The 56,870-nt window shown below is 67.3% G+C and carries 57 protein-coding genes and 1 tRNA gene (1 of these 58 running past the window's edge); 38 read left to right on the top strand and 20 right to left on the bottom strand.

The genetic code is table 11. From position 1 onward, the window contains the following. The 5 genes from ybeY to mtnC all read left to right on the top strand — a co-directional run. Positions 1–25, top strand: the end of a protein-coding gene (gene ybeY, locus NA11_RS24560; protein WP_069164339.1) for an rRNA maturation RNase YbeY. The gene continues 530 nt to the left of window position 1, outside the view; the window shows 25 of its 555 coding nt (coding positions 531–555); its start codon lies beyond the left edge, outside the window; the stop codon is at positions 23–25. Further along, on the top strand, positions 22–1,380 hold the full coding sequence (locus NA11_RS24555; protein WP_069164338.1) for a hemolysin family protein: 1,359 nt from the start codon (positions 22–24) through the stop codon (positions 1,378–1,380). The genes ybeY and NA11_RS24555 overlap by 4 nt, the downstream gene beginning before the upstream one ends. Next, a complete protein-coding gene (locus tag NA11_RS24550; RefSeq protein WP_069164337.1) occupies positions 1,377–1,757 on the top strand; it encodes a cytidine deaminase-like protein in 381 nt (126 codons plus the stop codon). The genes NA11_RS24555 and NA11_RS24550 overlap by 4 nt, the downstream gene beginning before the upstream one ends. Beyond that, a complete protein-coding gene (gene era / locus NA11_RS24545; RefSeq protein ID WP_069164336.1) occupies positions 1,750–2,667 on the top strand; it encodes a GTPase Era in 918 nt (305 codons plus the stop codon). The genes NA11_RS24550 and era overlap by 8 nt, the downstream gene beginning before the upstream one ends. Before the next feature lie 118 nt (positions 2,668–2,785). Beyond that, positions 2,786–3,469, top strand: a complete 684-nt coding sequence (gene mtnC, locus NA11_RS24540; protein WP_069164335.1) for an acireductone synthase — start codon at positions 2,786–2,788, stop codon at positions 3,467–3,469. On the opposite strand, the gene NA11_RS24535 is transcribed toward mtnC, so the two are convergent. After that, on the bottom strand, positions 3,444–4,886 hold the full coding sequence (locus NA11_RS24535) for an amidase (protein ID WP_069164383.1): 1,443 nt from the start codon (positions 4,884–4,886) through the stop codon (positions 3,444–3,446). The genes mtnC and NA11_RS24535 overlap by 26 nt on opposite strands. A 226-nt stretch (positions 4,887–5,112) precedes the next feature. Here NA11_RS24535 and NA11_RS24530 point away from each other — a divergent pair, with 226 nt between their 5' ends. From NA11_RS24530 to NA11_RS24520, 3 genes are read left to right on the top strand one after another with little or no spacing between them, the layout of a single operon-like run. Then, on the top strand, positions 5,113–5,979 hold the full coding sequence (locus NA11_RS24530) for an alpha/beta fold hydrolase (RefSeq protein ID WP_069164334.1): 867 nt from the start codon (positions 5,113–5,115) through the stop codon (positions 5,977–5,979). Then, on the top strand, positions 5,966–6,565 hold the full coding sequence (locus NA11_RS24525; protein WP_069164333.1) for a TetR/AcrR family transcriptional regulator: 600 nt from the start codon (positions 5,966–5,968) through the stop codon (positions 6,563–6,565). Before NA11_RS24530 ends, NA11_RS24525 begins: the two co-directional genes overlap by 14 nt. Before the next feature lie 57 nt (positions 6,566–6,622). Further along, a complete protein-coding gene (locus NA11_RS24520) occupies positions 6,623–7,084 on the top strand; it encodes a hypothetical protein (RefSeq protein ID WP_069164332.1) in 462 nt (153 codons plus the stop codon). Positions 7,085–7,088: 4 nt separating this feature from the next. Here NA11_RS24520 and NA11_RS24515 read toward each other — a convergent pair whose 3' ends face one another. Then, positions 7,089–7,469, bottom strand: coding sequence for an Aca2/YdiL-like domain-containing protein (locus tag NA11_RS24515; RefSeq protein ID WP_167837715.1), 381 nt, complete (start codon positions 7,467–7,469; stop codon positions 7,089–7,091). Between the two features lie 176 nt (positions 7,470–7,645). On the opposite strand from NA11_RS24515, the gene recO reads away from it, so the two are divergent. From recO to NA11_RS24480, 7 genes are all read left to right on the top strand, one after another. Continuing rightward, positions 7,646–8,398, top strand: coding sequence for a DNA repair protein RecO (gene recO, locus NA11_RS24510; protein ID WP_069164330.1), 753 nt, complete (start codon positions 7,646–7,648; stop codon positions 8,396–8,398). Between the two features lie 61 nt (positions 8,399–8,459). After that, the gene (locus tag NA11_RS24505; protein WP_069164329.1) at positions 8,460–9,293 is read left to right on the top strand and encodes an isoprenyl transferase; all 834 of its coding nucleotides are present in this window, start codon (positions 8,460–8,462) and stop codon (positions 9,291–9,293) included. A gap of 14 nt (positions 9,294–9,307) precedes the next feature. Continuing rightward, on the top strand, positions 9,308–9,721 hold the full coding sequence (locus NA11_RS24500; protein ID WP_069164382.1) for a YbjN domain-containing protein: 414 nt from the start codon (positions 9,308–9,310) through the stop codon (positions 9,719–9,721). 82 nt (positions 9,722–9,803) lie between these two features. Beyond that, complete coding sequence (locus NA11_RS24495; RefSeq protein WP_069164328.1) at positions 9,804–10,745, top strand: ABC transporter ATP-binding protein; 942 nt, start codon at positions 9,804–9,806, stop codon at positions 10,743–10,745. A gap of 1 nt (position 10,746) precedes the next feature. Continuing rightward, on the top strand, positions 10,747–11,535 hold the full coding sequence (locus tag NA11_RS24490; RefSeq protein ID WP_069164327.1) for an ABC transporter permease: 789 nt from the start codon (positions 10,747–10,749) through the stop codon (positions 11,533–11,535). A 180-nt stretch (positions 11,536–11,715) separates the two neighbouring features. Next, the gene (locus NA11_RS24485) at positions 11,716–12,942 is read left to right on the top strand and encodes a sensor histidine kinase (RefSeq protein WP_069164381.1); all 1,227 of its coding nucleotides are present in this window, start codon (positions 11,716–11,718) and stop codon (positions 12,940–12,942) included. Continuing rightward, positions 12,939–13,544, top strand: a complete 606-nt coding sequence (locus NA11_RS24480) for a response regulator transcription factor (RefSeq protein WP_069164326.1) — start codon at positions 12,939–12,941, stop codon at positions 13,542–13,544. The genes NA11_RS24485 and NA11_RS24480 overlap by 4 nt, the downstream gene beginning before the upstream one ends. 22 nt (positions 13,545–13,566) lie before the next feature. Here NA11_RS24480 and NA11_RS24475 read toward each other — a convergent pair whose 3' ends face one another. The 3 genes from NA11_RS24475 to NA11_RS24465 all read right to left on the bottom strand — a co-directional run bounded on the left by NA11_RS24475 (position 13,567) and on the right by NA11_RS24465 (position 15,435). Continuing rightward, positions 13,567–14,127, bottom strand: coding sequence for a hypothetical protein (locus NA11_RS24475; protein ID WP_069164325.1), 561 nt, complete (start codon positions 14,125–14,127; stop codon positions 13,567–13,569). Positions 14,128–14,279: 152 nt separating this feature from the next. Next, positions 14,280–14,708 carry a hypothetical protein gene (locus tag NA11_RS24470; RefSeq protein ID WP_069164324.1) on the bottom strand — a complete coding sequence of 143 codons (429 nt, stop codon included), beginning with the start codon at positions 14,706–14,708 and terminating at the stop codon, positions 14,280–14,282. Positions 14,709–14,829: 121 nt separating this feature from the next. After that, on the bottom strand, positions 14,830–15,435 hold the full coding sequence (locus NA11_RS24465) for a TetR/AcrR family transcriptional regulator (protein WP_069164323.1): 606 nt from the start codon (positions 15,433–15,435) through the stop codon (positions 14,830–14,832). Between the two features lie 102 nt (positions 15,436–15,537). On the opposite strand from NA11_RS24465, the gene NA11_RS24460 reads away from it, so the two are divergent. Further along, on the top strand, positions 15,538–16,512 hold the full coding sequence (locus tag NA11_RS24460; RefSeq protein WP_069164322.1) for a hypothetical protein: 975 nt from the start codon (positions 15,538–15,540) through the stop codon (positions 16,510–16,512). 107 nt (positions 16,513–16,619) lie between these two features. Here NA11_RS24460 and NA11_RS24455 read toward each other — a convergent pair whose 3' ends face one another. The 3 genes from NA11_RS24455 to NA11_RS24445 all read right to left on the bottom strand — a co-directional run bounded on the left by NA11_RS24455 (position 16,620) and on the right by NA11_RS24445 (position 18,535). Continuing rightward, positions 16,620–17,600, bottom strand: a complete 981-nt coding sequence (locus NA11_RS24455) for a hypothetical protein (protein WP_069164321.1) — start codon at positions 17,598–17,600, stop codon at positions 16,620–16,622. Between the two features lie 134 nt (positions 17,601–17,734). Then, positions 17,735–18,181, bottom strand: a complete 447-nt coding sequence (locus NA11_RS24450) for a Fur family transcriptional regulator (protein WP_069164320.1) — start codon at positions 18,179–18,181, stop codon at positions 17,735–17,737. Positions 18,182–18,184: 3 nt separating this feature from the next. Then, positions 18,185–18,535 (bottom strand): ArsR/SmtB family transcription factor, encoded by a 351-nt coding sequence (locus tag NA11_RS24445; protein ID WP_069164319.1) that lies wholly within the window; start codon positions 18,533–18,535, stop codon positions 18,185–18,187. Between the two features lie 205 nt (positions 18,536–18,740). Here NA11_RS24445 and NA11_RS24440 point away from each other — a divergent pair, with 205 nt between their 5' ends. Beyond that, on the top strand, positions 18,741–20,132 hold the full coding sequence (locus tag NA11_RS24440) for a glycine--tRNA ligase (protein ID WP_069164318.1): 1,392 nt from the start codon (positions 18,741–18,743) through the stop codon (positions 20,130–20,132). Between the two features lie 50 nt (positions 20,133–20,182). Here NA11_RS24440 and NA11_RS24435 read toward each other — a convergent pair whose 3' ends face one another. Together NA11_RS24435 and NA11_RS24430 are read right to left on the bottom strand one after the other, a co-directional pair. Continuing rightward, positions 20,183–20,632: a DUF1707 domain-containing protein gene (locus NA11_RS24435; RefSeq protein WP_069164317.1), complete on the bottom strand. Its 450-nt coding sequence runs from the start codon at positions 20,630–20,632 to the stop codon at positions 20,183–20,185. Between the two features lie 115 nt (positions 20,633–20,747). Beyond that, entirely contained in the window at positions 20,748–21,356 is a 609-nt protein-coding gene (locus NA11_RS24430; protein ID WP_069164316.1) for a TenA family protein, read from the bottom strand. Positions 21,357–21,439: 83 nt separating this feature from the next. Between NA11_RS24430 and NA11_RS24425 the strand changes: the two genes are divergently transcribed. Further along, positions 21,440–22,753, top strand: a complete 1,314-nt coding sequence (locus tag NA11_RS24425; protein ID WP_069164315.1) for a phthiocerol/phthiodiolone dimycocerosyl transferase family protein — start codon at positions 21,440–21,442, stop codon at positions 22,751–22,753. 78 nt (positions 22,754–22,831) lie between these two features. After that, positions 22,832–24,280, top strand: a complete 1,449-nt coding sequence (locus NA11_RS24420; RefSeq protein ID WP_069164314.1) for a molybdopterin-dependent oxidoreductase — start codon at positions 22,832–22,834, stop codon at positions 24,278–24,280. 4 nt (positions 24,281–24,284) lie between these two features. Here the strand turns inward: NA11_RS24420 and NA11_RS24415 are convergent, their stop codons facing one another. Genes NA11_RS24415 through NA11_RS24405 form a run of 3 tightly spaced genes read right to left on the bottom strand, consistent with a single transcriptional unit; the run spans position 24,285 to position 27,200 of the window. After that, positions 24,285–25,103 carry a MerR family transcriptional regulator gene (locus NA11_RS24415; RefSeq protein WP_069164313.1) on the bottom strand — a complete coding sequence of 273 codons (819 nt, stop codon included), beginning with the start codon at positions 25,101–25,103 and terminating at the stop codon, positions 24,285–24,287. 21 nt (positions 25,104–25,124) lie between these two features. Beyond that, positions 25,125–26,414: an MFS transporter gene (locus NA11_RS24410; protein WP_069164312.1), complete on the bottom strand. Its 1,290-nt coding sequence runs from the start codon at positions 26,412–26,414 to the stop codon at positions 25,125–25,127. Positions 26,415–26,420: 6 nt separating this feature from the next. Continuing rightward, positions 26,421–27,200, bottom strand: a complete 780-nt coding sequence (locus NA11_RS24405; RefSeq protein WP_069164311.1) for an MBL fold metallo-hydrolase — start codon at positions 27,198–27,200, stop codon at positions 26,421–26,423. A gap of 86 nt (positions 27,201–27,286) precedes the next feature. Between NA11_RS24405 and NA11_RS24400 the strand changes: the two genes are divergently transcribed. Next, complete coding sequence (locus NA11_RS24400; RefSeq protein ID WP_141717805.1) at positions 27,287–27,886, top strand: CGNR zinc finger domain-containing protein; 600 nt, start codon at positions 27,287–27,289, stop codon at positions 27,884–27,886. 118 nt (positions 27,887–28,004) lie between these two features. Here NA11_RS24400 and NA11_RS24395 read toward each other — a convergent pair whose 3' ends face one another. Further along, on the bottom strand, positions 28,005–29,984 hold the full coding sequence (locus NA11_RS24395) for a TPM domain-containing protein (protein WP_069164309.1): 1,980 nt from the start codon (positions 29,982–29,984) through the stop codon (positions 28,005–28,007). A 133-nt stretch (positions 29,985–30,117) separates the two neighbouring features. Between NA11_RS24395 and NA11_RS24390 the strand changes: the two genes are divergently transcribed. From NA11_RS24390 to dnaG, 6 genes are all read left to right on the top strand, one after another. Next, on the top strand, positions 30,118–30,795 hold the full coding sequence (locus tag NA11_RS24390; protein WP_069164308.1) for an MBL fold metallo-hydrolase: 678 nt from the start codon (positions 30,118–30,120) through the stop codon (positions 30,793–30,795). A 95-nt stretch (positions 30,796–30,890) separates the two neighbouring features. Next, entirely contained in the window at positions 30,891–33,575 is a 2,685-nt protein-coding gene (gene lanL / locus NA11_RS24385) for a class IV lanthionine synthetase LanL (RefSeq protein WP_069164307.1), read from the top strand. After that, entirely contained in the window at positions 33,565–33,699 is a 135-nt protein-coding gene (locus NA11_RS47070) for a hypothetical protein (RefSeq protein ID WP_281197070.1), read from the top strand. The genes lanL and NA11_RS47070 overlap by 11 nt, the downstream gene beginning before the upstream one ends. Before the next feature lie 129 nt (positions 33,700–33,828). Beyond that, positions 33,829–34,509 (top strand): YdcF family protein, encoded by a 681-nt coding sequence (locus tag NA11_RS24380; RefSeq protein ID WP_069164306.1) that lies wholly within the window; start codon positions 33,829–33,831, stop codon positions 34,507–34,509. Then, positions 34,509–35,768, top strand: a complete 1,260-nt coding sequence (locus tag NA11_RS24375; RefSeq protein ID WP_084655024.1) for a deoxyguanosinetriphosphate triphosphohydrolase — start codon at positions 34,509–34,511, stop codon at positions 35,766–35,768. The genes NA11_RS24380 and NA11_RS24375 overlap by 1 nt, the downstream gene beginning before the upstream one ends. 115 nt (positions 35,769–35,883) lie before the next feature. Further along, the gene (gene dnaG / locus NA11_RS24370; RefSeq protein WP_069164304.1) at positions 35,884–37,809 is read left to right on the top strand and encodes a DNA primase; all 1,926 of its coding nucleotides are present in this window, start codon (positions 35,884–35,886) and stop codon (positions 37,807–37,809) included. Here the strand turns inward: dnaG and NA11_RS24365 are convergent. After that, a complete protein-coding gene (locus NA11_RS24365) occupies positions 37,806–38,744 on the bottom strand; it encodes an oxygenase MpaB family protein (RefSeq protein WP_069164303.1) in 939 nt (312 codons plus the stop codon). The genes dnaG and NA11_RS24365 overlap by 4 nt on opposite strands. A 133-nt stretch (positions 38,745–38,877) precedes the next feature. On the opposite strand from NA11_RS24365, the gene NA11_RS24360 reads away from it, so the two are divergent. Continuing rightward, positions 38,878–39,513: a TetR/AcrR family transcriptional regulator gene (locus NA11_RS24360; RefSeq protein WP_069164380.1), complete on the top strand. Its 636-nt coding sequence runs from the start codon at positions 38,878–38,880 to the stop codon at positions 39,511–39,513. A gap of 143 nt (positions 39,514–39,656) precedes the next feature. Here NA11_RS24360 and NA11_RS24355 read toward each other — a convergent pair whose 3' ends face one another. Together NA11_RS24355 and NA11_RS45790 are read right to left on the bottom strand one after the other, a co-directional pair. Beyond that, positions 39,657–39,902, bottom strand: a complete 246-nt coding sequence (locus NA11_RS24355) for a hypothetical protein (protein ID WP_069164302.1) — start codon at positions 39,900–39,902, stop codon at positions 39,657–39,659. Positions 39,903–40,258: 356 nt separating this feature from the next. Continuing rightward, positions 40,259–40,405, bottom strand: a complete 147-nt coding sequence (locus NA11_RS45790; protein ID WP_167837714.1) for a hypothetical protein — start codon at positions 40,403–40,405, stop codon at positions 40,259–40,261. Between the two features lie 177 nt (positions 40,406–40,582). On the opposite strand from NA11_RS45790, the gene NA11_RS24350 reads away from it, so the two are divergent. The 4 genes from NA11_RS24350 to NA11_RS24335 all read left to right on the top strand — a co-directional run bounded on the left by NA11_RS24350 (position 40,583) and on the right by NA11_RS24335 (position 43,783). After that, positions 40,583–41,497, top strand: coding sequence for an endonuclease/exonuclease/phosphatase family protein (locus tag NA11_RS24350; RefSeq protein WP_069164301.1), 915 nt, complete (start codon positions 40,583–40,585; stop codon positions 41,495–41,497). Positions 41,498–41,574: 77 nt separating this feature from the next. Then, positions 41,575–41,647: transfer RNA gene (locus NA11_RS24345), tRNA-Asn, on the top strand. A gap of 597 nt (positions 41,648–42,244) precedes the next feature. Continuing rightward, the gene (locus tag NA11_RS24340) at positions 42,245–43,015 is read left to right on the top strand and encodes an oxidoreductase (protein WP_069164300.1); all 771 of its coding nucleotides are present in this window, start codon (positions 42,245–42,247) and stop codon (positions 43,013–43,015) included. Between the two features lie 24 nt (positions 43,016–43,039). Then, positions 43,040–43,783, top strand: coding sequence for an SDR family oxidoreductase (locus tag NA11_RS24335; protein WP_069164299.1), 744 nt, complete (start codon positions 43,040–43,042; stop codon positions 43,781–43,783). Here the strand turns inward: NA11_RS24335 and NA11_RS24330 are convergent. Together NA11_RS24330 and NA11_RS24325 are read right to left on the bottom strand one after the other, a co-directional pair. Then, a complete protein-coding gene (locus NA11_RS24330) occupies positions 43,732–44,658 on the bottom strand; it encodes a LysR family transcriptional regulator (protein ID WP_069164298.1) in 927 nt (308 codons plus the stop codon). The genes NA11_RS24335 and NA11_RS24330 overlap by 52 nt on opposite strands. Before the next feature lie 110 nt (positions 44,659–44,768). Then, entirely contained in the window at positions 44,769–45,683 is a 915-nt protein-coding gene (locus NA11_RS24325; RefSeq protein ID WP_069164297.1) for a TIGR03619 family F420-dependent LLM class oxidoreductase, read from the bottom strand. A gap of 615 nt (positions 45,684–46,298) precedes the next feature. Here NA11_RS24325 and NA11_RS44110 point away from each other — a divergent pair. Beyond that, positions 46,299–48,023, top strand: coding sequence for an amidohydrolase (locus NA11_RS44110; RefSeq protein ID WP_084655022.1), 1,725 nt, complete (start codon positions 46,299–46,301; stop codon positions 48,021–48,023). 25 nt (positions 48,024–48,048) lie between these two features. Here NA11_RS44110 and NA11_RS24310 read toward each other — a convergent pair whose 3' ends face one another. Then, a complete protein-coding gene (locus tag NA11_RS24310; protein ID WP_245746137.1) occupies positions 48,049–48,411 on the bottom strand; it encodes a hypothetical protein in 363 nt (120 codons plus the stop codon). Between the two features lie 357 nt (positions 48,412–48,768). Here NA11_RS24310 and NA11_RS24305 point away from each other — a divergent pair, with 357 nt between their 5' ends. The 6 genes from NA11_RS24305 to NA11_RS24280 all read left to right on the top strand — a co-directional run. Continuing rightward, positions 48,769–49,662 (top strand): NADP-dependent oxidoreductase, encoded by an 894-nt coding sequence (locus NA11_RS24305; protein WP_069164294.1) that lies wholly within the window; start codon positions 48,769–48,771, stop codon positions 49,660–49,662. Positions 49,663–50,335: 673 nt separating this feature from the next. After that, positions 50,336–51,202 carry a hypothetical protein gene (locus NA11_RS24300; RefSeq protein ID WP_245746135.1) on the top strand — a complete coding sequence of 289 codons (867 nt, stop codon included), beginning with the start codon at positions 50,336–50,338 and terminating at the stop codon, positions 51,200–51,202. 32 nt (positions 51,203–51,234) lie between these two features. After that, positions 51,235–52,068: a class I SAM-dependent methyltransferase gene (locus tag NA11_RS24295; protein ID WP_069164293.1), complete on the top strand. Its 834-nt coding sequence runs from the start codon at positions 51,235–51,237 to the stop codon at positions 52,066–52,068. Positions 52,069–52,222: 154 nt separating this feature from the next. Beyond that, positions 52,223–53,821, top strand: coding sequence for an FAD-dependent monooxygenase (locus tag NA11_RS24290; RefSeq protein ID WP_245746133.1), 1,599 nt, complete (start codon positions 52,223–52,225; stop codon positions 53,819–53,821). 458 nt (positions 53,822–54,279) lie between these two features. Then, positions 54,280–54,579, top strand: a complete 300-nt coding sequence (locus NA11_RS24285; RefSeq protein ID WP_069164292.1) for a hypothetical protein — start codon at positions 54,280–54,282, stop codon at positions 54,577–54,579. Positions 54,580–54,680: 101 nt separating this feature from the next. Further along, a partial coding sequence (locus NA11_RS24280; protein WP_439957093.1) for a hypothetical protein occupies positions 54,681–56,870 on the top strand: 2,190 nt, incomplete at its 3' end.

The raw sequence follows: 56,870 nt of genomic DNA, 5'->3' as shown, positions 1-56,870 counted from the left end.
GGGTGACGCACTGGGACCCGCGTGAGTTCGCTGACCCTGATCCTGCTCGCGGTCCTGCTCGTCCCGGTGGGCGGGGTGTTCGCGGGTGTCGATTCGGCGTTGAACACCATCTCTCCGGCACGGGTCGACGACATGGTCCGGGCCGACCGGCCTGGCGCGGTGCGGCTCAGCAAGATCGTCGCAGACCGCGCCCGCTACGTGAATCTCATGGTGCTGCTGCGCATTCTGTGCGAAATCGGCGCCACCGTGCTGCTCGCGGCGGCACTGATCGCGGTATGGAACGACGAGTGGGCGTTGCTGGCCACCGCGCTGGTCATGGTGCTGGTGTCCTATGTGGTGATCGGGGTCGGCCCGCGTACCCTCGGCCGCCAGCACGCCTATTCGATCGCGCTGATCGCCGCGCTGCCGCTGCAATTCATCGGCGCGCTGCTCGGCCCGCTCAGCAGGCTGCTCATCCTGCTCGGTAACGCGATCACGCCGGGTAAGGGTTTCCGCAACGGCCCGTTCGCCTCCGAGATCGAGCTGCGCGAGGTGGTCGAGATGGCCAGCGAGCGCGGTGTGGTCGCCGACGACGAACGCCGAATGATCCAGTCCGTCTTCGAACTCGGCGATACCGCCGCGCGTGCGGTGATGGTGCCGCGCACCGAGATGGTCTGGATCGAGGCGGACAAGACTGCGGCACAGGCGATGTCGCTCGCGGTGCGGTCCGGGCACTCGCGCATCCCGGTGATCGGCGAGAACGTCGACGACATCCTCGGCGTGGTGTATCTGAAAGATCTTGTGCCGTATGCGGAACGCAGCCGCAAGGTGCTCGTCGGCGAGGTGATGCGGCCCGCGGTGTTCATGCCCGACTCGAAACCCTTGGACAGCCTGCTCGACGAAATGCAGCGCAGGCGTAACCACATGGCGCTGTTGGTCGATGAATACGGCGGGATAGCCGGGCTGGTGACGATCGAGGACGTGCTCGAGGAGATCGTCGGTGAGATCGCCGACGAATACGACATCGACGAGACGCCACCCATCGAAGACCTCGGCGACGGTCGCTATCGCGTGTCGGCGCGGTTGCCGGTCGAAGACCTCGGTGAGCTGTACGGGCTCGACATCGAGGAGGAAGACGTCGACACGGTCGGCGGGTTGATGGCGCACGAACTCGGCCGGGTGCCGTTGCCCGGCTCGAAGGTCGTGGTGCACGGGCTGGTGTTGCGCGGCGAGGGCGGCGCGGACACGCGTGGGCGGGTGCGGGTGCACACCGTGGTGGTGCGCAAGGCGACGGACAAGGCGCAGAGCGGCGAGGACCGCAAGCCGAACGGCAAGCGCAAAGGCAACGGCTCGGATCGGGAAGTCCCGGCCGGTCGACACGAGGACGGAGACACCGAATGACCGAATTGGATCCCGAGGACAACAAACTGGTGGTGTTGGCGCGTGGCGCGATGGGCCGCACCGGTGGCACGAGCGGCGCGGCGATCCGCGACACCGACGGCCGCACCTACGCGGCGGGCGAGGTGAGCCTGACCGCGCTGCGGATGACCGCGCTGCAGGCGGCGGTCACGGCCGCGATCTCCAGCGGCGCAGAGGGTTTCGAGGCGGCCGTGGTGGTCGGCGGGCGCCTGTCCGACTACGGGGTCGCCGCGGTGCGTGAGGTGTCGCCGGCCGCCAGGATCATTTTCACCGACCAGAACGGTGCGGTCTTCGAGATCGTCGACGACGCGGAAATCGCCGTCGACGCACAGACTGCCAGCGAGGTCTCCGGTGGCTGACGGTCGGGCAGACGCCGAATTCCGTTCCGGCTTCGTCTGTTTCGTCGGCAGGCCGAACACCGGCAAGTCGACGCTGACCAATGCGCTTGTGGGCCAGAAGATCGCGATCACCTCCTCGCGCCCGCAGACCACCAGGCATACCATCCGCGGCATCGTGCACCGCGAACACGCGCAGCTCATCCTGGTCGATACGCCAGGCCTGCATCGGCCGCGCACCCTGCTCGGCCAGCGGCTGAACGACCTTGTGCGCGATACGTATTCCGAGGTCGACGTGATCACGCTGTGCGTGCCCGCCGACGAGAAGATCGGGCCGGGCGATCGATGGATCGTGCAGCAGATCAAGCAGATGGCGCCGAAGACGACGGTGCTCGGTGTGGTCACCAAGATCGACAAGGTGAGCCGGGACCAGATCGCCGAGCAGCTCCTCGCGTTGTCAAAACTGCTCGGCCCTGAAGCCGACGTGGTGCCGGTATCCGCGGTCAAGGGTGAGCAGGTCGAGGTCCTCGTCGACGTGATCGCCTCGAAAATGCCTGAGGGACCGGCGTTTTACCCCGACGGAGAGCTCACCGACGAGCCGGAGGAAACCCTCATGGCGGAGCTCATTCGCGAGGCCGCGCTCGAGGGGGTTCGGGACGAACTGCCGCACTCGCTGGCGGTTGTCATCGAAGAGATCCTCCCGTACGAAGAGCGCGAAGACATGCTCGACGTGCACGCGATTCTCTACGTCGAACGGCCGAGCCAGAAGTCGATCATCATCGGCAAGGGTGGTGCGCGCCTCAAAGAGGTCGGCACCAACGCCCGCAAGCAGATCGAGCACATTCTCGGCACCCGCATCTACCTCAACCTGCATGTGAAGGTTGCCAAGGACTGGCAGCGGGATCCGAAGCAGTTGGGCAAGTTGGGGTTCTGATTGTCTGCTGGGCAATCGTGAGCCATCGATGATGCCACTTCCGGCGCTGTCGCGAGGTGACTCGGTCGGTAGGGTGGCCGGATCGCCACCGTAGTGCCGACCGAGATGAGGTTGTCGTATGAGTGAGGCTGTGCTGCTCGATATCGAAGGCACGGTGAGTCCTGTTGCTGCTATACGAGACTCGTTGTATCCCTATGCCCGCGCGCGGCTGGCGGAGTGGATCCGCAGGCCGGAGCCCGAGATCGGGCGCATCGTCGATACTTTGCGGTTGGCGATGGGGGATGTGCACGCTGATGCGGCGGCGGTTACCGGGCGGCTGGAGCAGTGGGCGGATCTCGAGATCAGGGCCGAGCCGTTGCGGGCGTTGCAGGGGTTGATCTGGTTAGACGGGTTCGCGTCGGGGGCGTTGACCGCGCAGTTCTATGCGGACGTGCCGCCTGCGCTGGCGAACTGGGCGCAGGCGGGGGTGCAGGTGTATGTCTTCTCGGCCGAATCCGAGCTGGTGCAACAGATCTGGTTTGCGAACTCACAGTTCGGCGATCTGTCCGGCGGGCTGAGCGGTCACTTCGACAGCACGGCGGAAGGGGAGGTCGACGATCCGTTGTCCTACAGGTTGATCGCGAAGGTGATCGGTGTAAGTCCTGAGCGGATTCGGTTCGTTTCCGGCGCCGTCGAGAAGCTGGACGCCGCGGCCGCTGCGGGCTTGCGGACAGTGGGTGTGTCCCGCGTCGAGGACGGTTCGCCGGAGGTCGGCACGCATCCTCGGGTCGCGTCGTTCAGCGAGATTCCCACCACGGGCTAGGGCGTTCCCGCTCCCAGTGCAGTTCTGATTCCAATTGCGCCGCAACTGAAATCAGCAGTGGCTCGGTCGATGCCGTGCTCATCAGTTGCGCGCCGACCGGTAGGCCCGCGTCGGTGAAACCGGCGGGCACGTTCACGCTCGGCCAGCCGAGCACGTTCCACGGCCAGGTGTAGGGGCAGGCGGCGGTGATGAGGTTGTTGGTCGCGTGCACGCCGATGCCGTCGATGTCTTCGGCGCGCGGCGGCGGTGTCGCGGTGGTCGGCGCGAGGACCAGGTCGTAGTCGCGGAAGAAGGTGCCTATGCGCTTGTGTAAGAAGGGCTCTGCCTTCCTGGAGGCGAACAGGGCGGGTCCGTCGAGCAGCGTGCCGAAGCGGGCATTGGCGAGCGTGCGCGGATCCACCTGGGCGCCAGGCATATTCCGGTGGACCGAGCGGATGCCTGCCAGTGAACGTGGCAGGAACGACGCGCCGATCAGCAGGCCGTAGTGCAGATCCGCGACGGTGACGGTGTGGCCGAGCGCACGCAGGGTGTCGCCGATGCGCCGCACTGCCGCCGCTACCTCGGGGTCGAGCATGGTCCTGGTCGCGGTGAACGGGGTGCGCAGCGACAGTGCGATCCGCAGCTTGCCGGGGTCGCGGCCGACCGCATCGGTCGCGGAAATTGGTGCGGGAGTGTGTAAATCACCGGAGTGCGGCCCTGCGGCGACATCGAGCAGCAGGGCGGCGTCGGCGACCGTCCTTGCCAGCGGGCCGTTTACGGTGAGCCCGTAGAACGCTTCGGCGTGCGGCCAGGTCGAGATGCGGCCACGCTGCGGTTTGATGCCGACGAGATTGGTCCACGAGGCCGGGATGCGGATGGAGCCCGCGCCGTCGGAACCCAGTGCGGCAGGCACCAATCCGGCCGTGACCGCGGCCGCCGAGCCGCCGGAGGAACCGCCTGGCGTGCGGTCGGCGGCCCAGGGATTGCGGGTGTGGCCGAAGGACGCCGCACTGGTGAACGGCCACTGCCCGAGCTCACACGTGTTGGTCTTGCCGACGATCACCGCGCCCGCCGCACGGAGCCGTCGCACCGATTCGGCGTCCGTCGTCTGCGGCGCGAAGCTGCCACCGCATCCGAAAGCCGTTGGCTCACCGGCGATATCGGTGTCGTCCTTCACCGCAATCGGCACGCCGAGCAGCGGCAGTCGCACACCGGCCGCAAGCTGTCGATCGGCATCGGCTGCCTCGCTCAGCGCCCGTTCACGGCGGACGATCCGAAACGCGTTGAGCGTCGGCTGCGCGGCCTCGATCCGGTCGAGCGCGGCACCCACCGCGGCGACGGAGCTGATCGTGCCTTGCGCGAGCGCGGCGGCGTGGTCGGCCAGCCCGAGGCCGGCCAGTGCCTCGGCGGGCGGCCGAGGTGGTTCGGACACCGTCATGGTGAGCTCCGTCTCGTCGTGCTTTCGCGACGACGGTAGCGCGTGTCTGGTCAAGTGACCAGTGCGCTCCGTGCAACGAGTGTGCTCTGCGGTCGGCAGGCGCGTGTCAGCGCGGCGAGTTCGCTACCGGGAAGCTCGGATTCGCTCGCCCGGTTCAGAATCACTCTAGACATACATACCGTATGTATGTAAAAGTGTTGGCATCACATCGGCACTGGAGGGAACCATGGGATTCAGCACCGCACTCGGCGACACGCACGAGGTAGACCTGCCCGGCGGTCGCATCCGCTACCACGAGACCGGGACCGGTTCGCCGGTCGTTTTCGTGCACGGCCTGCTCGTGAACGCGGACCTGTGGCGCAACGTCGTCCCCGGCATCGCCGCCGCGGGCCACCGCTGCCTGACTCCGGACTGGCCGCTCGGCGCGCACGAAATCCCGGTCCCCGACCTGGATTTGACACCGTCAGGCGTGGCCGACCTGATCGCGGCATTCCTCGACAAGCTCGACCTGACCGATGTCACCCTCGTCGCCAACGACACCGGCGGCGCCCTCACCCAGGTGCTGATGACCCGGCATCCGGCCAGGATCGGCCGAGTGGTGCTTGCCGCGGTCGACAGCTACGAGGGCTTCCTGCCCATGCCGTTCACGCTGTTCAGCTGGATCGCGAAGATCCCGGGTTCGATCCGCCCGCTGATCGAGCCGATGCGCATCCGAGCCCTGCACAAGACGCCGCTGGCCTTCGGCCTGGTCGCCAAGCGGATGCCGCCGCCGGAGATCGCCGACTCCTACCTGCTGCCGAGCCGCAGGTCCGGCGCGATCCGCAAGGATCTGCGGCGCTTCCTGAAGTCGGCGAACAACAGCTACACGCTGGAAGCCGCCAAGCACTTCTCGTCCGTGGACTTCCCGGTGCTGCTGGTGTGGTCGCGCGAAGACAAGATCTTCCCGCTGTCCTTCGCCCAGCGCCTGGCCAGCGACCTGCCACACGCGACGTTGCGGGTGGTCGACGATTCCTACACCTTCCTCCCGGAGGACCAGCCCGAGTTGCTCACCGACGCGATCCTGGAGTTCACTCGGCTGCATGCCACGCCGTAGCCAGGAGGATCGCTCCCGCACCACCAGAGCCGCGCTCGAAGAGGCAGGCCGTCGCCTGTTCACCGAGCGCGGCTTTGCCGCGACCTCCGCGGAGGAGCTGGTCACCGAGGCCGGGGTCACCCGCGGCGCGCTGCACCACCACTACGGCGACAAGCGCGGCCTGTTCCTCGTCGTCCTGGAACAGATCGAAACCGAACTCACCGAAGAGATCGGAAGTGCCATCGCCGCTGTCGATCCCGACGATGTGATGGGCGGTATGGCGGTGGGCCTCAGCCTCTTCCTGGAGATGTGTCAGCGCCCGGCGATGCTGCGGATCGCGCTCACCGACGCGCCCGCCGTGATGGGTTGGCAGGCCTGGCGCGAATTCGAGAGCCAGCACGGTCTCGGCATGATCGTCGGTCATCTGGAGCGCGTCCGCGATGCGGGCATGCTGGTCGATGCGCCCATCCCGGTGCTCGCCCAATTGTTGCTGAGCGCCCTCACGGAGGCGTCGTTGATCGTCGCGCACGCCGAAGACAAGGACGCGGCCAGGGCCGAGGCGCAGCAATCGGTGCTGCTCCTGATCTCCGGCCTGCTGCGCACCTGACGAATCAGCTCGAGCGCAACCGTCGTCGCCGATCGGCCACCCACCGAGAATCAGCGAATGAAGCTCGTAGCGATAGGTATCGGTCTCGCGGTCGGCTTCGGTCTGGCCGGAGCAGCACAGGCACAGCCGTTGACGCCCGACTACGCCCAGCCGCCGAATGGCGTCGGCGACATCGACGGTCCGACCCTCACTCCGGCGTTCTCGCCGATCCAGGTGCCGACTCCGGACGTCCAGCGGGGCGGCGACGCGACGACCGTCGTTGCGCACCCTTATCTGGCGCCGTGGGTGCACAACCTTGTTCCGGTCGCGCCGAATACCGCGATCGAGGTGCAGGGTGCGGCACGCGTCACCCTGCCGGGTGCGGCCGACGGCCGCACCTTGGTGATCAATCCGAACGGACACTGCCTGTTCGATGGGGCAGGCGCCAGGCCGGCAGACCTCGACGCGATCGTCTTGCCCCCCGTGCGTATCGACACCCCCGTCCTTCAGCTCGTCGTCGAGCCGACGGTGTACCGCTGATCCGCTATTCGACGAATTGCAGTTCTACCTGAGGCAATTCGACCATGACGCGCGCGCAGACGGCGCGGTGCCAGGTGGCCGGGTAGCGGGTGCCCGGCTCGTGGCGGCAGTAGTCGTCGTTTGTTCGATAGGTGTGTAGTCGTGGTGAGATCTCGCCTGCCCCGATGGCATCGACCATCGCCTCGACGACCTGTTCGGTCTCGTCGGCGATTTCGGCGAGCTCGCGGGCCGCGGTGTCCGGGATCTGGAAAGAGCCCTTCTCCCACCGTTCCACGGTGCGTTCGGCGACGGCGAACAGCCTGGCGCACCAGGGCACCGGCAAGCCGAGTAACTCACGAGTGGCGCGGAAGCCAGCGGCGGTTCCGGTCCCTAATAGGTCGTCCAAATCTGAAAGCCCCTCCCCAGCAGTGCGGTAGAGAAAAAGAATAGGACAGCGCGCGGAGCGGCATGGTCGATTCGTCGCCGGAAGTCAGGCCGTGACAACCGGGACGGCAGGCGACGGGGTCGGTGCGCGCTGCCGCGCCTGCCGTCGGCTGTCGGGTGTTCGTGGGAGGATGAGGCGTGCGTTTGTATCGGGATGTGGCGGTGGTGGTACGCCAGCACAAGCTTGGCGAGGCGGACCGCATTGTCACGTTGCTGACGCGCCAGCACGGATTGGTGCGCGCGGTGGCCAAGGGGGTGCGCAGGACCAAGTCGCGGTTCGGCGCCCGGCTGGAGCCGTTCGCCTACATCGACGTGCAACTGCATCCTGGGCGCACGCTGGATGTGGTGACCCAGGTGCACACGGTCGAGGCGTTCGCTGCCGACATCATCGACGACTACGGGCGCTACACCACCGCCTGTGCCGTGCTGGAAACCGCCGAGCGGTTGGCCGGTGAGGAACGTGCGCCCGCGCCGCGGCTGCACGCGCTCACCGCGAGCGCCCTGCGCGCGATCGCGGCCAAACAGCGGCCGCACGAGCTGATCCTGGACGCATTCCTCTTGCGCGCCATGGGTTTTGCCGGCTGGGCGCCCGCGCTGGACGAATGCGCCAAGTGCGCGACCCCCGGCCCGCATCGCGCGTTCCATGTGGCGGCAGGAGGCGCGGTGTGCGTGCATTGCCGTCCACCCGGTGCGGCGACACCGCAGCAGGGGGCGCTCGAGTTCCTGGTCGCGCTGCTGCGCGGCGAGTGGGAGTACGTCGAGTCGGTGCCCGACGGGGTGCGCAGGCAGGGCAGCGGCCTGGTCGCCGCGCATCTGCAATGGCATCTGGAACGCCAATTGCGGACATTGCCGCTGATCGAGCGGTCGCGGCCGGTGAGCTCGCCCGCCTGAGTCCGCGTTTCGCTCGCCTAGAGCCGAGACCCACACAAGGCCTCCACAACCATCAGGCAGGATGGGGGCCGTGATCCTGCGCCGTGACTCCTCTACCGCGACCAAGTCGAGCTCTGCGCGGCCCGACGCGGTCGGCACCGTTCGTCCGCCGTCGCCGCATCCCTCGGGAGCCCGTCCGCCGGAGATTCCGGCCGAGCTGGTGCCCAACCATGTCGCGCTGGTGATGGACGGCAACGGCCGGTGGGCGCAGGAACGTGGACTGCCGCGGACCGCGGGCCACGAGCGCGGCGAGGCCGTGCTGATGGACACCGTCGAGGGCTGCATCGAGATCGGGGTGAAGTGGCTGTCGGCCTACGCCTTCTCCACCGAGAACTGGCGGCGCAGCCCCGACGAGGTGCGGTTCCTGATGGGGTTCAACCGTGACGTCATCCGCCGCCGCCGCGACGAGATGAACGAGATGGGCGTGCGGGTGCGCTGGGCGGGGCGACGACCGAGGCTGTGGCGCAGCGTGATCAACGAGCTCGAGATCGCCGAGGAGCTGACCAAGAAGAACACGGTGATGACCCTCACCATGTGCGTCAACTACGGCGGTCGTGCCGAAATCGCCGATGCGGCAAGGGAAATCGCGCGGCGGGTGGCGGCGGGCGAGATCGACCCCGAGAAGGTCACCGAGGCGACCATCGCGAAGTACCTCGACGAGCCGGACATGCCGGACGTGGATCTGTTCCTGCGCCCCTCCGGCGAGTTCCGCAGCTCGAACTTCCTCATCTGGCAGTCCGCGTACGCCGAATACGTCTACCAGCACACGCTGTTCCCCGATTTCGACCGGCGCAATCTGTGGGAAGCGTGCCTCGAGTACGCTTCGCGTGACCGACGCTTCGGCGGCACCAAGTGAACGGCGGCACAGAGATGGAATCTTCGGTGAGTCCCGAGATCGAACTGCAGGCGAAGGCCGGCGCGTGCCTGTCGCTCTACGACATCGAGGTGCGGGTCGATCCCGAGGGCTCGATCGGCTTCGAATACGAGGGCGCGCTGTGCTCGTTGCGCGCGGTGAGCCTCGCGCCAGGCCTGGATGTGCTGACGCTGACCTGCGTGCTTGCCTGGGATCGCCCGCTCAAGCCGCAGCTGCACAAGCGGGTCGCCGAGCGCAACAACGACCTCCAGTTCGGCTCGCTGACCGTGATCGGCCACGACAAGCAGGCCGACGTCATTCTGCGCTACACCTTCCCTGCCGCCGGTCTGGACGATCAGGCGCTGGCCACCATGCTCGTCCTGGTGCTGTCCGGCGCTGGCCGGGCCAGGCAAGGACTGCTGCTGCCCTGACCACACGTCCATGACATGTGTCATGGGGGATGGGTGACAGGTGTGTGGGGGCTTTCGGTGGCTGGTGGGCGACCGTTGAGGCATGACATCAGCACTGAAGGCGGGTGCGGCCGGCAAGCACCGGGTGCCGCCCGCGATCGAACTGCGCGAGCTGCGTAAGAGCTTTCCGGTACCGGGCGGCGGGGTGGTGCAGGCTGTCGACGGACTCGACCTGGTGATCGAACCGGGCGAGATCGTCGCGTTCCTCGGCCCCAACGGTGCGGGCAAGACCACCTCCCTCGACATGGTGCTCGGCTTGACGCGGCCGGACTCTGGCACGGTCGAGGTATTCGGCGGCACGCCGGCGCAAGCCCTTGCGGTGGGCCGGATTTCGGCGGTCCTGCAATCCGGCGGGTTGCTGCCCGACCTCACCGTCGCCGAAACCGTGCGGCTCGTTGCCGGTATGCACGCGAACCCGTGCCCGGTCGACGAGGCGCTCACGCGCGCAGGGCTCACCGAGATCGCAGGCCGTCTGGTCGGCAAATGCTCAGGCGGACAACGCCAACGGCTCCGGTTCGCGCTCGCGCTGCTGCCCAATCCCGACCTCATCGTGCTCGACGAACCCACCACCGGCATGGATGTCGAAGGGCGAAGGGACTTCTGGAACGCGATGCGTGCGGACGCCGCGCGTGGCCGCACCGTCCTGTTCGCCACCCACTACCTGGACGAGGCCGACGCCTACGCCGACCGGATCGTGCTGGTCCGGGCAGGAAAGGTGGTCGCGGACGGCAGTGCCGCCGAGATCAAGAACCTGGCCTCGGGCCGCGCGGTCAGCGCGACCATGCCCGGCGCGGTGCGGAGTGCGCTGCTCGCCGTCCCCGGTGTCGATCAAGTGGAAGTGCGCGGCGACCGAATCATCGTGCACACCGCTGACTCCGACGCGATCGCCCGCTACCTGCTCACCGAGACCACCGCGGTCGATCTCGAAATCACCTCGCACAACCTCGAATCCGCGTTCCTGGCGCTCACCACCGGAGAGAACTGACATGACCACCCTTGCCGCACCGGCGGTTTCGACTACCCATCGGCCGACCCCGTTCGGCGGCTTCAGCGCCGGGTTCCTGCGCCTCGAGCTGCGCCGCATGCTGCGCAACCGGCGCACCATGATCTTCACGCTGCTCATCCCGCCGCTGTTCTTCGTCATCTTCGGCCTGCAATCGAACTACCGGACACAGGCTTTCGGGTCGGGCAATGTGACCGGCTACATCATGGTGTCGATGGCCGTCTACGGCGCGATGCTCGCGACCACCAGCGGCGGCGCCATGGTGGCGATCGAACGCGCCACCGGCTGGAGCCGCCAATTACGGCTCACCCCACTGCATCCGGTCGCCTACATCGCCACCAAGGTCGCCGTCGCGATGGCGCTCGAACTGGTGTCGGTCGCCGCGGTGTTCGTGGTCGGCGGGCTGTTCGGCGCGCATCTCACGCCGGTCGCGTGGGTGAGCTGCTTCCTGATCGCCTGGCTGACCTCGCTGGTCTTCGCGGCATTCGGGCTGTTCGTCGGCTACCTGCTGCCGTCGGAGAATGTGATGCAGTTGCTCGGACCGGTGCTTGCCGCGCTGTCCTTCGCGGGCGGGCTGTTCATGCCGCTGCACGGCTGGTTCGAGACCGTCTCACGGGTGTTCCCGACCAACGGCGTCGCCACGCTGTCGCGAATGCCGTTCGGCGACACCGGTTCCGGCGAGATCGCGATCGCGGTGCTCAACGTCGTCGTCTGGGCTGCGGTGTTCGTCGGCGGCTCGACCGTGCTGTTCCGCCGTGACACCGCCCGCTGACCTGGTTCGCGCACCGCGCCGCGGCCGTCCCGAACGAGGGGTGGACAGCCGCGGCGCGTGCGGTGGCGCGCCACACAGGACGTGGCCTACCTGGGCCGACACCGGTTCGGTAGCGTCGGTCCTCGTGATCGACCAGGGCTCGTGCAGCACAGACGGTGGCCTCTCGTGCGGGAGCGACGCATGGGTGTGAGGTCAGGGCTCGCTTCGCTGCGTGCCGCTGGTTTTTCCGGTCTCCTCGATCGGGCGGTCGATGATCAGTCGTTGGGCGCGATGAACAGCAGGCGCCGCGGCTGGTGGGGCATCCTCGTCGCGGTGGTGTGGCTGGTCTGGCTGATACCGCCGATCGCGCAGCGCTGGTCGCAGGGGGATACCGTGCAGGCGGGTCTCGCGACGGCATGCTTTGTGGCGTTCGTGGCGCTGGTGTTCGGGTCGTTCCTGATGGCGCGCAGATCGGGTCCGCGCGACCCCGTGCTCGAGCAGCCGATCGACCGTCGAATCTGGCCGGTGCTCGGGCTGATGATCGCGTTGCACGTGGCGCTGGTGGTGCTGCTCGGTCCGGTCGCGCTGCCGACCGTGATCTACATCGCGATCGTTGCCATCTTCGCCCTGCCCGCCAGGGAATCCGGGTATGTGGTCCTGGCGGTGATGTCGGCGATGCTGCTTCTTCCGGTGCTCCTGCCCGGCAGGCAGCCGACGGAGATGCCGTTCTATCTGGCCTTCGTTCCGGTGGCCGTCTGGTTGGCCAGGCAGCTCGGTGTGCGCGGCGAGCGGCTCGCCGAGCTGGCACGGCGGCAGCGCGCCGAACTGGAGATTGTCGAAGAGCGCAACAGGGTGTCGCGCGACGTGCACGACATCCTCGGCCACTCGCTGACCGTGATCACCGTGAAAACCGAACTGGCGCAACGACTCATCGACGTCGATCTGGTGCGGGCGAAGACCGAGCTCGCCGATATCGAACGACTCGCGCGCGAAGCGCTTGCCGGAGTGCGCGATACCGTCGGCGGCCTGCGCGAGGTCTCGCTGCGCGGCGAGCTCGTCAACGCGAAAACCGCACTGGCCGCGGCGGATATCGTCGCCGATCTCCCGGACCCCGCGCAGCTCCCCGAAACACCGCACAGCGAGCTGTTCGGCTGGGTGCTGCGCGAGGCGGTCACCAACGTGATCAGGCACAGCGCGGCCAGGCACTGCACGGTGCTGGTCGGCGACAGCTCTATTGAGGTGGTCGATGACGGCCGTGGCCTCGGCGCCGGCGCGGCATCCGGTTCGGGCCTCGCCGGCCTGCGTGAGCGAGTCCGTGCCGCGGGTGGCACGTTGACCATGTCCGCGTCGACGCAGGGCGGCGTGCGGGTCGCTGCCACCGTTGCGCCGCCTGCGGCATCACCCCGAAACAGGAGGAGGGACCGATGATCCGGCTGTTGCTCGCCGATGACCAAGCGCTGGTGCGCGGCGCGCTCGCGGCGTTGCTCGGGCTGGAAGCCGATCTGGAGGTGGTCGGGGAGGTCGGCCGCGGCGACGAGGTGCTCGACGCGGTCGCGCGCACGAATCCCGATGTGGTGCTGCTCGATGTGGAAATGCCCGGCATGGACGGCATCGCCGTCGCAGGCGAATTGCACACCGCCCACCCCGATGTCCGCATTTTGATGGTCACCACGTTCGGCCGCCCCGGCTATCTCCGCCGCGCCATCGACGCGGGTGCCAGCGGGTTCGTCGTCAAGGACACCCCGGCGCGGGAGCTGGCCGATGCTGTTCGCCGCGTCCAGATGGGCTTGCGCGTAGTCGATCCCGCGCTCGCGGCGGAAACCCTGACCGCGGGCACCTCGCCGCTGACCGCCAGGGAACGCGAGGTCCTCGCCGCGGCCGCCGACGGCGCCACCGCGGGCGCGATCGCAAAGCAGCTGCATCTCTCCGAAGGCACTGTCCGCAACCATCTTTCGTCCGCCATCGGCAAGACCGGCAGCTCTACCCGTGCCGAAGCCGTTCGCGCGGCCGAACGCCTCGGCTGGCTCTGATCCGCTCGCCGACACCTCAGGACTAGCTCAGGTGGAGGGTCCCGACGAGTATGGACCCGTTGGGCCCAGGGGCTTGGTAGCCCAGCGAGCCATCGGGTCTGAGTTCGACCGTCGTGGTCCTGCCGTTGTCGGGACACCCGACGCCACCGGTGGCGCGGCCGGCGAAGGTGAGCTCGGTCGCGGCCAGGCTCACCACGCGTTCGGCGCGTTCGCACCGATCGCCGGAGAGCCGATCGGTGTCCGCTGAGGTCGCGACCTCTTCGGCGGTCTTGCCCGCAATGATGGTCAGTACGACGTCGATCGTGTGCGCGCCGTCGCCTGCGGTGCCCTTCCAGGTGCCGAGAAAGCCTTGGGGGACATTCCAGATGGCCGTGCCAGGCGTGGTGTCCGCGGGGGAGTCGATGGTGCTGGTCGCCGGGGTGGTCGAGTCGCGCGGCAACTGCTGGCGGATCACGAAGACCGCCACGCCTACGGCGAGGACTGCGATGGCGAGGACTGCGGCCAAGCGCAGCAGTGTCTGCCGATCCGGTGGGCGCGGCCGCCGCGGTCCCGATCGGTCGAGCGCCGACGGTTCCTGACTCATCGAGTCGAGTCTAATCCCGGGCAGCGGTCGCCTCGCCGGGTTCGACGGAATACGAAATCTGTTGCCGCTCAGTCGGGTACCGGACAGCCATCGCTGCCCGGTACCCGGTCACTGCATTCGCGCCAGGCAGGCGCGGGCCGTGCACCGCGGTGTCAGAAGGGCATAACCGCGCAGATCGGTCCGATCCCCAGTGCGGAGTTGACGGTGATCGGCGTGATGAAATAGGTCTCGCCCTGGACGTATTCGGCTGCCCAGATCTTGTGCGCGCCCTTTCTGGCCGGCGTCCAAGTGGTGACCGCCCGGCCAGACGTGTCCGCGACCACAGTGGCCGGCTTGAACGTCAGGTCCGTACGCGCGCCTTCGATTTCGTCAAGAAAGACGACCGTGCTGCCCGGCTTCGCGGTCGCGGTGACCTGGTACGAGCAGCTCGCGCCGTAGAAACTCGAGCTGCCGAAGCTTAGGCCGACGGCGACGTCGATGTTGCTGACCGAGGCTCCGGCGTTGGGCGCGGCGGTCGCGGCGGCGGCGCACAGCGCCCCGAACGCGGTCGCGGCGACGGCGGTCCTCTTCGAAACGGTCACGGCAGGTAATCCCCTTCCGGCGACGGGTCCCCTTCTACGGGGCTTCCCGACACTTGCACAGGCGCTGCGCAAGATCAATGGCCGGGTCCGGATCGATGTGCCGACAGTGTGCGGGGCAGGCTCAGTCGGCGGCGGGTCCGTAGGGGAGCAGCGTGCGGACGCCACGTGCCAGGGTTTGCGGGTCGATGTCGCCGATGATCAAGTGCTGCAACATGAATCCGGGCAGCACGCCCATCACGGCGGTCGCCACGGCGTGGATGTCGGTGTCCGGAGGCAGCCAGCCCTCGTCGCGCATCCGCTCGGTGTACTCGTACCAGCGGTCGCGAATCGCGAGGATCGCCTCCTTGACGTACACGGCCGCCTCGGGATGCACCAGTGCCAGCGCCCATGCCTGCGGCGCCAGCCGCAGGAAGCCATCGGGTCCGCTGTTCGCGACCATGTGCTCGGCCAGCGCGCCGACCAGCCGGTCCGGTGTCGGCAGCGGGTCCTCGTGGATCATCTCGGTCATCACCATGCGCAGGCCGACCGTTGTCTGCGTGGCCAGCGCCGCGATCAGCTCGTCTTTGCTCTTGAAGTACCGGTAGACCGCGCCTGCCGAGAGCCCGGATTCGGTAAAGACGTCTTGCATCGAGGTTTCGTGGAAGCCCTTGCGGCTGAAGCAGAGTTTGGCGGCATCGAGTATCTGCTGCCTACGGCGGGTGAGGTGTTCCTCGCTGACTCTGGGCACAGGCTCAATGTAAAACGAACATCCGTTCTTGACAAGCCGAAGGCGTGCGTGCGACGGTGGATTCACCAAAAAGAACGGTCATTCGATTTACGGGAGAACCCCATGAATACGATGCAGCGAGCGCTCGCCGTCGGCGTCGGGGCAGCGCTGCTCCAGGCACTGATGCTCATCGCCTTTGCCTGGCCCGCCGCCAACATCGCCCCCCGTGACGTGCCGCTGGCCGTCACGGGCCCGCAGGCCGAAATGATCGTCGGCACGCTGGCCGGCCACAGCCCCGGCGCGTTCGACATCTCCCGCCCGGCCGACGAGGCCGCCGCGCGCGCCGCCATCGCGGACCGCGAGGTGTACGGCGCGATCGTCACCGGCGACGGTGCGCCCAAGGTGCTGATCGCCTCCGGCGCGAGTCCTGCTGTCGCACAACAGCTCACGCAGATCGGGCAGCAGCTGTCCGGGGCGCAGGCGCCGCGGGTGGAGGACGTGGTCGCCGCCGACGCCGACGATCCGCGCGGTGCCGCGTTCGGCGCGATGGTGCTGCCGTTGGTGATGTCGGGCATCACGGCGGGCGTGCTGCTCAGCCTGGTGATTCCGACGGTCCGCGGAAAGCTGGTCGGCCTGGCCGCCTTCGGTGTCGTCGGCGGGCTGCTGAGCATGGAGATCGTGCACGGCTGGATGTCGGTGATCCCGGGGACCTATCTGGTGCTGTCGGCGGCGGCGGGGCTCGTCTCGTTCGCGGTGGCGGCTGCGGTGGTCGGCCTTGCGGGCGCAATAGGCCAGGCGGGCATCGGCATTGCCGCGTTGACCATGCTCCTGATCGGGAATCCGTTCTCGGCGGCCACCTCCGCGCCGGAACTGCTGCCGCAGCCGTGGGGCGCGATCGGGCAGTACCTCCCGCCGGGCGCGGCCGCCTCGCTGATCCGCTCGGTCGCGTTCTTCGACGGCGCGGGCGCGGCTGCGCCGCTGACGATTCTGCTGGTCTGGTCGGTTGCCGCGATCGCACTGCTCGGCGTCGGCGCGCTGCGCGCCAAGCGCATCAGCGAAAACTCGGCTCCCGCACGGGTTCCGGTCGCTGTGAGCTGACGACGGCGAAAAGGCAGCAGGCCCATCCGCGAAACGCGGGTGGGCCTGCTGTTTTCCTGGAGCGCGGAGCCGGGCGAAAGCTCCTCGCGCACAGGGGTGTTCGGAACTCAGCTGACGGTCAACGCGAGTGTCGGTGCGGTGGCCGCGCCTTCGGACTTCTGCGCGTTGTAGGTCAGCACGTACGGCCCGGTGCCCGGTGCCGGAACGACGAACACCACGTTGTTCTTCGGCAGGTCGATGGTCTTGTTCGCGTCGAGCAGCTCGTTGATCGGATTGCGGTCGTCGGCGACAAGTGCCTGACCGCCGGAGGTCTGCACCGAGAAGTATTCGGTGAAGATGTTCAGGCCGCCGCCCGGAATGTTCGGCCCGCCAGTGATTTTGATGTGCAGGGCGAGCTCGTACTTGCCCTTCTCGTCCTTGGTGTAGCTCGGGGTGAGCGTGCCGCCGGTCACCGTGATCGTGGTCTGGTCCTGCACCAGCGTCCCGCTGACGGCGAGCTTCTTCGGCTCGATGCTCTCCACCTTGGCCGCGGCGGCGAGCGGAATCTTGGTCTGGTTGTCCGAGGCTTGCCCGTACACCACGGTGATCGTGTCGAGCAGGTGCTCGGCGTCCTTGGCGGACTTGACCGGAGTACTCACCTTGCCCGCGGCAGCGCCGCCGCCGGGGACGGTCGGGTTGTCCCAGCTCGCGCCGCCGTCCACCTGGTTGCCGACCAGCAGCGAGGTGTTGTTGCTCATCGTCTTGTTCTCGAGCGTGGTGTTCTTGTAGGTGATGTCGATCAGCACCTTCGCGCCGCCGTATTCGTCCGGCACCACGGTGGCCTTGTCGACGGTGATGTCGAAGCCTTCGAACCAGCCGGTCTTGCCGATCTTGCGCACCGTCGCCTGGCCCGTGTTGGTGCTGCCCGGCGATCCGTTGGCTACCGCGCTGGTGGCGGGCGCCGACGGGCTCGGCGTAGCAGTGCCGTCCTTGTCATTGCAGGCCGTGAGAGCCAGCGTTGCCGCGCTGAGGAGCGCGAATGCTCCTGCGGCCGTTCGAATCCGACGGCGGCGCGCCGGAGCGATGGATGAGATCAGGGTCGAGCGCACGCTGCCTCCCAGAGATGTGCAAACCACAAGACTGACACCAGGATCCGCCAGGTGTTCACGGTTCGCGTTGAAATCTGCACGGGAGTCGCAGACGTTAACCAGGCCTCGGTCCGCTGAGCGGACCACTCCGTGGACTACACCGACGCGCAGCCGTCGCCGTTGCCCGCCGTCGCGCAAGACCGGCAGGTGCCGAACACCTCGACGGTGTGGCTGACCTCGGTGAATCCGTGTTCCTTCGCGACCGAGCCCGCCCACGCCTCGACCGTCGGACCTTCGACCTCGACGGTGCGTCCGCAATGCCTGCACACCAGATGGTGATGGTGCCCGGTGGAACACTGCCGATAGACGGATTCGCCGGAGTCGATGCGCAATACGTCGACCATGCCCGCGTCGGCCAGCGACTGCAGGGTGCGGTAGACGGTGGTCAGGCCGATGCCCTCGCCGCGCTTGCGCAACTCGTCGTGCAATTCCTGGGCGGAGCGGAACTCTTCGATGTCACCGAGCAGCGCGGCGATCGCACTGCGCTGCCTGGTGCTACGGATGCCGACCGGCTTCTGCGGTACGACGGTGTTGTCTGGCACGAATCACCCTTCCTCGGCGTGCGCGACGGCGTCGACGACGATATGCGCGAGGTGGTCGTCGACGAGTTCGTAGAGCACCTCGCGACCCGACCGTTCGCCGTGGACGACGCCCGCGGACTTGAGGATGCGCAGATGCTGGCTGACCAGCGGTTGGGTGACACCCAGCGCGTCGACCAGCTCGTGCACGCAGCGCGGTGACTCGCGCAGTTGCAGCACAATGGCGATGCGGACCGGTGCCGCCAGGGCGCGTAGCAGCTCGCCTGCGTCCTCCAGCACGGTCCGCGTCGGCACCGGCGCGGGCGCGGGCGAGCGGTAGGGGTTGTGCGGATGGGCAGCGGCAGTATCGGTGGTCATGGCACCAACTCCTTATTGGAAAGCGATCCCATTTTGATATGCATAATTGCGCATGTCAAACGGACGCGCCGGAGTGTCGATGATCCACTGTGGCGGCGCGCGGATGTCCGTGCGGTGGAAACTCGGTTGGGCAGGGCCGATAGTCTGTGGGCGAGGTCTGATCGGACCGAACTAATCCGACTCGTAGTGGATGGAGAATTCTCGAGTGGCACCCAAGTCGAAGGTGGACACCGTTGCCAACCTCGCCAAGCGCCGGGGTCTGGTGTACCCGAGCGGTGAGATCTACGGAGGCACCAAATCGGCATGGGACTACGGTCCGCTGGGTGTCGAACTCAAGGAGAACATCAAGCGGCAGTGGTGGCGGTCCATGGTCACCAGCCGCGAGGACATCGTCGGCCTCGACTCGTCGGTGATCCTGCCGCGCCAGGTGTGGGTGGCCTCCGGTCACGTCGGCGTCTTCAACGATCCGCTGGTGGAATGCCTGAACTGCCATCACCGTTTCCGGCAGGACCACCTGCAGGAGGCGTACGCGCTCAAGAACAAGGTCGACGATCCCGACTCCGTCTCGATGGAACTGATCGCATGCACCAACTGCGGCACCGTCGGCAAGTGGACCGAGCCGCGCGACTTCAACATGATGCTCAAGACCTACCTCGGCCCGATCGAGTCCGAGGACGGCCTGCACTACCTGCGGCCGGAGACGGCGCAGGGCATCTTCGTCAACTTCGCGAACGTGATGACCACCGCGCGCAAGAAGCCGCCGTTCGGTATCGCGCAGATCGGCAAGAGCTTCCGCAACGAGATCACCCCTGGCAACTTCATCTTCCGCACCCGCGAGTTCGAGCAGATGGAGATGGAGTTCTTCGTCAAGCCCGGTGACGACGCCGAGTGGCACAAGTACTGGATCGAGACCCGCTTCTCCTGGTACACCGACCTCGGCATCAACCCGGACAACCTGCGGCTGTACGAGCACCCGAAGGAAAAGCTGTCGCACTACTCGGCGGGCACCACCGATATCGAGTACCGCTTCGGCTTCCAGGGCAACGAGTGGGGTGAGCTGGAGGGCATCGCCAACCGCACCGACTTCGACCTGAAGACGCACTCCGAGCACTCGGGCACCGAGCTCAGCTTCTTCGACCAGACCACCAACGAGCGCTACGTGCCGTTCGTGATCGAGCCTGCGGCTGGCCTGACCCGCTCGCTGATGGCGTTCCTGGTCGACGCGTACGCCGAGGACGAGGCGCCGAATGCCAAGGGCGGCGTCGACACTCGCACCGTGCTGCGCCTCGACCGCAGACTCGCCCCGGTGAAGGCGGCAGTGCTGCCGTTGTCGCGCAACGCGGATCTGACGCCGAAGGCGAAAGACCTTGCCGCACAGCTGCGCCGGAACTGGAACGTGGAGTTCGACGACGCGGGCGCCATCGGCCGCCGCTACCGTCGTCAGGACGAGATCGGCACCCCGTTCTGCATCACCGTCGACTTCGACACCCTCGAGGATCAGGCGGTGACCATCCGCGAACGCGATTCGATGACCCAGGAGCGGATCGCCCTGGACAAGGTCGAGGGTTATCTGGCCCAGCATCTGCTGGGTTCATAGGTTTTCGCGAAACGACCCGCACCGGGTGATCGGTGCGGGTCGTTTCGTATTCAGCGCTGTGGTGGCAGTGGCGGGGTCGGCGGTACCGGCGGCGTCGGTGGGTTGTGCGGACCGGAACTGTTCCCGCTCACCGTGATTCCGATCGCCGTCGGGATGAGCAGCGCCATACCCCACGGCACCGCGACCCAGAACGGCCAGAAGTAATCTGCGCCGGTCGCTGCCCAGATCAGCAGGCACAGCATGTTCACGAAAACCCAAGGGATCCACATGATCACGACCCACTGCGGTACGCGCTTGGACACTCTCGCCGGCGCGTTGCGGCGCTGCGGCAGGTCCGCCAGGACCGGGGTCAACTCGCCGTAGGTCTTTGCCGCATAGACCTGTTGCAGGCGGTCGTCGTACTCGTGCAGGGACAGCCTGCCCTCGTTCATCGCATGTCGCAGTTGGTCGACGATCTTCTCGCGGTCGGCGTCAGACGCCCGCAGGTTCTCCGGAGCCACGCTTGCCAGCGTAAAGCGGTAAACGGTGGTGTGCGCACTGAAATCCGTTCAATGGCAGTGCGGCCAGCTGGCGCAGTGCCACACCCGAGGCAAGATCGTGCTGCACCCGTGAGCTTCAGTGCGGGACGTCCCAGAAGGCGAGCTCGTGGCGCATGCCTTCCAGGAACAGCGCCTCTGCGCGGCCTTGCGGGGCGTTCGCCTCGTCGATCATCTCCGCGCAGCGGCGGGTGAGTGCGGCGAAGCCGGGATCGGCGTAGGTGTCGATCCAGCGGCGATAGCGCGGCTCGCCTGGCGGTGCGGCGGCCAAGCGGGCGCCGAGCGTCGAATAGCCCCACATGCACGGGTACATGGCGACGAGGCCTTCGGCGTAATCGGCGGCCGAGTCGAGTAGGAAGGATGTATAGGCCACGCAGGCATCGCCTTTGGTGGCGCCGCCGAGGTCGGCGCCGAACTCGGCGGCCAGGGAGCGGTGCAGCGCGAGCTCGTCGTGCAAGGTGGCGTGCGCCAGGTCGACCAGGTCACCGAGGTGGCCCGCGGGCGCCTGCCAAGCGAGGCGGCTGAACACGCGGACGTAGTCGAGCAGGAACAGGTAGTCCTGCTCCAGCCAGGAGCGGAAGATCGGCTCCGGCAGGTCGCCCTTGGCGATGCCGGCCACGGTGGGATGGTCGAGCTGATGCTCGACCATGGGGCGGCCGAGTTCTTCCAGATGTGCGGCGAGACTCATACCCGCAGTCTCTCACCAGGCCGCGCCGACCGGGGACGGCTCCCGACCGGATCGATTGTCCGCGGTGGTTTGCGCGTTCGCCGATGGTGCCGCACGCTTGCGCTGTGTTGCGGGATGAGGCAGTAGTGCGTGATGAGGCTGTGGTGGAGCGGGTGTTGGCGCCATCGGAACAACGATTTGTTCGCCATGGGACTTATACAGGTCGATCGGTGTCGGTGACGGGACCGCTCGACCGGGCGGCGGTGAAAGCGGCGTTCGCCGCGCTGCAGCGGGCTTTCCCGGTGGTGACCTGCCGGATCGGGGAGGATGCTTCCGGTACTGGTTACCTGCTGCGCCCGGGAGATGCGCTCGTCGGGGCGTCGGTGACCGAAGGGGATGTCGAGAGCATCGGACTGCCTGCGCAGCAGCTGGACCCGGCGACTCAGCTGGCGTATCTGGATGTGGTGGCAGGCGCGGGTCGGTGGCGGGTGACGTTGTTCGCGCATCACAGCGTCGCGGATGCCGGGCATTGCGTGGACATGCTGTCGCGGTGGTGGGGTTGGTACACCGACATCGTCGAGTCGGCGCCGATAAATGTTGTGCCGCAGGACTATCCGCAGTCGTTGGAATGGCATGCGGCGCGGCGCGGCATTGTTCGAGGTGCGGTATCCGGCTTCGAGGAGGTGACGGGAGCGCCGCCGCCCGAGGCTGCCGCTGCCGGGGAGCCGAGGCCGAGTTCGATGGCCAGGCCACGGCGGATCCGGCTGGATCAGGCGGTAACGGCGCGGATTGTCGAGCTGGGCCGTCATCGAGGTGTCAGCGTGAACGGGCTCGTCACGGCCGCGCTGTTGCGTGCGTACGCGTCCGAGACATCGGATGCCGCAGGCGATTCGGTGCGACTGCGCTGCCTGTACCCGGTGGACTTGCGGTCCCGGCTCGATCCTCGGGTCGCGCCCGCCGCGGGCACCAATATGGCCGGGCTCGCGTCGTTCGCCGCCGACGTCGACCCGTCCGGTGATGTCATCGAACTGGCCCAACAGATTTCGGGACGACTACACCACGATCTGTCCGAAGGCATCGTGCAGCAGTCGGTGCTGCACTTCCCCGACTTCTACGGGCCGAATCGAATTCACTCGCTGGCCGAGCACGTCGCGATCACCAACACCGGCGCGGTGCCGCTCTTCCGCACGCCCGCGGACCTCGAACTCACCGACTACGAGATCGTCTATCTCTCGGCGCATCCCCGGCAGTCCACCGGATCCGCCGCCGTCGTCACCTTCCCCGTCTACACCTTCCACGGCATGCTCACCGTCGGCCTGCTGGGCGGCGCCGATGCCGATCGACTGCTCGCCGCCGTGCGCGAGGAGCTGACGGCACTGTCCGACGAGGTGATCAACGAGGAAACCGCCGCACGGTGAAAGCCGTAGCTGGGTTCGACTGTTCGGGCAGAATGCTGGGTAAAGCGGACGATCGGGTTGGAAGCGGGTGTGCCAGCGGTGACTGACGAGAACCGGAAACGCGGCGGAGGACTCGGGGCGGCAGCGGTCGGCGTCGCGGCGCTCGGCGTCGGCGAGGCGATCGCCGCGAGCCGGGGTGGATCGCTGATCGACACCGTCGGCCGGGCGGTGATCGACGTGGTGCCGGTGCCGGTCGTCGAAGCCACCGTCGAGATGTCCGGCAGACACGACAAGGCGGCCACCCGGCTCGGTGTCGGTGTGGCCGGGATCGCGGCCACCGTCGCGCTCGGTGCGCTGCCTCAGCGACTGCGCACACCACTCGCCGCGCTGTTCGGTGCGGGTGCGGGCGCGCTGGCGATGCGGCAGTCGACGCAGTCGACCTCGACCGTGGCCGGCGCCGTCGCGGCCGCCGGCGTGCTCGCGGCCGGATTGCGCAGGCGCCCAAGGGGCGTGCTCGGCACACTGGCCGTTGCCGCGACCGGGGCAGGCATGTTCGCGGCCGCGCACACACTGCATCACGATCTGGATCGCAAGCGGGACAACGACCTTCGGCGGATCGGGCCGATGGGCGCGCTCGGGCTGGTGCCCGAGGACGGACTGGAGGACGAGCCGGGGTTGTCGCCGCTGGTCACCGCGGCGCACCGGATGTACGTCGCCGACGTCAATCTCCGCCCGCCCCGGATCGATCCGAGCCACTGGCGACTGTCGGTGACCGGCAAGGTCGCCCATCCGCTGCGGCTGTCGCTGGCCGAATTAGCCGAGGACGCGGTGGAATTCGACGCGGTGATGGTGTGCGTGCACAACCGCCCCGGCGAAGGCAGGGCGGGCAACGGCCGCTGGTACGGCGTGCCACTTGCCGATCTGCTCAAGCATGTCATTCCGGAGCCAGGGGCCACTCGGCTGGTCACCAAAGCCGTGGACGGCTACTCGATTTCGCTGCCGCTCGAGCCACTGCGCTCGGGGGAGTGGCCAGGCTATGTGGTGGTCGGCATGAACGGCGAGCCGTTGACGCCCGCGCACGGCTTCCCCGCCCGCGTCTTCGTGCCGGGCCTCTACGGCCAGTACACCGGCGCGAAGTGGCTCGGCGAGCTGGAACTCGCCGACGACAGCCACGTCGACTACTGGTGGAAACGCGGCTGGCCTGCGGGACCACTGTGGGTGACACCGCAGGCGCGCATCGACGTGGCCGCGCCGGGCCGCGTCGCCGCGGGCACCACCTCCCTCGCCGGAGTCGCCTGGGCACCGCCGCACGGCGTCGCCGGAGTCGAGGTCCGTGTCGGCGAAGGAGATTGGCACTCAGCCGATCTCGGTGTCGAACTCGGCCCCGCCTCGTGGCGCCGCTGGCGTGTCACGGTGGAGCTGCCGCCGGGGGAGCATCGCATCCAGGCCCGCACCACCAGCCGCTCCGGCGAGGTCCAGGACGGCAGGCCGCGCCCACCGTTCCCGACCGGCCCCTCGGGATTCCACTCGGTGACCGTGCAGGTCTGAGCGGCTACTTCGCGACGATCGGTTCCTGGAGTTCGGTGACCCAGCCGCTCTGGTCCTCGGTGAACACGAGGGTGACCTCGCGGCTGGGGCCGCTGATGCGGTAGCCGTTGTCATCGATCCAGCGGCCGAGCGCCTGCCACGGCTCGAGCACCTCTTTCATCGCGCCGCGGTGGACCAGGGTGGCGGCCTCGGGGACGGCGGGCAGATCGGTGATCGTGAAGTCGTAGGCGGCATCCGGTTCGACGGCGACCGGCATCGCGGCGTGCGCGAGCACGGTGCCGTCCTGGCGTTCGTCGTAGTAGGCGATGCCGTACCCGACGATCTTCACCTCGGCCTGCTCCAGCCGACGGCACAGCTCCTCGAACAGCGGCCCGATCACCGGCCCGATCGACTCCGGCTCGAAATCCTCGGCAACGCCGGACAATTCGGCGACCCGCACCGCGGGAATGGACTTGATGATCACATCATGGGTAGGCACGGCGCCCTCCTTCTCGATGATCCGGAGCCTCGATTCGACCTGGACGAGTCGCGCGCGGTCGCCTGCGATGCGCTGCTCGAGCTCGGCACGGCGCAGCATGAGCATGCCGCGCATTTCCGCGACGCTCACCTGGTCGTCGAGGATCCGGCCGACCTGTTCCAAGGTGAAGCCGAGTTCCTTCAGTGCGACAAGGCGATTGAGCCTGGCCAACTGTCCGCCCGAATAGAAGCGGTAGCCACTCGACTCGTCCACCCGATCTGGTCGCAACAAGCCGATCGCGTCGTAGTGGCGCAGCATGCGCACCGACACCCGTCCGTGTCTGGCGAAGTCTCCGATACTGAACATGACGACTCCTGGTTTACGGCCTCACACAGTGTCAGGGTCAAGCGCGTCGGCACCGGGCTGCTTGCGGCGGCCATGGCGCGCGGCGAAGGCTACCGCGGGCACCATACCCAGCGCGAGGATGCCGCTGCCGATGGACAGGACGGGAAAGCCTGCGGCGGCGACGATGTAGCCCGAGGCCATGCTGCCTGCGGCGCCCGCGACGGCCATGGCGACATCGATCAGCCCCTGGGTGGTGGCGCGAGTGGCGAGCGGGACGGCGTCGGTGATGAGCGCGCTCCCGGTGACCAGGCCGAAGTTCCAGCCGATACCGAGCAGCGCAAGAGCCACCGCCAACTGGGTGATCGAGTCGAAAGGCGCACTGGCGGCGACGATTCCGGCGGCAAGCAAGGTCAGTCCCGAGGCGGCGGCGACCGGGTAGCGACCGAAGCGGTCGACGAGCCAGCCGGTCAGCGGCGAGGGGAGGTACATCGCGCCGATGTGGATGGCGATGACGAGGCCGGTGGCCGCGCTGCCGTGGTCATGGTCGTGCATGTGCACGGGTGTCATCGTCATGATCGCGACCATGACGAGCTGGGCGAGCACCATGATCAGCGTGCCGACCAGCACGCCGGAACCGCGCCTTTCGACCGCGGGATGCGGCACCTGGGCCGCCACAGAGGGCTCGGCCGCTCGGATCCTGGCCAGCAGCAACGGATCTGGACGCAACCACACGGCCAGCACCGCCGCGGCCATCGCGTACGCGACGCCTGCGAGGAGAAACGGCCCGGCGAGGTGGGGGATGCCGATGGCATGCGCGAGGCCGCTGGTCGGTGCGGTGAGGTTGGGGCCGACCACTCCGCCCAGGGTGGTGGCGACCAGCACCGTGGACACGGCGCGGGCGCGGTGCGCGGGATCGGCCAGATCGGCTCCGGCGTAACGGGCTTGCATATTGGTCGAGGTGCCCGCGCCGTACACGAAAATCGCGAGGAACAGCAGCACCGGATTGGCTGCGACAGCGGCGGCGATGACGCCCGCACTGCCGACCGCACCGGTCAGATACCCGGCGACAAGTCCTGGGCGGCGGCCGCGGGCTTGCGAAATGCGTCCAACGGCGACGGCCGCCAGCGCGGAACCCGCGGTGCCGAGGGCGCCGGACAGACCCGCAAAGCTGGTGGAGCCCAACATGTCCTGTGCGAGCAGGGCGCCGACGGTCACGCCTGCCGCGAGTCCGGCGCCACTGAGGGCCTGAGCGGCGACCAAGACGCGCAGGACGCGGCGCTGCTGCTCGGCGGGTGGCCGGTCATCGATTCTGGCGGGTGCTGATGTGCTCATGACAGGTCAGACCAGGTCAAGGCGGTCGATGAGTCCGGCGTCGGTGAACGCGGCGACCAATTCGATACGGCCCTCGGTGAAGTGGGCCCAACCGTCATAGTGAACGGGAACGACCCGCTTGGCGCCGAGGATCCGCGCAGCCTCGGCGGCCGCGGCGCTGTCGAGGACGATCGGCGCGCCGTCGAAGAGGACGGAAAAGCAGGGTGCTCCGGCAAAGAGGATGGCGGTGTCCACCGGGCCGAAACGTTCGGCGATCTCCTGTACGGCGGCGAGGGAGGCGTTGTCGCCGCTGACGTACACGGTCGGTAGGTCCGTGCCGGTCAGGACGAATCCGACGACCTGGCCGGTGATCGGCTCGACCTCCTCGCGGGTGCCTGGGCCGTGGATGGCAGGCACGGCCGTCACGGTGATCGTGCCGCCGCCGGGGCGGTTGAGCTCGATCGATTCCCAGTCGGCCAGCCCCTTGGCGCCGTTGCCGAGGCGGTGTCCGCCTCCTGGCGTGGTGATGGTGAGCGGGATGTCGGCGAGCAGGGCTCGACCGGAGTTGTCGAGGTTGTCCGGGTGTTCGTCGTGCGAGAGCAGGACCACGTCGATGCGGCCGAGACTGGCCGGTGCGGCGGTGGCGGGTGCCGTTTTGGTCAGCAGACCGCCCGGCTGCCGATAGTCGCGGGGTGCGTCGAACGTCGGATCCGTGAGGAATCTCAGGCCGCCGTATTCGAAGAGTGCGGTCGGACCGCCGAAGACGCTGATAGGAACCTGCTGGCTACTGGTTTCGGCGAACGCCACGACGAACTCCTCACGGATAAATCGCTAACTAAACGTGAGAAGCGTGGCAGTTCTCACGGATAAATGCAAGCTGTACCATGATAGCTGTGAGGGAGCCGTTGATCGCAGAGCCCGCGTTGCCACCCGCGCCCGGCGCTGCGCAGCACCTCGCGCTCGACTTCGCCAACAGTGCGTATGCGCTGCCCGGTGGACACTTCGTCGACCTGCTCGGCACCCCCGAATCGACGAATCGCTGGCTCAACGAACACGGCCTCGCACCGGCCGACACCGGAGTGCAGGAGATGTGCGCGACGCAACTGCGCGCGTTGCGCGAACACATCAGGGCACTGTTCGCGGCCCACGTCGGCGGGCTGCCGGTGTTGCCCTCGGCGCTGTCCGCCGTCAACGACGCGATGGGCAGAACCCCTACCGCGGCCCTGCTGCAGTGGGACGAGAAGAGCGGCCCCTACCGAGCGGCGATATGCCCGCCCAACGAGATACTCGACCGCGCCCTCGCGACTCTCGCTGCCGACGCTGCCGACCTACTCACCGGCGCCGACGCCGAGTCCCTCACCACCTGCGACTCCGCCCCATGCAATCGCTACCTGATACGCCACGGCCGCCGCCAATGGTGCTCAACGCGCTGCGGTGACCGCGTCCGTGCCGCCCGCGCATACACCCGCCGCACGCAGTCGAAGGCGGACTGACGAATTGCGAAGGGGCGCAAAGACGGATCCGACGCGCCTACGCCCCGTCGCGGGTGGTCGACGGCGGACCGATGAATTGCGAAGGGGCGCAAGGACGGTCTGCACGGTCAGGGCACGGTCAGAATCGACCGCCTCGGCTGATCCGTCGCGACCCGGAGGAACCGCCGTAGGAGCCTGCGCTCCAGTCGCCCGATCCGGAGCGTCGGTTGCCGGTGGACGCGCCGCGCAGGAACCCGTCGATCAGGATGCCGCCGAGGATCGCGCCCGCTTGCGCGGTGCCGGACGGTGGCTGGCTCGCCTCGAACGCCCGCACGCTGGCCTGCGCGGCCTGTAGTGCACGTCCGCCGAGGTCGGCGGCGGCCTGGGCGTGCGACATCGCCTTGGCGGGGTCGCTCGCGCCGAGTTGTTGCGCCGCATCGAGATTGCGTTGCGCCTCGGACAGCCGGGTGCGTGCCTCGGCGTCGATGCCGCCGCGTCGGGTGCTGATGTAATCCGAGGCCGCGGTGATGCGGGCGCGGGCGCCGGTGAGTGCCTGGTCGAGTCGGCGCCGCAGGTCCTCGTCGGCGAGCTTGCGGTCGGTGGCTGCGGCGATGGCCCGGTCCAGGTCGCCATCGGTGGCGACGGCGGTGTGGAAGGCATCGAGAGGGTTGGCCGCCGCGGTGGCCTCGGCGGTGCCCAGAATGGTCTGGGCCGCCGCGACGGCCGCCGCGAGTTCGGTGCCGCCGTAGCCGGAAAGCTCAGTGGCCGAGGCGATATCGCGGCGCAGCTCGTCCAGCACGGCGGGCAGGCCGTCGCGGGCCTGCTGGATATCGGCCGCAGCGTTGTCGACAGCGTCGAGCAGGGTGCGGGCCTGACCGACCGCGGCCTCCGCGGCACGGATCGCGGCGACCGCACCACCCTGCTTGCCGACCGGCTGGGTGAGCGCCGCGCGGCCCGCGTCGATGTTCTGTTCCGCGAAGGTGATTCGTTCCTGCGCCATGGTGACGTTGTCATGGATCGGGGCCAGGACGCTCGCAGGCTGTGCGGCGGTGAGTCTGGACAATTCCGCTTCGGACGTGGGGATGCGGCTCTTCAGCTCGACCAAATCCCTTGTCAGCCCGTCCAACCGGTCGGCGGCGTTGATCAAGAGGTTGCGCATGGCGTCGAATTCGTCGACCTGGGCATCGAGTTCACGATCGGCCCGCCCGACGGTGCCGAGCAGGTCGACCAGCAGAGTGCGCTGTTCCTCCTGGGTCTCCGGGATGTCGTCATCCAGCCGCTGGCGGATCGAGAAAGCCTTGGCAGCCGCGGTTTTCGCGTGATCGAGGGCGGTGGTGAAGGGGAGCGCGGCGGTGCCGCCGAACTCGCCGGTCGCCAGCGCCAATTCCTCCGCGCTGGTGCGGATCGCGTTGTCGAGCTCGACGAGCACCTCCCGCGATCGGGTATGCAGTGCTTCGAGGGGCAGTGCGGCCAACGCGGTCGTGTTCTCCGGGTCAACCTGTCGTGCCGCAGCGAGCTCGTCCTTCGCCCTGGCCCGGCGCCGGATGCGCGAAAACAGCACGAGCCCACCGATGATGAGCACGAGCACACCGCCGAGGACGAGCAGGACCCGGTAATTGCTACCGCCGCCGTTCATCGCGCCGCGCAGCCCGTCGGCCATCTCGACGCCCGCGTCGGCCCAGCCGCCCTTGCGGAGGGCGGGTTCCACGGTGCGGGTCAGCAGGGTGTCCAGCTCGGAATCGGTGACACCACTCGGCAATTCGCCGGAGAGCCAGTACGCGCTGTCCTGCGTGGCGACCGCGAGCAACAGGTCGTGTTTGCCGAATCCGGACTTCGCCGCGGTGCTGTCGGCCCACGCCTCCGGGGCGAGACCGCCGAAATCGCGCACATAGACCACCCACAGCCGCACCTGCTGGTCGGCGTACAGCTGGTCCACCGCGGCGCGCACTCGATCGGCCTGCCCGCCGTCGAGCACCTTCGCCGAGTCGACCACGTAGGTGTCCATCCGTAGCGGCTGCTCTGCCGCCACCGTCGGCGCGCCTACCAGCGCGGCTCCGGCGAACAACATGCTGAGCGTCACCCGGGCGGTCCAGCGGGCGAGACGATTCGGCAGCGGCATGCCACGAATCTATCGTGCGAGGTCGGTGGCGGGGTCGCAGGACATTTCGGGAACGACGGGTCCGCCGTGATCTTGACCTGCGCGGGGTCGCACGAGATGGCAGGCAGCGGCGGCGGTCGATAGCATCGAGGGCGTGATCACGATAGATCGCCCATATACCGGTCAGGTTTCGCCGGAGTCGAATCCGCAGCAGCGCGACGTCGCCGGCGCAGGCATCGTCAAGATGGCCGTCGGCGCCATGAACAACAACTGCTATCTCGTGCAATGCGCGGCCACCGGTGCGGCCCTGCTCATCGACGCAGCGAACGAAGCCGAGCGCATCGAGGAGCTCGTCGGCTATGTCGCGCCAGGTCAGATCGGCTTGATCGTCACCACCCATCAGCATCCCGACCACTGGTGGGCGCTGAAGGAGACGACGGCCGCCACCGGCGCACCCACTGCCGCGCACCCGCTCGATGCCGACCCGCTCCCCGTCCGCCCCGATCGTCTACTCGCCGACGGCGAGCACATCGACATCGGTGAGCTCAGCCTCGAGGTCATTCACCTGCGCGGACACACCCCCGGCTCGGTCGCGCTCGCCCTGACCGACGGAGACGGACGGGTGCACCTGTTCACCGGCGACTCCCTGTTTCCCGGTGGCGTCGGCCGCACCACCAACCCGGAGGACTTCGACTCGCTCTACGGCGATGTCACCGCCAAGCTCTTCGGCCGCTTCCCCGACGACACCGTCGTGTATCCCGGCCACGGCGACGACACCACCCTCGGCGCCGAGCGTCCACACCTCGCCGAGTGGCGCGAACGCGGCTGGTAACAGTTAAGTCATTGCCTGACTGGTGAATTCCGGGTCGAATCGTGTCCTTGCTGTGCGAGTCTGGAGTAGTGACGCGGGGGTTTCGATCGATCGCGATGTCGGTGCTTGCGGAGTCGAGTGCCGGCGCGAAGTGGCGGCTGCGGGTCGACGACACGTGGTGCATGATCACGCCACCCGGCTACGCCGCCAGGCGGCAGGGCTGGAAACTGCATGTGTCCGCGACGCCTGCGTCGGCGCCGCAGGTGTTGGCGAACGCGGTGCACGTGCTGGTCGAGCACAAGTGCGCGTTCAAGTTCGCCGCGACCGCGAGCGTGCTCGCCGAGCTCAACGGGGTGCGGGCCGATCGCGCGCAGTCGGGCAAGTTCCTCACCGTGTACCCGGCCGACGACGATCAGCTGCGGTTGCTCGCTGACCAATTGCACCGGGCCACCTTCGGATTGGTCGGTCCTGCGATCCTGTCGGATCGGCGCTACCGGCCGGACAGCCTGGTGCACTACCGATTCGGGTGTTTCGCCTGGCCGACCGAGCTGGACGACACGGGCTACTACGAGGGGCAATTGTGTGCTCCGGACGGGACTTTGAGCGCCGACGTGCGCAACCCGTGGTTCTCCCCGCCCGAGTGGGCCGTCCTGCCTTTCGAACCGCCGAGCACCAATGGGCGCAAACGCGGGGATCCGATCGTCATCGCGGGCCGCTACCGAGTCACTCAGGCGATCAGACATTCCAACCGCGGCGGCGTCTATCGGGCCACCGATGAACGCACGGGCGAGGCCGTGCTGCTCAAGGAGGCACGCCCGCACATCGCGGCGGATCCGAACGGGAAGGATGTTCGAGATCGGTTGCGGCACGAGGCCGAAGTCCTCGAATGGCTTGGTCCAACGGGGATTACGCCCGCCTTGCGTGAGGTGGTCGAGGTTGCCGGGCATGTGTTCCTCGTCGAGGACCTCGTTCCCGGGGTGAACCTCCAGCGATGGTCTGCGGTGGTCGCGCGGCGCAACGGGAGACAGGTTCCGGTGGATGCGGTGTGGCAGCTGGCGCGCAGCCTCACCCGGTTGATCGGCGCGGCACACGAAAAGGGTTTCGTGCTGCGCGATTTCACGCCTAGCAATGTCATGGTGCGGCCTGATGACGTCCCGGTGCTTGTCGATATGGAGTGCGCGGTCCGGGCCGACCAGTGCGCATTTGTCGCGGGCACACCGGGTTTCGCCGCGCCGGAGTACGTCGACGGGGTGGGCGCGCTCCCTGCGCCCGGTCCTGAAGTCGACTGCTTCGGCCTCGGCGCCACGTTGCTGTACGTCGCGGCAGGCATCAACCCGATGCTCGCCGCGGATTCACCTGCGGGACAGCGTGCTACCGGAGCACGTATCGCGGCGATTGTCGAGGCGGCCGAGTCGGCGAGTCCCGCGCTGCATGCGCTGGCGCCGCTCATCCGCGGTCTCACCGCCGACCTGCCGCATCGCTGGACATTGTCCGAGGCCGCCGCCTTCTTGCGTGCTGAACCGGTTGCGGCGCAGGTTGTTCCAGGGCCCGTATTGCCTGCCGACAAGATCGACCAGTTGGCCGACGACGGGCTGGCGTACCTGGCGGACACGATGCAGCCCAGAGCCAAATACCTCTGGCCGCGTCCGCTCGCACTGCCGCCCGGCGATCCGTGCAACGTGCACTTGGGCGCGGCCGGTGTGCTCGCGGTCTTCGATCGTGCGGTGCGCAGCGGAAAAGACTGGGTGGCACCGGCTTTGGCGACCACAGCGGGCTGGCTGGACGATCGGCTGACCAGGCAGAGCCGGATCCTGCCCGGACTCTATTTCGGGCGCTCCGGCACCGCATGGGCATTGCACGCCGCGGCCGAAACACTCGGCGACACCGCGCTGGCCGAGCGTGCGCTCGACTACGCACTGCGCATTCCGCTCGACTGGACCAACCCGGACATCTCCCACGGTCTGGCCGGGGCCGGACTCGCGCAACTGCGTCTGTGGCACGCGAGCGGGGACAACCGGTTCGCCGAACGCACCATGGCCTGCGCCGACCGACTCGTCCAGCTGACCAGCAACGCTGCCGCCAGGGTCGAGTGGTTGGCCGATCCGCGCTTCCGCGACGAGCTCGCGGGCTCCGCCTCCTACGGCTTCGGCCACGGCGTCGCAGGAAACGCGGGCTTTCTGCTCGCCGCGGGCCGTGACCTGCAGCGGCCGGACTTGATCGACATCGCGATCGGTGGCGGGCACGCGCTCTGCGCGGTCGCCGAACGCCACGGCGACAGCGTGCGCTGGCCGACTGGGCCGGGCAAGACCGCGACCGCTGACGTGAACTTCTGGTGCAACGGCACCTCCGGTGTCGGCACCTTCCTCGTCCGGCTCTGGCAGTTCACCGTGGAGTCGCGCTTCCTCGAGCTCGCCGAAGGCGCGGCGCACTCGGTATACCTGGACCGCTGGCGACTCGGGACGGGGGCCTGCCACGGCATCGCCGGCAACGCCGAGCTGCTGCTCGACCTCGCCGCGGCGACCGGACAGCAACGATATCGACAGTGGGCGGCCGAAATCGCCACCTGTTTGTACGTCCGAGCCGCAGAGCGAGACGGCAGGCTGCTGGTTCCCGACGACAGCATGCGCGGAGTGTGCGCGAGTTATAACGTCGGGCTCGCCGGAATTCTGGACTTTTTGCTGCGCCTGGGACATGGAGGTGAGCGTTCGTGGCAGGTCGACAACGGCCGCTTGGCAACGCTCGACGATGACGAAAGAATAGAAGTCAACGCCTATCGGGAAGAGGCCGACCATGGACACTGACATCCTGGAACTGCAGGAGTTGCCGGAAACCGAGGAGCAGCCGCTGGCGCCGCAGATGTGCTGCTGGCGTACCCAGCCCCGCAGCTTCGAGTGGGCCGACGACTACACCGCACCCGCCGTTTAGCCGGTCGTTGCGTGCGGGACGTGCTCCCCGTACGGACCGCCATGATCAACACCGAACGTCTCAGGTCGGTCCCGAACAACCCGTTCGGAGTGCGGGTACTGGCAGACTTGGAGCGTGGATTCGCCAACAATGCGCGCTCGGGTCGATTCGGCGCCCGACCCCGTCCGCCCGCGCGGCTCCGGTGCGGGGGCGTTCCGCTGGTTTCGACGGCTGCTCGTCGGGTCGGTGTTGATGGGGTTGGTGCTGGTCGGGGGCACCGCCTTCCGGGTGTGGCAGGTGGCGCGGATCGACGATTACGCGACCGCCGACGCGATCGTCGTGCTCGGCGCCGCGCAATATTCCGGCACACCGTCCACGGTGTTCGAGGCGCGACTGGATCAGGCCTACAAGCTGTTTCGGCTCGGGGTGGCACCGCGGGTGATCACCGTCGGTGGGAAGCAGGAGGGTGACCTGTACACCGAGGCGGCGTCAGGGAAGAACTATCTGCAGTCGCGCGGAGTGCCCGGCGACAAGATTCTGGCTGTCGAAACCGGCTCCGACACTTTGCGCAGCGTCGAGGCGGTGGCGAACGCGATGAAGGCACGCGACATGTCGGCCGCGGTGCTGGTGAGCGATCCATGGCATTCGCTGCGCACCCGAACGATGGCTCGGGACGAAGGCCTCGACGCGTGGACCGCGCCGACCAGGACCGGGCCCGCGGTGTACACCCGTGAGTCGCAGGCACACGGAATCGCCAGGGAGACAGGCGCTTTGCTCTGGTATCAGCTCACCCATTTCGCGGCGGATTTCCGATACACGGCGGGACAGTAGTGGGCGACTACAGCGGGCTCGACTACGAACGTCTCGTCGTCGAGGGGGCGAAGACGGCCGGGCTCGGGCCGCCGCGCACCGAGTTCGAGACCGGGCATCGGACCGAATTCGCGCGAGATCGGGCCAGGGTGTTGCACTCGGCGGCGCTGCGCAGACTTGCCGACAAGACACAGGTCATGGGTCCGCGGGACGGGGACACGCCGCGGACGCGACTGACGCATTCGCTGGAGGTCGCCCAGATCGGGCGCAGCATCGCCGATGGGCTCGGGTGCGATGCGGACCTGGTCGATCTGGCCGGGCTCGCGCACGACATCGGGCATCCGCCGTACGGGCACAACGGGGAACGGGCGCTCGACATATTCGCCGACGCGCACGGCGGATTCGAGGGAAATGCGCAGAATCTGCGGATTCTCATGCGTCTCGAACCGAAGGTGCTCGACGGCGACGGAGTGAGCGCCGGGCTCAACCTGACTCGGGCCGCACTCGACGCCACCCTCAAATATCCTTGGGGCAGAACGGGTTCCGGCACGAAGTTCGGTGCTTACGACATCGATGCCGAGCTGCTCGACTGGGTGCGCAAGGACGCGCCGGAGCGGCGCAGGAGCCTGGAATGCCAGATCATGGACTGGTCCGACGATGTCGCGTACTCGGTGCACGACGTCGAGGACGGGGTGATCGCGGGCCGGATCGACCTGCGTGCGCTGGCCGACCCGGTCGAGCAGGATGCGCTGGGCAGCCTTGGGCGGCACAAACATTACTCACTGTCGGCCGACGAGCTGGTTGCCGCCGCGCAGCGGTTGTCGGAGCTGCCGGTGGTCAAGGCGGTGGCCGGCTACGACGGGACGCTCGGCAGTTCTGTTGCGCTGAAAAGGCTTACCAGTGAGCTGGTCGGTCGTTTCGCGACGGCCGCGATCGGCGCCACCCGCGATGTGGCAGGCGGTGCGCCGCTCACCCGGTACGGCGCCGACCTAGAGGTACCGCGCGTCGTCGCCGCGGAGGTGGCCGTGCTCAAGACCGTCGCGCTGCGATACGTCATGTCCGATCCCGATCACAAGCTCCGGCAGGCCGCGCAGCGCGACCGCATCCGTGCGGTGGCCGAGCGGCTGCTGGCCGATGCGCCGCACGGACTCGATCCGCTGTTGCTGCCGTGGTGGACGGCGGCCGAGGACGACACCGCGCGGGTGCGGGTGATCGTCGACCAGATCGCGTCGTACACCGAGAGCAGGCTCGAGCGGGTCGCTGCCGCGTTGGGGCACTGACAGAGCGGGCTCGGTGTGACGTCGGTGACGCCCGACTCCGACTTCTGCGTGACCACGCCGCTCGCGGCCGAACCAAACGTGAAGAACGTCGGACCCGGCGGGTACGCTCACTGCCGTGGCCGGACGACTCCCAGATCGCGATATCGCGGCGATACGTGACCGCGTCCGAATCGAAGACATCGTGGGGGAGTACGTCGCGCTGAAGCGCGCGGGTGCCGACTCGATGAAAGGCCTGTGCCCGTTCCACGACGAGAAGTCGCCGTCGTTCCACGTCCGCCCCAATCACGGCCTCTACCACTGCTTCGGCTGCGGCGAGGGCGGCGACGTCTTCGCGTTCCTGCAGAAGATGGAGCATGTCGGGTTCGTCGAAGCGGTCGAGCAGATGGCGGACCGGATCGGCTACCAGATCAATTACGAAGGCGGCGGCACCTCGGTGCAGCGCGACCGCGGCACCCGCTCCAGGTTGGTCGCCGCCAACGCGGCTGCGCACGAGTACTACATGGCCCAGCTGCGCGAGCCGGAGGCCGAGACCGCGCGCAAGTACCTCACCGACCGCAATTTCGATGCCGCCGCTGCCCAGCAGTTCGGCTGCGGGTATGCCCCCGCGGGTTGGGACACCCTGACCAAACATCTGCTGCGCAAGGGTTTCGAGTTCAAGGAGCTGGAGGCCGCAGGGCTGTCCAGACAGGGGCAGCGCGGCCCGATCGACCGGTTCCACCGTCGGCTGCTCTGGCCGATCCGCAACCTCGGCGGCGATGTCATCGGCTTCGGCGCGCGCAAGCTCTTCGACGACGACACCATGCCGGGCAAGTACGTCAACACCCCGGAAACGATCCTGTACAAGAAGTCTCAGGTGCTGTTCGGCCTCGACCTGGCCAAGCGCGACATCGCCAAGGGACATCAGGCCGTCGTCGTCGAGGGCTACACCGACGTGATGGCCATGCACCTGGCAGGCGTGAAGACCGCCGTCGCCTCCTGTGGCACCGCCTTCGGCGAAGAGCATCTGGCGCTGCTGCGCAGGCTGCTGCTCGACGACAACTTCTGGCGCGGCGAGATCATCTACACCTTCGACGGTGACGCCGCAGGCCAGGCCGCGGCGCTGAAAGCCTTTGCGGGCGACCAGAAGCTGGCCGGGCAGACCTACATCGCGATCGCGCCGGACGGGCAGGACCCGTGCGAGCTACGCCAGCATTCCGGCGACGGTGCCGTCCGCGACCTGGTCGCGCGGCGGACCCCGCTGTACGAGTTCGTGATTCGCGGCCTGCTCGCCGACCACAACCTGGATACCGCCGAGGGGCAGGTCGAGTCGCTGCGCCGGGCGATCCCGGTGGTCGCGCAGATCAAGGACAACGCGCTGCGCAAGGCGTACGCGACGAAGCTGGCCGGGTGGGTCGGCTGGGACGATATCCAGACCGTGGTGCGCCGGGTCGGCGAGGAAGCCAAGCGCAATCGCGCGGGTGGCGGCACCCGTGGCGCCGGCGGGCGACAGGCTGCCCCGGAAAGCGATGTGGTCGCCGAACATCCTGCGGCGCGGCCGAATCCGAACGATCCGACCCTGCTGCCGCAGCGGCAGCTGCTCGTCGCGGCGCTGCAGTATCCGGCGATGGCCGGGGCGGTTTTCGACTCGCTGGAGGCCGACGCGTTCACGCACCCCGCCTACGCGGCGGTCCGGCAGTTGATCGCCGAGGTCGGTGGCACGGCCGCCGGGCTCGGCGGCGCCGAATGGGTCAACGCCGTCGCCGATCGCACCGACGACCTGACCATGCGCGCGCTGCTCTCCGAGCTGGCGAATGAGCCGCTGCCGGTCAAGACCGAAGCCGGTCTTCCGCGTTTCGTCGCGGGCGTGCTGGCACGCACGCAGGAGGCCTGGGTCGGCCGCCAGATCGCCGAGCTGAAGTCGAAGCTGCAGCGGGTGTCGTCCACGGAGGAGCCCGAGGCGTACATGGCGTTGTTCGGGGATCTGGTTGCCCTGGAGCAGTACCGCAAGAGTCTGCTCACCCAGGCGATGGGTAGCTCTGACGACTTCGCCACCGGCGCTTAAGAACTCAGTTTCTCGGGGGCGAACGAACTCAGCCCGACGGCCTGGTAGCGCTCGACCAGTTTTGCGTATCGGCGTCGATTGCGGACCAGGGGAGTGTCGGTGACGACGGACGGAAGTAGCCGGTAGGTCAGTCCGAGAACCTTTGTCAGCGCCGCGAATTCGAAGTCGTGGCGGGCGGTCCACCGCATGCCGGTGAGGCTGCGGACGCCGGGATGCATGATGCCGAAGCCGAGGACGGCGGCGACATGCCCGGCGACCGGGGCGGCCAGCTCCCATGCGGGTGCGGTGACGCGTGGCAGGAAGTCGGGTCGCGGTGGGCGCCGGAGCAGGCCGACGACATTCTCGAGAGTGACGTTGGATTCCAGCTTCTCGCTGACCATGCGGTCGTAGTACGCGCACAGCTCCGGGTAGCTTTCCACGAGCCGGGATCGGCCGGGCAGTTGTAGTTGCTCCACCATCTCGCGGTAGCGATCCCAGACCGCCTGGTGGTCCGCGTCGCTGAGCCGCTCGCCGATCATGGCCTCGTATCCGCGCAGATGCATGAAGAACGTGCTGATCATGATCCAGTTCCACGATTGTGGATTCAGTGCGCTGTACCGAACTCCGTTGTAGCCAACGCCTTTCACATCGCGATGCAGGCGCTTGAGCCGGTCCATTTCCGCTCGCCGATCGGTGTCGTCACCGGCGAACGCGAGCTGCTCGGAGGCGGCCGATCGGATTGCCCGCCCGAACGCCTCCGTTTTGCGGAAACGACCGGTGTCCTCCAGCGCCGCGGATACTTCCGGCAGCATGGTCTGGTCGAACAGCGCGCCTGCAAACAATGCGACGAACACCGAACCGCTGAACCGCTCGAACTGTTCGAGGACAGGGTTGCGGGCCGCGCGATCTACCGACGGCAGGACCGACGTCGACTGGTGGCTCACAGGGCAGGTCATCGGTGAACTCCTTTGTTCCGACGCCGATCGCGTCGTGCCCGAGCATCTGGTGCGCTGCTGCACCAGATATTCTGGTGTCAGAGTGCACCACAATTGCGCACCGGTCAAGAGGTTGTGGGGGAGAATGCGGGAGATGGAATCACGGAGTTACGGCGGTGAGACCGCAGAACAACGCCGGACCCGACGCCGGGCGGCGTTGGTCGAGGCTGCGCTGGACCTGTTCGCCGAAGGTGGGTTGAATCAGGTCACCAAGCGGGCGGTTTGCGCGCGTGCCCGGCTCAACGATCGGTACTTCTACGAACACTTCGCCGACCGTGACGCGTTGCTGGCAGCGGTTGCGCAGGACATGACCGCGCAGGGACTGCAGGTCGTGGTCAGCGCGACCCTGGAAGCGCCGCGTGATATCCGATCGCAGGTGCATGCGGCCGCCGAGGCGTCGTTGGGGTTCGTGATCGCCGATCCGCGGCGCGGTCAGATGGTGTTGGCGGCCAGGGCCAGCCCGGTCGTCGACGAACTGCGCCTGGCGAGCATCCGGATGATCGCCAAGGCGATGGTCGCGATGAATCGAGAGCTGGCGGGCGACGCCGCGCCGAACGAACTCGACAGTGACCTTGCGGCCTTTGCCATCGTGAGCGGCGTGCTGGAGTTGGTCGCGGCCTGGTTGCGCGGGGAATTCGACACCAGCCGAGAGCACCTGACGGATGTCATCGCGACCATGATGCTCGGCGCTGCCAAGATCTCTACCGCGCTACCTGCGTCCGAGCAGTAGGTGCTGCGCAATCCGTTAGTAGAGCGGCGGTCGTCCGCAGCTCTGTTTCGGCAGTCCACGGTGATCACCACGTGGCTGCCCGATCAGTGATGATTCGGCGACAGGGTAGGTCGGCGACGGAAGCTGCCTATCCGTCGAGATGCTCAGCGGCGCAGCTGATCCTGCGGGACGAGGACGGTGGTGCGCTCATCGAGCGGCTCCATCGGCTCCAGTTTCGGGCGGGTGCTGAGTTTGTCCGACAGCCGTTGCCTGCCGATCAGCACCAGCTTGCGGGTCACCGGGCTTTCCGTCAGCGCACGGGTCGCCGCACTGATCTGTTCGTAGCGCGCGCGCCCGGCCTTGCTGCCGAGTACGTATCCGGCCGCCACGCCGATGATCAACCGCAGCATCTCGATGTGCTCCTCCCAGTTGCCTGTTCGCGCCCACTATCCTGCCCGACGTCCAGTGGGCCTGTCGATCCGGAGGGGTGCTCGGAGCGGTCGGTCTCATCGGACGGCGGATTGTGCGCTGGAAGTGGACGGTTGGGCATGTCTCGACTGCGCCAGTTGACCATTCAACCGCGGGGGTTCGGAACGGCTTTGCGTGGTCAGCCAGGTCCGCACATCGGACTGAGCGCTGGCGCGACATGCGGGCATCGCGTTGAGTCTTTCCCAGAGTGAACAGGACCGAGCTCGCTGCGAATCGTGCCGTACCGGCCTCTTCGAAAAGCACCCCTGCGCTGCTGCGGGTGCCCTGCAAGCCTGGTTCAGGAGGCGCGGAGTTCTTCCTGCCGGGCCCGATGCTCGTCGCACAGCAGGTGTCGGAGGCTGCGGCGGATATGCGCCGGATCCAGTCGTTGTGCGAAGGTCAGATTCTCGTTGCGCCAGCAATCGCCGCATGCGAATTCCGTCATGACGGCCTCCTCGTTCCATTTGCTCAGCGGGGTAGCTGAGGACTTCCCAATTCGCCTGGCGCTCAGCACAATGTGTTCATACCCTCGCCGGATGGTTGCCGTACCGTTACCGCCGCCAGCAGGCTGCCGAGTGCCACTTTCATGAACCTCTCATCCTGAGCGTCGATCGTTGCGGTCATGCTGCATGGGACGACCTTTCGAGTAAACATCGCGCGGGACACTTGCCTCGTATCGCTGGCCGCGGTACTCGGCGTACTACTGGTCGCCAACCCCGTCCTTCCGGACCTCGGCGGCGTCAGCCAGCTCGTCTGCAGCTTCCTGCCCTGGCTGCTGATCCCCTCCCTGCTCCTCGCCACCCTCGCTCTCGTTGTGCGCTCCGTCGTCGGCATGGCCGCCGTCTGCGCCCCGCTCGTGGCCTGGTCCATCCTGTTCATCCCCCAACTCATCGACCACCCCCATGCCTACGCAACCGGCGCCGAACTCCAAGTCGCCACAATGAATCTCGGATCTAACGGTACGGCAGACGAATTAACCGACGCCGCAATAGTTTCCGTCCAAGAACTCACCGGCCGCAACCGCGCCGCCGTCGCAGCAGCCCTCGACCCCCAGCACCCCTACACCGCCACAGTCGGCACCGTCGGCCTGTGGAGTCGCTTCCCCCTCACCAACATCCAACCCCTCGACCTCGGCCAAGGCTGGCCCCGAGCCCTCCGCGCCGAAGCCGACACCCCCTTCGGCGACATCACCGTCTACGCCGCCCACCTGGGCTCCACCCGCCTCGGCGAAACCGCCTCCCGCAACCGCACCCTCCGCACCCTCACCGACCTCGTCACCCAAGACCACTCACCCCGCCTCCTGATCCTCGGCGACCTCAACACCGCCTCAACCGACCCCCATCTCACCCCCTTGACCACCGACCTCCAAGAAGCCCGCACCGGCCTAGCCTTCACCTGGCCCGCCCCCTTCCCCCTTACCCGACCAGACCACATCCTCACCCGAGGCTTCACCACCCGCGCCGCCACCGTCCTCCCCGCCAACGGCAGCGACCACCGAGCCCCCACCGCCACCCTCACCCCACATGTCAGCAGGTAGCGACGCGATTTGGGCCGTCGCCCGCCCATACGCTAAAGTTTCTCCTCGGCCCGCCCAATACGGACAGGCCAAGATAGTCCCCTATAGCTCAATTGGCAGAGCAGCCGACTGTTAATCGGCAGGTTTCTGGTTCGAGTCCAGATGGGGGAGCCTGATCGGCCCCTGACCAGCCTTTATACACCTGGTCGGGGGCCGAACTCGTATCGAGACGCTGAGCCGTGGAAGAACCACCACTTCCGTCCGTCGACAATGAACGCCGGTGAGTGGTCCGGCCGCAGGGCCCGAGCGCTCGCGGCGTTGGACGTTTCCGGCATTCTTCGTGACCTACTTGATGTCGGTCTATTGCGCGTCGATGGTGGTCACCCCCAAGCGGAGTTGCATCCCATCGAGCCCGGCACCGGCGTAGTGCGCACCGATGACGTCGGACTCGAACCAGAAACCTGCCGATCAACAGTCGGCGGCACGGCTACCGCATCGGCGGAGACGGTGCCGCCGGTAGGTGATTGTGCCGATCGAGTTGCTGATGGACGATCCGCTTTCTGGGTCGACCGCGAGCGAAAGTGGTGTGGTGACATAGGAATTTCCTATGGGGTCTGCTGAATTCTGGTCTTTGCTTGTCGTTCTCGTGCGGACATACCGTGAAACAGCTCGACGAGGTGCTCATCGCGTTTCTGAAGTTTCGCGTTGGGGCATATCGATTCCTATTTGCGTCGAGCCGATACACATGTAGTCGAGAGGACCAGTGGCATGACCACGATCGAGAACGTTTCAGGGACAAGAGAACTTGTGGGGAAGCGGGCCTTGGTGACGGGTGGTACTCGCGGAATCGGAGCGGCTGTTGTGCGTCAACTTCTGGACGCGGGCGCCGAGGTGCTGACGACCGCCCGGTCGGCGACGAGCATTGGGCCGGCAGGGTCGACGTTCGTGGCGGCCGACGTGCGGACGCGGGCTGGGGCGGAGGCGTTGGCCGCTGCCGCGCGGGAGGTGCTTGGTGGGGTGGACATTCTGGTCCACAACGCGGGTGGGGCGGGTCCGTATCAGGGCGCGTTGGCGATCCCGGATGAGGCGTGGCAGGACGCGCTGGATTTGAACTTCCTGGCGTCGGTGCGATTGGACTCGTTGCTGGCACCTGCTATGCGAGAACGGCGTTCGGGGGCGATCGTGCATATCTCTTCGGCCGCGGTCCCCGCCGTGGTGCCGCCGTTCCTGCACTACACGACGGCGAAGGCGGCGCTGGAGAACTACAGCCGGGGATTGGCTGCGGAGTTGGCGCCGTTCGGAATTCGGGTCAACACGGTGTCGCCCGGTCGGACCGCGACCCCAGGCGGTGAAGCAACGCGGGAACAGTGGGCACGCCTGGAGGCGGGGCCTGGTGAGGACAACACTGCCCCACCGCTGGGCCGAGATGGTCAGCCCGATGACATCGCCAACGCGGTGTTGTTCCTCGTATCCGGCAAGGCGAGCTGGCTGACCGGAAGCAGTCTCGTCGTCGACGGCGGCGAATTCCCCAGGGGCTGAAGATAAGAACGGAGGAATCCCGACATGAGTGCATACCGCGACAAGAATGTAGTGATCACGGGCGGCGGCAACGGCATAGGGTTCGCGCTGGCGGAACTGCTGGTGAAAGGTGGAGCGCGCGTGGTGATCACCGGCCGTTCGCAGACCACGCTCGATGCGGCACGGGAACGGCTGGGCGAGAACGCGATTGCCGTCCGAGGTGATGTCGCCGAACTGTCGGATCTGGCGGCTCTGGCAGACCGGGTGCAGGCTGAACTCGGCACGATCGAGGCCCTGTTCGTGAACGCGGGTATCGCCACCCTCACCCCCTTCGAATCGACGACCGAGCAGATGTTCGACGAGCTGTTCGCGATCAACGTCAAGGGCGCCTTCTTCACCGTGCAGAAACTCGCCCCGCTGCTCAGCAACGGAGCGGGTGTCGTCCTCACCACCTCGAACGCGAACGTCATGGGCCTGCCGGAGACCAGCGTCTACGCGGCGGGCAAAGCGGCGCTACGGTCGATGGCCCGCAGCCTCTCCCGCGAGCTGCTTCCGCGCGGAATTCGGGTCAACGCGATCAGCCCCGGCCCCATTGATACCGGAATTCTGGAGAATTCGATGACCGCAGCGGCCGCCGAGCAATTCAAAGCCGATCGGGTTGCGGACAATCCTATGCGGCGTTTCGGCAGACCGGACGAAATCGCGAGGGCGGCAGCATTTCTCGCCTTCGATGCCACCTACGCGGCAGGCACCGAGTTCGTCGTGGACGGAGGTGTCACCCAGCTCTGAGCGGGTTCGTGCCAGTTCTCCGCACGCAGGAGTTCGAGCAGCGTCGTCTCCGCCGGACCTGCGTCCTGCCGGACCACGGCGACGACGGGCTGGAACACGGCCGGGACTACCGGGCGTGCGAGGTGCTCGTAACCGTGGGGCACCGCGGAGGCGGGGACGAGCGTCACTCCCAGTCCATGGGCGGCCCAGCGTGCGGCGGTAATCGTCTGGGACACACGGGCGGCCGTGGTCGGGGTCAGCTCGTTGTCGCGCAGCACGCCGGTCAGTACGCCGTCGAGGGCGCTGTCGCGGTCGAACCGCACCCATGATTCCCCTTCGAGCTCAGCCAGCTCGACTCGGTCTGCGGCGAGCAGCCGGTGCCCGGCGCCCAGCATCACGACGAACTCCTCATAGCCGAGGTGGTGGGCGTCGGCGGGGCCGCGCTCGCAGGCCGCCATGAAAGCGAGATCCAGTACCCCCTGGCGACACAACCGCTCCAGCTCAGCGGAACTCGGCTCCTCGAAGACGGTGACCTCCAGTCGAGGGAACCGCCGACGCAGCGTGCTCAGCACGCCGGGCAACTGCCGGGTGCCGAACCCCATCTGCGCCGCGACCACCAACTCACCCACCAGTTCATCGGCCCCGGCCCGCGCCGTCGCCCGCGCCCGCCGCGACGCGCTCACCGCGACCTGCGCTTCCCGCAGGAACGCACGACCCACCGTGGTAGGCACCAGTCCGGTCGGTGTGCGAGCGAACAGTGTCACGCCGAGTTCCCGCTCCAGGTTGCGGATCTGCTGGGACATCGACGGTTGAGCGACGTGCAGCAGTTCCGCCGCCGCAGTCACCGAGCCCGCCTCGGCAACGGCCAGGGCGTATTCGAACTGACGAAGGCTCATCGGCTGCCTTTCCTGGGCGGACCACCGCCCGGCTTGTTGTGATCGCTGTAACAACAAGCGCTACAACGCCGGAGGCGCCGCGTTTACTCCGCCGGTCTGCCCGCAGTTGGTCAGCGTTGCCCGGTGATGGCTGTGTGCAGTTCGGCGGCCGTCTCGATCAGCTCGTCGACGTTGTTTGTGGTGAGTTGGAGGTCGAACATCACCTCGTGTGCGCCTGCTGTCTCTAGGTCGTGTGCGTACCCGGCGAGCTGGGCGATGGAGCCGCGGCGTGGGACCAGTTTCGGGTCGACGTCGTCGGTTTCGACGGCTGGGTTGATACGGACGACCAGGCGAAGGGCTGACGGGTCGCGGTCGTTCTTCTCCGCGGTTCGCTCGACGGTGGTCCACATTCCGGTGAGTGCAGGAATAGGGAGCGGGCCTGCCAGCCAGCCGTCGGCTCGGCGCCCGACCCGCTCCAAGGTCGCCGGAGCGTGGCCACCGAGCAGAATCGGCGGCCGCGGTGTCTGCCGCGGTTTCAGGTCGATACGTGCGTGCGGGACGGTCCACCGTTCGCCGACGTACTCGACAGGTCCTGGGGCCCAGGCTGTTTCGAGAACATCCAAGGTCTCTTCGAGTCGTGCCCCGCGCCCGGGCCACGGGACGCCGAGTGCCTCGAATTCGTCGGGCGACCAACCGAGTCCGATCCCTACGTCGAGTCGGCCGCGACTCACCTGATCCAGCGAGGCCACCGTCCTGGCCAGCAGCATCGGCGGCTGCCACAGAGCGTTGAGTGTGTTGGTGCCCAACCGAACCCGGTCGGTCACCCCGGCGGCGACCGTCAGTACCGTGAGCGGATCGAGGAAATGAGCGAACCCCGGCGGTATTTGACCGCCCGGATATTGCCCCCGTGGCTCACTGGCGACCAGCAGTCGGTCACCGACCCACACGCTGTCGAATCCACTCGCTTCGGCGAACTTCGACACCGCCACAATCGCCGCCGGGTCGGCGAAACCTCCGTACTGCGGGAGAGCAAGACCAATACGCATCCCTCGAGGTTAAACCAGCAATTCGGGATGCTCGATTCGTCGCTGATTGCTTGATGATTCCCTGATGAGCTACAGATGATCCGTCAACAGACGTCAGTAAAGGTGCGTCCGATGTACTGGTCGACAATGGGGCAGTGACGAAACCTCCGCAGTTCATCGATGGTGCCCGGATCCTGTGCACAGCGGACGTCCGTGGAGTCGTGCCGACAGGGTCGGCGCGGCATACGGTCAGTGGACAAGTCGTCGAGCATTTCACCGGTCTGGCGATTGCGCGGTACGACTCTGATCCTGGTGTCTACCTGTTCTACTGCGACTCGGGGTGGAACTGCGTAACCGATACTTGGCACGCTGATGTTGCTGCTGCGGTCGACCAGGCGAGATTCGAGTTCGGCTCAGTCGAATTCGTTGCCGAGACAACGTCGGAGACGCCGCTGGCATAAGTCGAGGCGTGGTAGGGGAGCTGTGTTCGGGTGGTGGCAGTGGGGCTGGGTTCTGACGGGTTGGTGGCAGGGCCTGTACAGGGGTGGGGGGAGGTCTTAGATTCGGGGGACCGTGGGGACGGTGCTGGGAGTGTGCCGTTTCTGAGGGGTCCTGTAGTCGTATGGGGGAGGGTTTATGGCCGGGCCTGTGGTGTTTTTCGGGGGATCTGTTGTGACGGGGGAGGATTCGGCGGGGGTCGTCGAGGCTGTGCTTGTTACTGGTGGGCGGGTTGCTGCGGTGGGGGGTGAGGTGGAGGTTCGGCGGCGGGCGCGGGATGTCGGTGCGGCCGAGGTGGATTTGGGTGGGGCTACGTTGGTGCCGGGGTTTATCGATGCGCATCATCATTTTTTGTTCGGGGCGTTGGATCGGCGTAGTCCTGACCTGCATCGTGTTCCGGCGGGGGCGGGGGTTGCGGACATATTGGGATTGATCGAGCAGCATGTGGTGAGCACGCCTGGGACGGGGTGGGTTCGGCTGTTCGGGTATTCGCCTGCTGATTTGCGGGAGCATCGCCATCTGACTCGGGAAGAGCTGGATCAGGTGTGTCCGGATCGGCCGCTGCTCGTTATTGCGTTGGGGATGCATTCGGGGTCGCTCAATAGTGCGGGGTTCGATGCGATGGGGTGGCTGCCACCAGCGGATGTACCGGATGGTGGACGGATTCCGTTTGGTCGCAATGGATTACCTCGGGGTGAGGTGATCGAGTCGGCGTTGTATCTGGCGGAAGCTACGTCGCGGGGATCGTTGGTCGCGAATGGGGGTGATGCGTGGCTTGTCGAAGCTCGGGCGCATGGGCGGGATTTGGCGGCGTCCGGGATTACCCGGGTGGGAGATGCCGCTGTCTCGCCGGAGTTCGATGTGCTGTACGAGCGTGCGGTCAGTGGTGGCATGCTGCCGATTACGGTGCATCGCATGCCGATTGGGTCGGAGTCGCTGATGGCGGCGCGGACGACCGGGCCTGCCACTGGTAGTGGTCCGGCAGGTAGCCCTGTCGGAGCGGCGAAGTTGTTTCTCGACGGTGGTGAGGCGTGTGCGGTGTGTTTGTCGGTGGGGGAGACTGTACGCATGCTGGGGCGGCTTGTTACCAGTACGGTGGGTGGGGGCAGTCTTGCTGCTGTTCGTGCTGCTGTGTCCGGCAACATGATTCGTCCGGGGCGTGATTTCAAGATGCATCGCGGGATGTTGTTTTGGGATCAGCGGGCGTTGGAGTCGACGATTGTCAGTGCCGCCGAGCACGGCTTGCAGACAGCTCAGCACGCGATGGGTAATGCGGCGATCGCGCAAGCCACTCGCGCACTTCGGGCGGTCGGCGACCGGCTGGACAACCTGCCCGGTCGACCGCGGCTCGAGCACACGTTGTTCTGCGGGCCGAACCTTGCGACCCGCATCGCCGATGTCGGTGCGATCGCGGTGGTTTCACCGATCTGGCTCGACGAACTCGGTGAATCGTTCAGGGGCGCAGCATCATTGGTGCCGGACCTGCCGCCGATACCGATGCGCACATTGGCTGCCGCCGGTGTCACCCTCGCCGGGGCATCCGACTATCCTTCTGCGGATTATGCGGTGCTGCCTGCCATTCAGGCTGCGGTGACGCGGCGTATCGCCAGCGACGGAACGCTGTGCAGTCCGGAGGAGGCGGTCACTGCCGAAGAGGCCTTCCGCGCCTACACGATGGGATCGGCCGCTGCACTCGGCGTCGACGACATCGCGGGCAGCATCGCGGTCGGCAAGCAAGCGGATCTCGTGATCCTCGACAAGAACCCTCTCGAAGTCGAACCGGGCAGCATCGGTTCGATCCGGGTGCTGCGAACCTATGTCGCAGGCAAACTCGTGCACGGCGACCGCACCATCGTCGGCTAGCGTCGAATCTCGTTGCGCGACAGCACTACCCCGAATCCTCTGCGCGTCGAGGACGCAGCGCATACGCCGGGACCAGTTGGTCGGCTACGTGCAGATCCGGCCGCCCGTCGGCGTACTGCACCGTGAACGTCACCCGGCCCATCCAATCCCCGTCCACCGTCGGCACCCAATGAGTGAGCACACCGGGACGCTCACCGCGCATGATCACGCCTGCCCCGTTGATGTGCTTCGGGGTCCCCGGGTCGCGGATCACGATCGCTTCCAGCCGCACCCACACCGGCCGCGGTGGATAGGTCACCGTCCGATAGAAGTGCCCTGTCGCGTTCGGATACCTCAACTCCGGCTCCGTGCCCTCAGTACGCGGCACGTCATCCGATGTCGAACTCATGTTCGAATGGTAGCGCTTCGAAATGGTCGCGCGACAAGCGGCATGTGGCGTGTCCGGTCGGTTCCGCAGCGCGTCGATTCCGTCGGTCCTGAGCGGGGCGAGGCGGCGTCGTGCCTGGTGGCGGTGGATGCGCCGACCTGTCGGCGCAGTTGACTACGGGCGATCGGTCAGCGATAGCGGCTGCCACGCCGTGTGTCGTGGTCGCAGCTTCCGCCGCTGCGGAAGCTGCTCGCACCACGTCGAGGAAGTCATCGGATGTCGATCTCGTCAACGAGGTGGAAGGGAAGGCTCTTGCGGCGCCGAACAGAAACACGCTAGCCGTTGTGAAACACTAACGGTTAGCGCTAGTGTCGAGGCATGAGAGCAGTGCGCTTCGCCGAGTACGGCGGTCCAGAAGTCCTCGAGCTGACAGAGGTCGCCGAGCCGCATGCGGGCCCAGGTCAGATACGCATCGCCGTGCGGGCTGCGGGCGTGAATCCACACGATTGGCGGGTCCGCGCCGGCCAGTTCCAGCGCATCAAACCGATGGAATTGCCCGCAGGCGTCGGACAGGACGCGTCCGGTGTGGTGGACGAAGTCGGTGCCGGTGTCACCGGTATCGCGGTGGGCGACAACGTGTTCGGTCGAGGTTCGAGCACCTACGCCGAGCAGGCCGTGCTGTCCTCCTGGGCGCGGCTGCCTGACGGATTGAGCTTCGCCGAGGCGGCAGGCTACCCGTCCGTGGTCGAGTCGGCGCTGCGGATCATCCGCATGGTCGGGGTCCAGCCCGGGCAGACGCTGCTGGTGAGCGGCGCGGCCGGTGGCGTCGGATCGGCGGTGTTGCAGATCGCCCGCGACCGTGGCATCAGCGTGATCGGCACTGCCAGTGCCGCGAACCAGGACTACGTGCGCAGCCTCGGCGCCGTCGCCACCACGTACGGCACGGGCTGGGTCGAGCGGGTGCGGCAGCTCGGCCGCGTCGATGCCGCTCTCGACCTGAACGGTGCAGGCGTCATCTGCGGACTCCTCGACCTGACCGGTGATCCGGAAAAGGTGATCACCATCGCCGACCTCGAGGCGCCGATGCTCGGCGTCCGATTCGCCGGCGTCGGCGGCAGCATGCCCGAAGCGCTCGCCGCGGCGGTCGATCTCCTTGCGCGCGGGCAACTGCACATTCCGGTCGACCGGTCATACCCGCTGGCCGAGGCCGCGGTGGCACACGCGGATAGCCAAGCCGGACACACTCGCGGTCGTCGAGTCCTGCTCGTCTGAGCCGCGAGCCCGCGTTCCGCCAGCTGAAACAGCTGGCCCGAGACCCGATTTGCAGAAGTGTAATACCCAGGGCCGCAACGCTTCTCTAGTAGCAGACAGGCGCTCGGTGAAACGTCGGGCGGCGGAAGCGTAGTCGCCCACCTCCGCACCGGGTCTGTAGTTGGTCGATTGATCACTGGGAACTGGTGGCGGCATCGCCCGAGAAGGCTCCGCCACCAGTTCCCACTCGGCGCGAAACCACCCCTCTGGGCTGTCGACCCAGCTGGTCCTCGGCTGCGACAAGCTGCGGGCGAACGGCAGTGGACGCCGAGATCTAGAACTGGGTGGCCTCTCGCGCGGGACGGATTTCGTCAAGGGTGCGCGACTTGCCAGGCTGACCGGGGCCGGTCTGTGACCAGGTCCCGTGTCCCGGCTGCGGATGCACTGGTCGCGGAGAGCTGCGCGATCCATGGTTTGCCTGGGAAGAGCTGGACGTTCCTCGTTGTCGTGCAGACTCTTTCGCAATGGTGGCGCAATACGCGAACGCGAACGAGTGCTGGCAGGTCGACAATGTCGATCGATCCGTGCCGTGAGGGTGTTACGACCCTTTACTTGGGGGATTGCTGATGGGCATGCGTCTCATCGATCATTGGCGGTAGACCGGATGGCGGTCGATCGATCGAGAAGGTGGGGGATGTCCAGTCTTCGGGGTTTACAAATATTCGTGCTTGCCGCGGCGGTGCTGATGGGGTCGGCATGTGGTGGTGGGAACGAGGAACGGCCTGCGGCGACGCGGACGCCGTTGCCGAGCAATACGAGTGCGCCGGTGTCGACTTCGGCGTCAACCCCGCAGCCGTCGGCCAATCAGCCTGCGCCGACCAACAAGCCGCCTGCCAATCAACCGGCACCAGGTAACAAGCCGCCAGCCAATCAACCTCCGGCCGATCAACCGCCGCCCGGCAACCCTGGGCAAGGCACCGCGTTCATCCGTACCCGCACACTTTCCGGCGCGCCGGTGCCGAACGTAGCGGTCGTGCTGCGCCAGGTGCAGCCGTGTAACCCTGCGCCCAAAGACATTCCGCCAGGGTCGACCGAGTTGCAGCGCCGCGACGGTGTCACCGACGCCGACGGATTGGCCACCTTCACCGTGCCCGTCGGCTGCTATTACTTCGGCCTGAACAAGGACAAACTGCCGACCGATCCGACACCGGTCCCGGAGGGGCTCCATAGCTTATTTCTCGTCAACGACGGAGACGTGACCTCCGGCACTCTTCGCTTCAACGAGCCGGCACCGTCCGCGCTGTGTGAGTCCAAGAAGGTCGTCGCCGAACTCGACAACGTCTACGAACACCTCCGCGACCTGCAGGCCGAGGTCACTGACTGCGATGGCAAGTGGGCTTTCATCTCTTGGCCGAAGGCGCTCGGCGACAATGCGCGCATCATCCGGCGTGGCGGCGACCGCTGGTCCACTTACGTTGCCTTCCCACACGATGTCTGCCGGGCCAAGGCCGTGGCCGACGGCGTCCCCGGCCGGCTGCAGGACAGATTCCCTGCCTGCTGAGGCGAGCGTGCGCTGTTCCTAGGCTGACCTGTGTGAGCGAGGAAGGGTGGCACTGGGATCCGTCGCTGTACGCCGGGAGTGCCGGATACTACACGCAAGGACGCATGCCATACCCCGAGGCGCTCGCTGAGGCTTTGGCCGTTGCGCTCGGCCTGGACGGTTCGGGTCGTCTCCTCGACGTCGGCTGCGGCCCTGGTTCTTTGACGTTGTTACTCGCGGACAGGTTCGAACAGGTCGTCGGGATCGATGCCGACCAGGGCATGATCGACGAAGCGTGTCGGCTGGCCGACGAGGCCGGGATACGCAATGCGCAGTGGATTCGGCTGCGCGCTGAGGAGCTGCCCGCCGAACTCGGCAGCTTCACGGTGGCCACCTTTGCGCAGTCGTTCCATTGGATGGATCGGCCCAGGGTCGCGGCAACGGTCCGCGGCATGCTGCGCACCGGTGGCGCCTGCGTGCATGTGCATGCCACAACACATGAAGGGGTGCAGAGCACGAGCGTGTTACCGCACCCACGGCCGCCGCGCTCGGCGATCACGGAGTTGGTTCGCAAGTACCTCGGCCCGGTCCGTCGGGCGGGTCAGGGGTCGCTCCCGTCCGGCACGGCAGGGAACGAGGCGGAGATCTATCGGGCCGCAGGGTTCACGGGACCGTGCCGAATCGAAGTACCGGGCCGGATCGTCACCCGGGTGAGCGACGAAATCGTCGCCGCGGTCTTCTCGCTGTCCAGCTCGGCGCCGCATCTGTTCGGCCGTGCTCGCGCCGAGTTCGAGGGCGAGCTTCGGCAACTCCTGAGCAATGCGAACCCGGGCGGGGTGTTCAGTGAGCAGGCGCGCGAGATCGCCGTCGACATTTGGCGGCTGTAGCGCGAATCCCCGTGGGCTTGATGATGATTGCGAAAGGAGCCAACGCTCCTTTCCACTCTCAACATATAGCGCACCGGGGGGCTTGCGGCAAGACCCAGGGCATGCCGCAGAATCGCTCGTCGAAGCTAGATCGTGTGTGAATGGGAGTGTGTTGGTGTCGACGACTGGATCGTTCAAAGCTGTGGCGAAGGATTTCGAGGGGGAGCGGGCCGTGGACGCCGATGTGATCATTGTGGGTGCGGGTCCGGCCGGACTGATGTTGGCGGGCGAGTTACAGCTGGCCGGCGTGCGGCCGCTGGTGTTGGAGCGGAATCCGCAATCGCGTGAGACGCCGAAGGCGCACGGTATCGGCGGGCAGATTCTGGAACTGCTGCGTTATCGCGGTTTGCTGGACCGCGTCGCGGAAGCCGCCGCCGGTCCGATGCCTGCTCCGCGGTTCCCGTTCGGCGGCGTGCATTTGGACTTCACGCAGCTGGAAGAATCGCCGATGCAAGCGTTTCCGATTCCGCAGGCGCGACTCGAGCGGCTGCTCGCCGAACGTTTCGCCGAACTCGGCGGTGCGGTTCGTCGCGGGCACGAAGTGGTCGGGGTCAGCCAGGACGGCGACACGGTGACCGCCGAGGTGCAGGGGCCGGAGGGCGCGTATCAGCTGACCGCCCGCTATTTGGTCGGCTGTGACGGTAGCCGCAGCCGAGTCCGCAACTTGGTCGGCATTCCGTTCCCCGGCACCAGTTATCCGGAGGTCAACCGGCTCGCGACGGTCACCATGCCCGATTCGGTGACCACCTTCGACAACGGCGATCTCAACGTCCCCGACGTCGGCAGGGTTCCGCTTGGTTTCAATCACACCGAGGGCGGCACCTTCGCGCTCGGACCGCTCGTCGACGGTGTTGTCTCGTTCCAGACCACCGAAGAAGATCCCACCGAAGTCGATGACGATGTGCCGCTGACCATGCCCGAACTCCACGACAGTGTTCGCCGCGTGCTCGGTGTCGACCTGCCGCTCGGCGAACCGCTTCGACTGTCGCGCTACCAGTTCCAGGCGCGCCAGGCCGAACGGTACCGCGACGGGCGGATCATGCTGGCCGGTGATGCGGCGCACGTGCTGCCTGCCACCGGCACCGCGATCAACGTCGGCATGCAGGACTCGGTCAACCTCGCATGGAAGCTGGCCGCCGCGGTGCACGGGTGGGCGCCGGCCGATCTGTTGGACAGCTATCACGACGAACGTCATTTCGCGGGCGAACGTGCGCTGCTGCAGACCCAATCGCAGGTGGCGCTGCGACGCGGGCTCGATCCGGCCGCCGAGGCGCTGCGTGAACTCTTCCAGGAACTGCTGCGCGACGAGCAGGCGTTGCGTCGCATGGGCGCCCTGGTCGGCGCCGTCATCCGGTACCCGTCTCCAGACCAGCACCCGCTGACCGGCACTTTCGCACCGAACTTGACGCTGCACACCGAGCAGGGCACCACGAGCGTCGCCGAACTCATGCACGCCGCACGCCCGGTCTTCCTCGACCTGGCCGATCGGCCAGAGCTCCGCGAGGTCGTCCGAGAGTGGCACGATCGCATCGACCTCCACATCGCCAAGTCCGAAGACCGACCGGCCGACGCCATCCTGATCCGCCCCGACGCACACATCGCATGGACCGCAACCGGCGACGAGTCTGTCGATGCCGCCGCACTGCGCGACGCCCTCACGCGCTGGTTCGGCACGCCTGTGCAAGCGGCCCCGACCAGCGACCGCCACTCCTAACCGACCGGGCCGTCACAAAAGGCGGCGTCACGGTGACCGAATAGCGCAGGAGGATGGGTCGGCGAACGTGTCGATCCATCCTCCTGCCGTTCTCTGGGCGACCTCCTCGGTGGTCGTTCGGACCGTATGGTCGCCGACATCTGTGGCCGACGGACTTGGTCGTCAACCCGGTTCCGCCGAATGTGTGCGGAGCCGGGTTTGCTCGTTGTGGGCGGGCGCCTGAAAGCCCAAATGGACGCTTGGTGGCAGCCCAAAAAGTTTGCTGGAAGATCGCTACGATGAGACATCGTGGGTGTGACATGATGTAACAGGCATGGCCTGTCAAGGGGGATCCGCGTCAAGATCTCGTAGGGGTTTTCCGCGGCGGATTAGTGCGGATAGGGCGTTTACCTGCGCGGATAGTTCATTTGACCAATTTGTTCGTTGACGGGGTTGTATGGCTTCCCAACCCTGTACTCATGGACAAAATCAAGAGCAGCGCGGCGTTAGCTGCAATGTTTCTGCTGTCGGCAGTGTGCATGGCGGTGATGGTGGGTCCGGCCTCGGCCGATCCGCCGCCCGCCGGCTGCACCTCCGACTACGCCGTGCCGAATCAACTCACGGTCACCTGTGAGCCTGGGGCCGGCGTCGGTCAGCACGCGTACATCCGGTGCCGCGACATCGGCGGCGTCCTGCACACCCGCATCGGAACCACCGTCGGTGCCAATGGCGGATGGTCGCGCGCGGTCTGCGCGACCGGTGAAAGCGGACCGGTCTAACCAACGAGGTCGCCTTCCAGAGAGCTCTGCGCTCAGCCTGCTCAGTCGGAATCCAGCTGTGTCTTCGCTGCATCAGTGTTCGATCGAAAGGTTCATCCCCCATGTCTGCAGCCCACGAACGTACAACCAAGCGCGCCGGGCGCCATCGCAAGGAAGTGAAGCGCAACCGCAAGGGTCTCTACGCCGCGGCTGCATTCGCCTCGATGGCCTCGGTCATGATGTCGGCCGGTCGTGCCGCAGCCGATGCGCCGACGCCGCCGCCCATCCCCGGCGAGTTCATGCACAACTTGAACAAGACGGTGCCGGGCCACGACCCGATGTCGAGGACCAACACGGTGACCGAATTCGGCCGAGGGGTACCTGACATCGGTGCAGGCGTGCCCGACCTCGGTGTCGTCGCGCAGCATCTCGGCCCGAACGGGCAGAGCCTGGTTGACCAAGCGCTCAGCGCTGTGGACGGCGTGACCGGAGGAAACCCGAACGGCGACAGCCTGGTTGACCAGGCGCTCGGCGCCTTGGACGGCGTTACCGCGGGCACTCCGGTCGAAGGCGCGGCCGACATGATCCGCAACTTCACCGAACCGAAGCCGCAGACCGCGGTCGACCCGGCCATGGCTGCCGATCCGACCAGGCCGGTCGCCACGACGCCTGCCGCCATCACCCCGTCATCGGGCCCGCTCGGCTTCGTGTCGCCGCAGGTTTCCGAATTGGCTGCGGTCGCTGAGCAGGTGATCAGCCCCGGCATCGATCTGAAGCAGCTGGCCACCTGGGCCGATCAGACCTTCCCGAGCGGACCGCTGCGGCAGCCCGTCGAAGACCTGATGTCCTTCGTCAGCCAGGCGATCGAGCAGGCGGGCTCCCGTCGCGATCCGCAGGGCAACCCGATCGAGGACCTGATCGATCAGGCCCGCACCCTCTTCGACTTCCCGAAGGACGGACCCGATCCCATTCAGGGACTGCGCGAAGCGCTGGCCCCGGTCATCGGCCAGGTGGGTGGCGCAGGTGATCCGTTGCAGGCACTGCGCGACGCTATCGCTCCGCTGCTCGGCCAGACCGTCGGCGCAGGAGATCCGTTGCAGCTCTTGGCCGACGGGATCCGTCAGCTCATCGCGGACCCGGCGGGCACGCTGCACGCGGCCTTGGCGCCCGCGCTCCGGGACCTCGGCAATGTGCTGAAGGAAAACACCCGCCACAACGTGGTCCTGCCGCTGCTGGCGATTCCGTTGATCATCGCCGGCGTGATCGCCGCGGGCATCGTCGGTGCCCTGGTGGTCGGCGCGATCATCGTGGTCGCTGTCTTGGCCGCGCCGTTGATCATCGGTGCGCTGATCGTCGGTGGCGTGTTGCTGGTCGGTGCCGCGCTGGTGGTCGGTGCGGTCGCACTGGCCGTGATCGCGGCGCCGGTGCTGATCGTCCTTGCCCTCGGCGCGCTGGCGGCGGTGGTCGTGACCGGAGCCATCGGGCTCGGCCTGGCAGGCATCATCACCCTCGGCGCGCTCGCGCTCACGGCGGTGGTTGCCACGCTCGGCATCGGTCTCGTCGCGCTGATCGTGGTGGCGCTGCTCTGGTGGACCGGGCCGATCGCGTTGGTCATCCTCGCTGTCCTCGGTGTCGCCGAAGCGATCGTGCTCGGCGTGCTTGCCTTCGCCGCCGTGGTTGCGCTGCTGGTGTACGGCACCGCGAACCTGATCGCGCTGGCGGCTCTTGCGCTCGCTGCGGTGATCACGGTCGGCGCGCTGATCTTCGCCTCGGGCGCCGCGGTGGTCGGCTTGGCCTTGGCCTCGCTGGCGACTCTCGGTGCGCTCGGCGTCGGCGTTGCGGCGACCCTCGCGGTGCTCGCGCTCGCGGCACTGATCGTCGTCGTCTTCGGCTGGTGGACCGGGCCGTTCGCGTTGGTCGCGCTCGCCGCCATCGCGGTGGTCGCGGCGATCGTGGTCGCCGCTGCCGTGGTAGCCGCCCTCGTGATCGTCGCCGTGCCTGCGGTCGCCGCGGCGATCGTGATCGCGGCTGCCATCGTGACCGGGTTGGTCGCGCTGGCCGGTCTGGCGTTCACGGCGTTCGTGGTGACCGCGATCCTCGGCGCACCCGTGCTGCTGGCTGTGGCGGTGCCGGTGCTGCTCGCGCTGGCGGCTCTCGCTGTCGGCGCACTGCTCGCGGCTCCCGCCCTTATCCCCATCGCGATTGTGCTCGCGGTGCTGGCTGCGCCGTTCATCTTGGGTGCGTTGGCGATTGGTGCGGTGGTGCTCGGTGCTATCGCGCTGGCCGTGCTGGCTGCGCCGTTCATTCTCGGT

Source organism: Nocardia altamirensis NBRC 108246 (assembly GCF_001612685.1).
Classification (GTDB): Bacteria; Actinomycetota; Actinomycetes; order Mycobacteriales; family Mycobacteriaceae; genus Nocardia; species Nocardia altamirensis.
This window is presented reverse-complemented; position numbering and strand designations above follow the sequence as displayed.

Coding starts and splice junctions, on each gene's coding strand:
- NA11_RS24550 (WP_069164337.1), top strand. CDS start 1,377: ATGACCGAATTGGATCCCGAGGACAACAAACTGGTGGTGTTGGCGCGT.
- mtnC (WP_069164335.1), top strand. CDS start 2,786: ATGAGTGAGGCTGTGCTGCTCGATATCGAAGGCACGGTGAGTCCTGTT.
- NA11_RS24535 (WP_069164383.1), bottom strand. CDS start 4,886: ATGACGGTGTCCGAACCACCTCGGCCGCCCGCCGAGGCACTGGCCGGC.
- NA11_RS24530 (WP_069164334.1), top strand. CDS start 5,113: ATGGGATTCAGCACCGCACTCGGCGACACGCACGAGGTAGACCTGCCC.
- NA11_RS24525 (WP_069164333.1), top strand. CDS start 5,966: ATGCCACGCCGTAGCCAGGAGGATCGCTCCCGCACCACCAGAGCCGCG.
- NA11_RS24520 (WP_069164332.1), top strand. CDS start 6,623: ATGAAGCTCGTAGCGATAGGTATCGGTCTCGCGGTCGGCTTCGGTCTG.
- NA11_RS24505 (WP_069164329.1), top strand. CDS start 8,460: ATGGGGGCCGTGATCCTGCGCCGTGACTCCTCTACCGCGACCAAGTCG.
- NA11_RS24500 (WP_069164382.1), top strand. CDS start 9,308: ATGGAATCTTCGGTGAGTCCCGAGATCGAACTGCAGGCGAAGGCCGGC.
- NA11_RS24495 (WP_069164328.1), top strand. CDS start 9,804: ATGACATCAGCACTGAAGGCGGGTGCGGCCGGCAAGCACCGGGTGCCG.
- NA11_RS24490 (WP_069164327.1), top strand. CDS start 10,747: ATGACCACCCTTGCCGCACCGGCGGTTTCGACTACCCATCGGCCGACC.
- NA11_RS24485 (WP_069164381.1), top strand. CDS start 11,716: ATGGGTGTGAGGTCAGGGCTCGCTTCGCTGCGTGCCGCTGGTTTTTCC.
- NA11_RS24480 (WP_069164326.1), top strand. CDS start 12,939: ATGATCCGGCTGTTGCTCGCCGATGACCAAGCGCTGGTGCGCGGCGCG.
- NA11_RS24475 (WP_069164325.1), bottom strand. CDS start 14,127: ATGAGTCAGGAACCGTCGGCGCTCGACCGATCGGGACCGCGGCGGCCG.
- NA11_RS24460 (WP_069164322.1), top strand. CDS start 15,538: ATGAATACGATGCAGCGAGCGCTCGCCGTCGGCGTCGGGGCAGCGCTG.
- NA11_RS24445 (WP_069164319.1), bottom strand. CDS start 18,535: ATGACCACCGATACTGCCGCTGCCCATCCGCACAACCCCTACCGCTCG.
- NA11_RS24430 (WP_069164316.1), bottom strand. CDS start 21,356: ATGAGTCTCGCCGCACATCTGGAAGAACTCGGCCGCCCCATGGTCGAG.
- NA11_RS24425 (WP_069164315.1), top strand. CDS start 21,440: ATGGTGCCGCACGCTTGCGCTGTGTTGCGGGATGAGGCAGTAGTGCGT.
- NA11_RS24415 (WP_069164313.1), bottom strand. CDS start 25,103: ATGTTCAGTATCGGAGACTTCGCCAGACACGGACGGGTGTCGGTGCGC.
- NA11_RS24410 (WP_069164312.1), bottom strand. CDS start 26,414: ATGAGCACATCAGCACCCGCCAGAATCGATGACCGGCCACCCGCCGAG.
- NA11_RS24395 (WP_069164309.1), bottom strand. CDS start 29,984: ATGCCGCTGCCGAATCGTCTCGCCCGCTGGACCGCCCGGGTGACGCTC.
- lanL (WP_069164307.1), top strand. CDS start 30,891: ATGTCGGTGCTTGCGGAGTCGAGTGCCGGCGCGAAGTGGCGGCTGCGG.
- NA11_RS47070 (WP_281197070.1), top strand. CDS start 33,565: ATGGACACTGACATCCTGGAACTGCAGGAGTTGCCGGAAACCGAGGAG.
- NA11_RS24380 (WP_069164306.1), top strand. CDS start 33,829: ATGCGCGCTCGGGTCGATTCGGCGCCCGACCCCGTCCGCCCGCGCGGC.
- NA11_RS24365 (WP_069164303.1), bottom strand. CDS start 38,744: ATGACCTGCCCTGTGAGCCACCAGTCGACGTCGGTCCTGCCGTCGGTA.
- NA11_RS24360 (WP_069164380.1), top strand. CDS start 38,878: ATGGAATCACGGAGTTACGGCGGTGAGACCGCAGAACAACGCCGGACC.
- NA11_RS24355 (WP_069164302.1), bottom strand. CDS start 39,902: ATGCTGCGGTTGATCATCGGCGTGGCGGCCGGATACGTACTCGGCAGC.
- NA11_RS45790 (WP_167837714.1), bottom strand. CDS start 40,405: ATGACGGAATTCGCATGCGGCGATTGCTGGCGCAACGAGAATCTGACC.
- NA11_RS24350 (WP_069164301.1), top strand. CDS start 40,583: ATGCTGCATGGGACGACCTTTCGAGTAAACATCGCGCGGGACACTTGC.
- NA11_RS24340 (WP_069164300.1), top strand. CDS start 42,245: ATGACCACGATCGAGAACGTTTCAGGGACAAGAGAACTTGTGGGGAAG.
- NA11_RS24335 (WP_069164299.1), top strand. CDS start 43,040: ATGAGTGCATACCGCGACAAGAATGTAGTGATCACGGGCGGCGGCAAC.
- NA11_RS24330 (WP_069164298.1), bottom strand. CDS start 44,658: ATGAGCCTTCGTCAGTTCGAATACGCCCTGGCCGTTGCCGAGGCGGGC.
- NA11_RS24325 (WP_069164297.1), bottom strand. CDS start 45,683: ATGCGTATTGGTCTTGCTCTCCCGCAGTACGGAGGTTTCGCCGACCCG.
- NA11_RS44110 (WP_084655022.1), top strand. CDS start 46,299: ATGGCCGGGCCTGTGGTGTTTTTCGGGGGATCTGTTGTGACGGGGGAG.
- NA11_RS24310 (WP_245746137.1), bottom strand. CDS start 48,411: ATGAGTTCGACATCGGATGACGTGCCGCGTACTGAGGGCACGGAGCCG.
- NA11_RS24305 (WP_069164294.1), top strand. CDS start 48,769: ATGAGAGCAGTGCGCTTCGCCGAGTACGGCGGTCCAGAAGTCCTCGAG.
- NA11_RS24300 (WP_245746135.1), top strand. CDS start 50,336: ATGTCCAGTCTTCGGGGTTTACAAATATTCGTGCTTGCCGCGGCGGTG.
- NA11_RS24285 (WP_069164292.1), top strand. CDS start 54,280: ATGGACAAAATCAAGAGCAGCGCGGCGTTAGCTGCAATGTTTCTGCTG.